This window comes from Bdellovibrio sp. ZFWA1 (assembly GCF_056175665.1).
The window spans coordinates 691,550-749,220 of sequence record NZ_JBJKJH010000001.1 but is presented as its reverse complement, the minus strand read 5'-3'; the positions used below and the strand labels follow the sequence as shown (position 1 = coordinate 749,220).

Here is a 57,671-nt window from a genome sequence, read left to right as displayed (position 1 = left end):
AGATGTCGCGCATTTTACCAAATGAACCAACACAAGACATTACGTTGCTTTCTGCAATTTCAAAGCGCAAGAAGCGATCGTTTTCTTCTTCACCAGGGACTAAGTCAGGAAGTTTGTTGTCTTTCACACCCAAGTCAGCTTCGTAGTCCATCACAACCGGAGCACCAAAGATTTTACCGTCCATTGCTGGGTTCAAATTCGTTGATGTACCAACGTCAGGAGCCATCGTGATGAAAAGTTCACCAGGAAGTTTGAATGGTTTTTCGTGATCAGTCAGAGCTTTTTGTTTTTCACCCAGCTTAGATTCTTCAAGCGGAGTATTGGCAATACGAACAAGTTTTGCTGTCAACTGACCAAGCATCCACTGCGTGTGAGGGTAGCTTGTCATTTTGGTATTGATATCAAGTGACTCAGGGATTTCGCCCCACTTCGTCAAAGCATTCAAGAAGAACTCTTGGTTTTTTGCTTTAAGAGCATTCTGAGCTTTGATTTCAGAGTAGATTTTTTCTCCGCGCTCTTTAAGGAATTTACCTTCAGCTGAAGTCGCTGAGAACTTTTCAAAAAGTTTATCGCCAGTGATGCCCTGTTTAGCTCGCAAATCCATCACTTCGTCTTCTGTCACCATTTGTGAGTGGTTGCCAGGAGCTGCAGCACAACGAAGTCCCCAACCTTTTAAAGTGTGGGCAATAATGATTGTTGGTTTGCGTTTGCTCTGTTTCGAACGAAGCATAGCATCGGCAAGCAAGAACATATCGTGGCCACCGAAATCACGGAAGGCATCGTAAAGCTCTTGATCAGAAACACCTTCAAGGAACTTTTTGAGCTTAGGACGTTCTTTTGTGAGGCCCTTTTTCAAGGCTTTCATGTCCTGAACAAGAAGGAGTGCTTGGAGTTCGTAGTCTTGAAGTTCGTTTTCAAGGAAGTTTTTAAACTCATCGCCTCCAGCTTTTTTAAACAAAGCTTCACGCTTTGATCCGTGACGAATTTGAATAACTTCCCAACCGTTGGCTGCCATAGTTCTTTCAATACGATCCGCATCTGAACCATTCATGATTTTTTGGTTCGAGATACGATGTCCATCAAGAGATTGGCGGTTGTAGTCCACAATCCAAGTGAGAGATCCTAATTCGCGCTCTGCAAATTCAGGAACTGCTTCATACATTGATCCTTCGCGGAATTCAGAGTCTCCAGACACAGCCCAGAAGTGAGCATCTGGAACTTCGTAGCCGTGTTCACGAGCGTAGCGATATGCCAACGCTAGGTATCCGGCGTTCACTGGTGGAATACCAACAGAGCCTGACGGGAAGAAGTTGTGTTTATCAGAGTCGTAAGCTGAGTGGTAAGATTGAAAAACAGGTTCGCCGTTTTTAGAATACTTACGCAAGCCCATCATTGCCGTGTCAGCTTCTTCTTGAGAAAGCTGTGATAAGTCTTCACGCAATAGATTTTCCAGCAAGTAGTTGTAGGCGTGATCCGTTGGAGACGCGTGAGGTTTGTTGGCAATGTGGTCAAAGCCCGTCTTTGCGATGAGGTGTAACGCACCCATGATATGCAAAGCAGATGCGCAACCAGCCGGGTGGCCGCCAATTTTAGGGTCGCCCTTTTCTTTGTCAGTACGATGGTTGGCTTGATAGATCATTTGAGTCGCAAGATAGTGAGCGCGACGTGCGATGGAGTCTAAGACATCCTTGTTCAGTTTTTTAAGTGCTGAATTTTCCAAGTGGTTCTCCTTAAAATATCGAGGGCAAAGTAGCACTTTGCCCTACTAGAGTCACGACCCTAATTTTAAACTTTTAAGAGACAAATATGCTATGCGGCATAGGTCGTGTTTTAGACTTCTAGAACAAAGTCCCAACGTATTTTGACGGTCCCATCATCCTCTAGAATGCCTTTGGGGGGATTTGGGAATGGAGCCGCTGCGCGAAATGCTTCGGTAGCTGCGTCATCTAAATCTTGAATGCCCGAGACACCAACGACCTGCACTCTCACCAAAGTTCCAGCGGAATTTAAAACGACGATAACTTTGGTCACTCTGTCCTGATTTACGGAAGCGGGAGCCCGATTCTTTTTATAGTAATTGGAAAGTTTCTCGCGAACTTTGCCCTCCCAGTGTTGGGCCAACTGTTTTCTGATGCGATCGTAGTAAGAGTAGTACTTGAACTCTCTGGTATTTAACAACGTTTGTAATCCCTGATCGACATTTTTAAGATAGTCATTGGTTTGACTTTGCTCTTGGCTTGTTCCCTTTGAACCCTCGCTGCCTGCAACATTCCCTTGACGGTCGGCAGGTTGTGGGAGCTCTTCGGCTTTTTGTCGAGCTCGTTCGATACCTTCGGAAGCATCATATCTTTTAAACAGATCTTCCATCTTTGGTGGATTCTGAGCAATTTGTTGGTTTGAGCTAGAATCACGACGAGTTGTAGACTTAGATGGTTCCGTCTGACCTTTCGGGGCTGCTTGCTGCGCCGAATTTTTAAATTCGCCTCTTTGAGCAGCTTGAGTCTGCTTAGTGACCCTCTGGTCTTTTTCACTTAGGAAACGCGCCTTTTCATCTCGGTCATTGTTGACAAATTGATCTTGTTGGACGATCTGATTTTTCAAGACTTCTGTCGGGTTTTTTTTCTGAGGAAGATTTTTTTGAACTTCTTCAATTTCTGGTTTTGAAATGAACTCGACGCTGACGGTTTGGTGTTGAGTCAATGGAATCAGCTTAGAAGTAATAAATAGAGTTGCAAAAAGTACGACGTGAAAAAGAATAGATAACAGGAAACCCGCAGCAGTCGAGCGTTTCGTTGTATTTTTCTCAGTGCTTTGCTGCATGAATTTCATAGGTTTTCCTCATGAGAATTTATCGGCTGTCCGCTATATGAATTGAGGTCTGGTTGCTTATTTCCTGTTAATCCAGACAAGGGTCTGGTTTGACTCAAGAAATCAGGCGAGTCACAATGAGACTGATGAAATTTGAAGCATGGTTTTTAACAGATAAAGGTCTTCGTCGTGACTCGAATCAAGATTCTTGTTTAATAAACAACGAGTTGGGATTGTTTGTTGTTGCCGACGGAATGGGTGGACATAGCGGTGGCGAGGTTGCATCGAGCTTAGCTGTCGAAACAGTTGAAGAAATCATGCTTCAAGAAGAGGCCAAGTTAAAAGATCCCCGAACTATGTTAGTGAAGGCTTACGAAGAAGCCAGCCGACGCATTTTTGATTTAGCTGCGACCGAGCGGCCGGAGCTTGTTGGGATGGGGACCACGATGGTGGTAGCGCAGTTGCGGGGACGCACTTTATATATCGGAAATGTTGGAGACTCGCGCTGTTATCTTTTTAAGAAGCCATATCTTTGGCAAATTACTGAAGATCACTCTTTGATTAACGAGCAATTGCGAGCAGGAATAATGACTCCCGAGCAAGTAAGACAGTTTGTGGGACGCAATGTGATCACTCGTAGCGTTGGTTACGAACGTGATGTCCATCCTGATATTATTGAACGCGAAGTGACACCCGGAGAGACCTATTTAATTTGCTCGGATGGCCTTTCTGGCTTGGTTCCTGATAATCATATTTGTGATATTTTGAATCAAAATCCACCTGACAAAGCAGTCAAAGCATGTGTAGAACAAGCTTTAGCAAATGGTGGGGATGACAACGTCACCGTTTTAATTTTGCATATTTCCGAATAGAACAGGCTAAAATAGGACAGATGATTATAAAATGAGCAATTCTAAAAAGGTCACTCTTTTTTTAGTATCTAATCAAACGGGTAAAACTCGAAAGATTGTGCTTTCAGCGTCTTTGCTGAAGGCGGGTACATTTATTGCGGGAGTGATGTTGGTAGTCTTTGCGGCAGGCCTTTTGGATTATTTTGGATTGTTGCTTCAGTCTATCGAGAATAAAAAATTGCGTGCTGAGAATGCCCAGCTAGTTAAGCAATTTCAAATTGTCGAAAGTAAAGTCAGCGCTCTGGAAAGTTCTTTGGAAAGAGTAAAGACGTTTACGACCAAACTTAAGTTGATCACCAACGTTGATGCTGAAGACCGTGTGACTAAGTTAACAATGGGCGCAAAGCCAAGTCCTGGTCAGCAGTTAGATGAGTATGAACCAGTGGATCAAAGGTCCTCTAAATCCGAGTTAGAACAGCAAGATAAAATTTTTGCCGAGGGTAAAGTTCTTAATGAGCAAGCCGGAGAGCTAGCTATTCAGGATACTGGAAAAGATTATGCAACTTTGGTTGTCAGAATAGATAAGGCCGTTAAAGAAACTCAGTTGAAAGAGCAAAGTGTGATAGATCTTTGGGAGAGTCTTTCAGAGCGCCAATCGTTGTTGAATGCAACTCCAAATATCAAGCCGGCTCGTGGTTGGTTAACTTCTGGTTTTGGCTATCGTATTTCGCCGTTTACAGGTAAGCCCGCTCTGCATGCGGGATTGGATATTGCGGCGGCGCCGGGTTCTCCGGTTTATGCGCCCGCTGATGGTGTTGTGACTTTCTCTTCGTACGATGAATCTTATGGTAAATTGATTTCGGTTGATCATGGTTATGGTGTGAGCACTCGGTTTGCCCACTTATCGCAAACCTATGTTCAGGCGGGACAACGTGTGAACAAGTGGGATGTTATTGGCGCGGTTGGAAATACCGGCCGGTCGACTGGGCCGCACTTGCACTACGAGGTGCGGATCAATGGAACCCCAGTCAACCCGCGCAATTATATTTTGGATGAGTAAATTGAATTTTTAATATGGCCGAAATAAAAAAGGCAGAAGTTATCTTCTGCCTTTTTTGATTTATTGTCCGTTCATAACGCTAACTGGAGGAAGTGGACAGTTAAGCTCTTTCATCTTTTTGCTAACGATGGAAGCGCTTGCTTGATACCCTTTGCGTACTAAAAGATCTTTTGCTTGAGAGACCGCTGTTCTTTGAGTTGCCGTTACATTTTCAGAACCTCGGCAGTAAGAAACAATGGCCTTATCAACTTTGACATCAAGAACTGGATCGATCATGTCACAGAAGAACTGAGTAGCGCCAAGGTGATCCATCGCTGCAGACCAATCCAACCAAGCTGTTTCAAGTTGACCGCAAACAAGTTCGTTCTCTCGCGAACCTAGGGGAAGATTGTTTAAAGTCAAGGTCGCCATATTTTTTGAAGCACGCAAAGCCTCTGCTTGGATCGCACTTAAAGTACCATAATCAACCATTGGAACTTTTGCTTTCATAAGTCTTTGACGGAATTCTTCCATCTTCTGGTTGTATGAAAGATTGTAGGCCGTATTATTAAGCACCTCTACTCCAGAAAGGAAAGAGCTTACAGAACGATCATGCATAGATTTAGTATGATCTAGCCAAGCTTGAACTGGAGATTTACCAAAAGCCCAAGACCCACGACGACCGAAAAGACCCGCTTTTAGAAGACTCATACGTTGATCAAGTTCCGAGCGGTCGATAATAGAATTGTCTTTAGCAAGCTCTGTCATTGCTTTTTCGACTCGAGTCACAGTCAGTTTTTCAAGTTGAAGACGATCAAACTGAGTCTTCCACATACGGTATTCGGTGTTTTCTGAAAGTTGTCGTTCTACCGATTGCTTTTGAGATTGGATCATTCCCGAAGTTAACTGAATAGCTTGCTTGTGACCTGCAATCCAAGATTTAACAGTAGTTGCACAAGCTGAAACAGCTGTTTCATCACTATCAACTTTTTGGGCTAGTAAGCTGATCTTTTTGATAGAAGTTGTATTTAATGATTTCAAGGAAGCTACCTGAAGCTTATTGCCATTCGTATTACGAGCAGTTACTTCAAGATTTGTATAAACGGAAGCCGGAAAGCTAACGCCGTCGCTAGTTAGCGCAACCATTTCAGCGCCAAGCATACACATCATCATGTCATCATTCGATGAAGACAACTGCTTTTGCAAATCAGAAAGGCTTGATTGATCTTCCTTAAGTTGTTCTTCATTTTCAACCAATGTGCGATCTACCGAGCTTTTCAGTGCTAAAAGTTGATTCAACTCTTTAGATGGCTTGCCGAACTGCGAGTTATACAGTTGAACATTTTTCTCGAGTTCCGCAGTGATGCGATCAATTCGACCGCTTTGCGCTAACTGCATGAAACGCACTTTTCGAGCAACTTTCATGAATTGGCAAGTGTTTACCAGAACCGCTGTGCGGTGATCTGCATTTGTCATATCCAAAGTATTTTGATCGATCATTTTGCTCATCGCTGAAATACCGCTAGTTACCACGATGCCACCGATAACATAAGGAAGAGCTGGTGCTAAAGCTGCATTCATTGACACGGCCATCAGTGCATAAGGAGATAGACCGTTAAGAATATCGTTAAACGCCAATAGAGCCTTACCCGACTTCATGGATTGACGTCCGCAAGCTGAGCTTAGGAAAGAGTTATTATTGATAATTGTCCCTAAAGTTTGAGTCGCTTGAATTGCGGCAGTTACTTTTTGATCGATGTCTTGAACATTCACCGATTCGGCATCCGGTGCATTTACGATCTCTTTCAAAGAATTGACCGTTGATTTCAAGCTGTCGGCATTTTGAACTAAAGACGCCACAGAAGGATTGTTCGAACACTCCTGAGAGATCTTAACTTCGTTCGATAAGCTATCGATCGCCGCCAAAAGTTCAGCATGAGGTTTGTTGTCAAATAAGGGGCACGAATACTCTGCAGCGACATTGGCTGTACGCATTTTTCCATTTCCGGATGGTCCCGAAGTAACGACGCTACCACCTGAAGGCTTATTATTAGAAGAGCCGCCATTGTTGGTAGGATTTGATTTTGGCTTCGGGTCGATAGGGAATAATTCAGGAAGACCCGCAAGTCCGGCGCCGTTGGGGGCCGCAAAAGCTGGCGTCAATGAGGGTGTTACCATTCCTAGCGTGAGGATAATGGCAAGTCCGTTGCGAGGAACATTCTTTAACCTTAACTTCATACAGTCTCCCTGTTGAACTTTTTTAAAAGTGACATTTTTTTGCGAACGAAGACGTTTCAAATGACATAAAAACGACTTCGATGCTTCGCGGGTACATTAAGCAAGGATCGGTCCAATTTGATACGCTGAAGCTTGGATAACAGGGGTGTCAAAGCTGTTTACAGCTGAAGCGGTCTTCTGTCCTATGGTGGGCAGAGCTTCATTTAAATCAACTCTGGTGTCGAAAGAGATCTAGTTTTCTGGCATGTGATTTGAATAGTTCTCTTGATATGAGACTAGGTCTATTAGTTGTCATTTTAATACTTTCCTTAGATGTGGGTGCAAAACCGACCTCTAAGCCCTTGGTGGAGTTGTCGTCGACTCAACCTTTAAGGTCTATTCCAGTAGATACGGTGACTCCTAAAATTTCGACGAAGGACGTAGCTTTGTTTATTCCTACCGACCTGAAGCCTACGAAGGATTCTTCTCTGGTAGCTAATAAAATTGCTGATAGAAGTATCAGTTATTTAATGAATAATTCAGCGATGAAAGATGCCTCGTTGATGAAGTCAGCAACCAGTCTTCAGGAAAAGATGAAGGCAGATGTGGAAATTCCTTCGTCCGGCCCGGAGGGTGTGACCCATCGCTTTACGATGAAGTACGAGATTTTTCAAGCATTGGCAAAATTTGAATATGTAGGTTGGTTAAAAGCAGCCCTTAATTATGATGCCAAAGCTTCTTGCACCGATATTACAATTCAAGAGAAAATCTTTAATAATAAGAACCTTTATTTAAAACAAAAAGTCAGTTCTGTTGAGTCCCAAAGTAGTTTGGGCATCTCTTGGGCCTGGTGAAATCGATTTTCAGCGGTTGCTGAGCTCTAATAAACTAGACCTCGTGACTATTGTTTGAGGGTCTGTTTGACGGTCTATCTAAGACTTCCTATTCTAACTCCATGGAAAAAATAGTTTTTATTGCTGGAAAAAGAACTCCATTTGGAGCATTTGGTGGATCATTAAAAGATATCTCTGCGACTGACTTGGGTGTTGTTGCCGCAAAAGCAACGCTGGAGCAAGTTGGGTTGTCTGCAGATGTTATTGATCATGTTGTAATTGGAAATGTTGTGCAGTCTGGATCTGATGCTGCCTATTTGCCTAGACATATTGGCTTAAAGTTAGGAGCTCCGGTGGGGATTGGGGCTTTAGGTTTAAATCGTCTATGTGGAAGTGGTTTTCAAAGTTGGGCGACAGCGGCACAAATGATTATGACTGGAGAAGCGCAGTGTATTCTTGCGGGGGGTGTTGAGCAAATGTCTTTAATTCCCTATGTGGCAAGAAAGGTGCGCTTTGATGGAATGCGGATGGGGAATTTTGAGCTTGAAGATTTGATGACATCGGCGCTTACCGATGCGTACGCAGGAATGCCCATGGCCATCACCGCGGAAAATCTTGGCGAAAAATATGGAATTTCGAGAGTTGAATGTGACAGCTTTTCTTTGCAATCACAAAATCGATATAAAGAGGCACTTGCGAAAGGCTATTTTGATATCGAGATGACCAGCGTGACAGTAGAGACCCGGAAGGGACCAGTTGTTGTTAATAAAGACGAGCACCCAAAGCCTGATGTGGGCTTAGATAAAATTAATGCTATGAAAGCATTGTTTAAAAAAGATGGACTGGTTACCGCGGCAACAGCATCGGGAATTGTTGATGGCGCAGCATGCTCGTTATTGATGTCTGAATCCAAAGCAAAAGCCTTAGGTCAAAAACCTTTAGCGCGTATCGTTTCATTTGCTTCTGTAGGATGTGACCCTACGATTATGGGAATTGGACCGGCTGCGGCCTCAAGAAAAGCTCTTGAGTTGGCGGGATTGAAGATGGAACAAATGGATATAGTTGAAGTAAACGAAGCTTTTGCCGCTCAATTTTTAGCAGTTCAAAAAGAATTGAAGCTAGATTCTGCAAAAACCAATGTGAATGGTGGCGCAATTGCGGTTGGGCACCCACTTGGGGCTTCTGGAACTCGTATCATGAATCACTTGGTCTACGAACTTCATCGTCGAAATGCAAAGTACGCTTTGGGCTCGGCTTGTATTGGTGGTGGCCAAGGCATTGCCGTTATTATTGAAAGAGTTTAACTCATGGATGTGAATTTTCAGCTTAAAGAAAGAACGGCTCTGATTACGGGGCCGTTTTCGACCTCGATGCAAAAAATAGTGATGGATCTTTGTGCGTTGGGGGCGGATTGCTTTTTGGTAGTGCCTGACGATTCCATTGCTAAAAAGTTTTGTCAAAGTGTGAATGATCTTCGTGAGGTCAATCGCAAACAAGGGCGAGCTGCAGCTATTAAGAACGAATTAAAAAGCGATGACAATATTAAGGATGCAATTGGCGAGGCTGTAAAGTCCTTTGGTAGTGTCGATTTATACATCGATATGACCGTTTTCAATCGTGCTAACGAATTTAAAATCGGAGAGCCATTGGCTCATCTTGATTCTGATCTGCAGCTAGGATTGCGGGTCCCTATTCTTTTAAGTCACGGGGTCTTGAACTTCTTTAAGTCTCGGCAGCGGGGGCGTATTCTATTTGTTATGAACGAAATAAATCTGGATCCAATAGAGTCCGCAACGCGTGGGGCGTTGATTGCTTTTGCTAAGACATTATCTAAGCAAGCATCCGAGTATAATGTGACTGTTAATGCGATCAGCCTGGGGCTGACCGAAGAATGGATTTTGAAGCAGTATCCACAGGCTGGCTCGATCAAGGAAGCCGTGACATTAATGCGGGAAAAAGATTCTTCTTTAAAAATCACCGAGCCTGATAAAATCGCTTCAACGGTGACCTGGTTGATGGGGCAATATGGAAGTACCGTAACAGGACAGTTTATTTCCTTAAAATAGCATGATCCTAAAATGAGACGCGAAAATGCCTTTGACTTAATACTGGTCAAGGGCATTTTCATTTAGACTGGAATGAGTTCGTGTCGGCGCCTTTTTTGTGGAGTATAAATGGACCCAAAAGATGCTAAAGATGATATCTTAAGTTTGCAGCAGCAGCTGGAAGTAGCCCTCCAAAAAAATCGAGAGCTTGAAGATCTTTTGGATCTTAAGCTTAAAGAAGTCTGTGATTTAAATGAATCGCTGGAGTCAGCTGTGGTTGAGCGTACTCGAGAGCTGTCTTCTGCTTTAGCTAAATCAAAAATTTTGGCTCAGGCAAAAAATCAATTTCTAGCTAACATGAGTCACGAACTAAGAACGCCGTTAAATGCAATTATCGGATTTGCAAAAGTTATTCAGTCAAAAACATCAGATCCAGCTGTTGATTATTCGGTTTTGAAAATCGAACAAGCTGGTCTTCGTTTATTAGACCATGTTGAACGGATATTTGAGTTTTCGAATTTGGATACAAGTTCGTATCAAGTTCAAAATCGTTCTTTTTTAGTTGGTGATTTGATCGAGCAATTTAAAAAACAATTTGGTGTTAAAAGCCGTCAGAAAAATTTGGATCTCAAGTTCAAGGTATCAGAAGAGCTGCCTAAAGAGTTATTCGGCGATGACAAAGCCCTTATTAAGATTGCAGATATTCTAATTGATAATGCAATTAGGTATACCGATCAGGGGGCTGTGCTTGTTCAAATTGGCAAGGAAACCAGTCCGCTAAATGGTGTTGATGTATTTACTTTAGCGGTGACTGATACGGGATCGGGCATCAGTGAAGATCAAATGGTTGATATATTTGCTCCATTTTCGCAGGCTGATAATAGTGACAATCGTAAGCATGGTGGGGTGGGCTTAGGCTTGACCTTGGCCAGTCGATTAGCGCAGGCGTTGGGCGCGGAAATTCGCGTAGAGAGTTCTTTAGGACAAGGAAGTACATTTAAAATCTGGTACCCTTTAAATGCCTCTGATGGACCTATTCTTAATCGGCCAGATGTTGATCCGGTAGAAAAAATTAAAGAGTACTCTCCGCGCTTAAAGGTTTTGACGGTGGATGATGACGATACGAACAATCTGTTGATGAAGGCGATCCTATCTTCACTTGGGATTGATACATTGATCGCTAAAGATGGTCAGCAGGCTTTACAAGTCATCAAAGATCATCCAGACATCAATCTAGTTCTTATGGATTGTCAGATGCCGGTCATGGATGGAGTTGAGGCCACTCGACAACTGCGCGCAATGGGTAATTCTGCCACGATCATCGCGGTGACAGCAAATGGTCAACCGGACAATAAGCAAAGCTGTTTCAATGTCGGCATGAATGGATTTGTTGTTAAACCTATATCACAGCAGAAGATCGCGGAGGCAGTTGTTGATACACTGTGGTTCGTGGCTGATGTGGCTTAAAGAAAAAGCGGCCCGAGGGCCGCTTTTATTATTGTTGTCTTACTGTATATTCGCCGTTTTCATCTGTCCAAAGTCTTAAGTCAAAACCTTGATTAGAAATGACATTTTGAGTGTACATCAAAGATTCATAGAGTGCTTCTTGTTCGAAGCGGCCAAAACGGTGGGTAATGGTCGGGCCATTCTTTGAACTTAGGCTAAATTCAAAACTCACCAATCTTCCAATGTTGTCCTGAGGAAGAAGAGAAATTAGGAAGCCTAAGCCCTTAGTTTGCCATACAGGAATCTTTTTAAGATTTGTAAAGCTGTTCAAGCGAATATTTGTATCTAGCAAAGGATTCGTTGAATTGAAAAGTTCTTTGCCGATTTCTTTGTAGTCTTCCTCGTAGTTCTTAAAGCCATTACGTGCTTCTGGATCCCATTGCGGTGGTTCATTTTTAACTCCACCGTTGAAACCACCCGTGCGATTGACGTACTTCTTAAATAGGTCGGTATATGCTGATGGAGCCATTCTGGGAAGAGCTGCTACTGCATCTGGATGGAAGAATGTCGTAATTCTATAAGCACTGTTGATGTAGTCGCCGTCTCTGAAGTTATAAGGACTCCAGTCAATTTTATTATACTCGGAAGCTGGAATTAAACGAGCAAGCTCTAATTTAATGTCCTTAAGGTCACCTTTATCTAGTTCTTTTTCTTTACGAACTTTATCATTAGAAAACGCTACGAATCTTGTTGCTTTGAAGTTGTCATCAGCGGTGAAGAGCAAGCTTGAAGTATTAACCTCTTCCGTTCCCCAAAGGCCAAAAAGGGCTTTGGTTTTTGTTCTATTTGAGGTCGTTTCAAGGATATACTTCTGGGCAACGTTCGTTCGGTCAAAACTGGTTACATGTGACACGGCCGACGCTGTTCCGCTTTGAAATTTTAGAAGATTAATTCCTAATTTAATTCCCGAGTGGCTATTCGTGGAACGGTTGGTTCCCTTAAATAGACGATTAATACGGCGCTGGCTTGGTAGTTGACCATGATCTTGTTCAGAGATTTCTTCAACCGCTGAAAGGTCTGTTAATACACGTTCAGCCATTTTGTCCACAGATCGGAATGGATTTGAAGCATCAAGATCTTTGAATTGAACTTTACGGCTCATCATATCGTCATAGGCATGGGCTGCTTGAGGATTGTTCAGGTCAAAAACATAATCCAACATAAAGAGATTATTTTTTGAGTTTCCAAGTCCTAATTGTATAGGGCTTAGATCGACAATTTTATCAATTTTATTTTCTAGATAGTTAAACCCGATGATATCCAGGTCCAAGCCGTATTTAACTTCGGCATCGGCCCCGGCGCCTTTTGAATTTAAAGAAATTAATTTCACACGAATTTTGTTATTGGGCATTCTGAATAGATGAACTAAGAATTTACCAGAAACGAACGCGTGGGTCGAAGCACCAAGTTCAAAACCATTTTGAATTGAACTTCCGTTGAGGCTTAAGACGAAGTTTAAGTTGGCTTGCAGCCCAACAAAGTCACCTGGATTTAAATTTCTGATTGCGCGCTCTGCCGTTAAGGGGATGTGTTTCATGAAGTAAGGTACGGCAACTAAAGAATCCCGCTGCGACTTAAACTGTCGAGCAAAAATAACTTCTGTGCCGCGACTGATATCAAATCCAATTGGCATGTCTAGGCCGTCGATAAGATCTCCAGGTCTAAGATCTGCATTTATCGAGTACTTATCGATACGAGTATAGTAACCATCCACATAAGAAGGTTCTGATTCCGCTTTGTACTTAACGGCGATTCCAAGACCCTCAAAAAGTTCAAGATCCAAGATTTTTAAACTTGCCCCAATTTCTTGTTTTGCGACTTCTTTGCGAATGCGCTCTTCAAGTTTTGCTGGCTTGAAAAAATCCCAGCTGGCTTGTGCTGGAGCCGAGATCATTTGGAAAAGGCCGAGGCCAATCACTAGGTATTTATTATAATTTTTCATAGTCTATCCTTTATTAGAGCGAATGCACTTGTAGCAGAGGATAAACAAAAATAACAACGCCTTTGGTTGACACAACCGCTTCGGTTTTGTCAAACCAGCTGGCTATTTCCAAAATGTAAGGGACTTAAATGCTATTTTTCCGGGGCTTTACTTTCGGGTTTTAAAGAAAATTCATAGGGAAATTCAACACAGGATTCGGAGCTTGAGACAGCAATAGTTGGCTCACTGCCCTTGGGGGAATGAGAGGGACGAGACCTCATCGAGAGCATTTTTTCACAGGTAGAATTAATTTCGTAGAAGCACTCGAAGTGGACGGGCGAGTTGGATATGCACCAAGCGGACTTGCCTAAAATGTGAGCGTGGCCATGACGGACAGCCACACTCACTAAAAAAATAAGGCAGAGTGCGAAAAACTTCATATTAAAGGCGGCGTTCCGAAATTAACTGTTCCGCTTCTTTGTATTTTTCGGGAGCAACATAGATACGATCGATGATGCGGGCGCCTTCATAGCGCTTGAAAATTTCGGTCGATTGCCCGATGGGGGCAGGTTTATCGTGATGATCGTATTGATCAACTACATATATTTGAAGGGCTTTTTCTTCAGGCGATACCGCATGATATTTCGAAAGGCGGGCTTTAGACGAGGCCCAAATAACATCAAAGCCTTCAGCTTCAAGAGCATTTTTTATCACTTCCGGGCGGCTGCTTTCATTCGTCGAGTGTAGTTCGGTCAATACTTTAAAAGGTCTGCGGGCCGCGATTCGTGTGGCCCAAGGATTTCCCGCGCTAGCAAGATGCTCGTGCAGTTTGTAGTCGTTGTATTTGATATACTCGTTCAAAGTCGAAGGTAGGACAAAAGTGCAATCAGGTGACGTAAGGTATCGAGTCAGCATCTCTTCGTAAATGATACTTTTGTGATGGCAGTATACCATTAAGTGCATGTGATGCCGAGAAATCAAAAAGTCATCGAAGCTATAGAGAGCCCGTCTATTTAGCGCCAAGTAAACTTTATCCTCGACCCTGTGGAAGGTCATGTTTTGCATCAACCAATGCGAGTCAATCTTTCCATAGTTAGTACCGCAGAAGTAAGAGTCGCGTTCTAGATAATCCATTCGATCGACGTCTAATTCAGATGAAACTAATTGGCTCAGGATCGGTCTAAAGTCACAGCCGTTGTCGACGAAGAAATCATCAGGGCAGTGCAAAGCTTTATCAATAAGACAAGCGACATGCACTGGAGAGATGTCCGAGTAGTTCTTTTTAATTTGATTTGCGATTTCGGATTCGGTCACAAATTTAATTGTAAAGTCTTCGTGATTGGCTCTGCGGTTTTTATTCATGACTGCATGGGCGGCGTTACCCATCTTTTCCTGGTCCGCGTAAATTTTTACATCAAGCTCGGACAGCATAGGCATGACAGTTTCAGTTGTATGGGACAAGGGCCCGTGCCCTACATCATGTAAAAGAGCAGCAAGGCGAACTACATTTCTGAATCGCTGTTTTACTGACGGTTTTGAAAATGGATAGACTCGGAAAATATTATCAAATACTTGTCCCACAAGGTGACCGACGCCGACTGAATGCAGATAGCGATTGTGAGTTGCTCCTGGAAAGCTAAACTCGGCAAAGCCAAGTTGCTTGATAGCTCGGAGTCTTTGGTACTCGGCGGTGTCTAAAATGGCAGTCTCTGCATCTGAGTAGTAAATGGATCCGTGTACGGGGTCTCTGATTTCCATGGACAGCTCCTATCGTCACCTGTAGCAATTTCTTGGCTATTATCTATCGCGCTCATTCCCTCGTGCAAAGGGTTTTTAATGAGGACTCGTTAGTTTTAACCCCACAATTGAAACAACGAGTAAAACCATGAAAAAGATACGAGCAAGATTGTATGGCTCATTGAGTAAGAAAATGCCTAAAATGCCTGCGCCAGCGGCTCCGATGCCAACCCAAACGGCGTAGGCTGTGCCAATTGGAAGAGTCTCGGCCGCTTTTCCAAGTAGATACATACTAATGATCATCGAGAATATCGTGAAGAACGTGGGAACTGGTTTGGTGAATCCTTGAGTGAATTTAAGGCCTACGGCCCATCCCACTTCGAGTAAACCGGCGATGAATAACGTGATCCATGCATTCATTGTACTGCTCCTGTATTTTTATCTTCTGTTGTCGACGTTTTTTCTTCGACCAAAGTAGTGTCTTAAACAAAATTTACAGGACTTTCGTTCTGAAATCATCATCTCAATCGGGGCCCTTAGTCTAGAAATGCAAAAAAATGAGACGTATCACTTTAGGAATTTCTAATTGCTCCGATCAGTTAGGCAAGAAAGTAAATCACCCACGCACCATGACGGTGCACCGGTCTCAAAGGATTGAACCGGTTAAGTCTTCAAGGAGGAGGAGTTATGGGGTTAAGAATTAATACAAATACAGCGTCGCTAAATGCACAGCGTGTATTGTGGGGCACAAAGTCTGGCCTAGATAAGTCGATGGAAAAGTTGGCTTCGGGCTATAGAATTAACAGAGCGGGTGATGATGCCGCAGGTCTAGCGATCTCTGAGAACTTAAAAGCTCAGGTTCGAGGTCTGAAGCAAGCCTCTCGTAACGCTCAAGATGGTATCTCTCTTGTACAGGTGGCGGAAGGTGCGATGAACGAAGTTTCATCAGTCTTGATTCGTCTTCGCGAACTAGCAGTACAAGCAGCTTCTGATACGATCGGACCTGTTGAAAGACAATTTCTAAACGTAGAATATGATCAGTTGGTGTCTGAAGTAGACCGTATCGCCGAAGGGACAGAGTTCAACGGAACTCAGCTTCTAGCGGGTGTCGGATCGATCTTGGACTTCCAAGTTGGTACTCGAAATAATCCTGAAATCGACCGTATCTCTTTTGATGCTTCAAAAGCAGATGCAAACTCAGCAGCTCTTGGTGTGAACTTAACATCGGTGGCAGATAAAGCTTCAGCGCAGAATGCTCTGGCAGCGATTGACACCGCGATCGTGAGTGTCTCTGCAATGCGAGCTGACTTCGGTGCGATTCAGAACCGTCTACAGTCCACGATGAATAACATTCAAGTGTCTGTAGAGAATATGTCCGCTGCGAACTCTCGAATCCGAGACGTAGACATCGCAGAAGAGACTTCTGAAATGACTCGTAATAATATCTTGTTGCAAGCGGGCACCTCAGTCCTTGCACAAGCGAACCAGCACGCCAACACAGCACTTGGACTTTTGAATAAGTCTTTCAGTTAATACTAAATCGGTGAGCTCTGCGGCACCCCCATGGGGCTCACGATAGTACGACTCTTTAAGTAGAGTCATCTGATAGACTTGGTTTGTGATCATCAATTATTTTTCATGATCACCCTCAGACAAGCCAAAGCTCTGTACAACAACTTTTGTTGGTAGGCTGTAATATCCAAAATCTGTTTCCTGCGACTGGGGGGTCACTTTGTGATCCCCTTTTTTTTAAAGATTGTTTTCTTTATTTGATTGGCAATGCGATGTGCGTGAACGCTTTATTCATGCGGGTTTCGTGGTGATGAGTTAAAGAAAATTGACAAGAACTAGACTTAAAAAGTTTGGAAAATTGTCGAAAAGTTAAACAGAAAAACAAAAACAATAGGAGCGCAAGGATGTGCTTCCTGGCCAAAATGGAAGGCCAGTATTTTTCAAGGAGGAAGACGGATGACACAAGGAGGATAAGATGGGACTTAGAATTACAACAAATTTGGCTTCATTGAATGCACAAAGATCACTAAGTGGTAGTACCAATGCAATGAACCGTTCGATGGCGCGCTTGTCTTCTGGACAGCGAATCAATCAAGCAGCAGATGATGCGGCAGGATTGGCAATCAGCGAAAATTTGAAGGGTCAAATCCGTGGTCTTCGTCAGGCAAACCGCAACGCGAATGACGGTATCTCGTTGGTTCAAGTGGCGGAGGGCAGTTTGAATGAAGTTTCTAATATGCTAATCAGATTAAGAGAATTGGGCGTTCAGTCTTCTTCAGATACTATCGGTGAAACTGAAAGACAGTTCTTGGATGTAGAATACCAACAGTTGAAATCAGAGATTCAACGTGTAACGGACTCTACGAATTTTAACGGTTACGAACTGTTAAACGGAACGGGTGGGATGATCGACATTCAAGTCGGTGTGAACAACGATGCGTTCCGTGATCGAATCAGCTTTGATGCTGGTGCTGCCAATGCGAATTTGGAAGCTCTAGGGTTAACGGCGGAAACGGTGGGAACTAAAGAAGGTGCCCAAAACAGTTTGGCGGTGATTGATCAGGCTTTGACTCAGGTAAACTCGATTCGAGCAAACTTTGGTGCGCTTCAGAATCGTTTGAACTCGACATCGAACAACCTGGCGATCTCTGAGGAGAACTTGTCAGCAGCGAACTCACGTATCCGTGACACGGACGTAGCCGCTGAAACTGCAGAAATGACGCGAAACAACATCTTGTTGCAAGCCGGTGTTTCTGTCTTAGGACAAGCAAATAACCAATCACAATTAGCCCTAAAACTCCTCGGCTAATAAAAAGGGGTCAGGTGTTTTTTTCTAACTGGCCCGCGTTAAGTCAATAATAAGTCAGGCACTCTATGTAAACTAGAGTGCCTTTCTTCTTTTTTGCGCACCCCAGTTAGAAAAAAACACCTGACCCCATTTGGGTTACAACTAGAATAACTAACCTAAAAATGATGGAAGGGGCTTGGAGGCCTAGGTCCTGTCGGTGTATACTATGTAAGCAAAAAGAAGGCAGGATGCTATGAACAATGAACAAGTACTCAATCAAGAAACCGATCAAAGAAAAGAGACAAAAAGAGTCAAAAGAAACCGTCGCCGAAGATTGGCAGCATGGTAGAAAAAAGCCCCAGTGATCCTGGGGCTTTTTTTATTTCTTGGATATGCTGTCGATGGCTTGGTCTACCTCCAGATGAAGATCTGAAGCGATCAAAGCATCCAGAGTTTGTTCGGCAGCCTCGATCATCTCGCCTAGCGCTTGAGTTTTTTCGTAACAGAGCTTGTTGGTCGATCGATCTTTGTCGCACAGCTTAGTTAGATTTTTATATGAAGACATGATCTGCGCGAGCATTTTGCGTTCACGCATTCGCAGAACCGAGCAAATCACTTTAATAAGGTCGGGGTTTGATTGGTAAAGAATACGTCTTGAACCTTTTCCAACCACCTGAACCACATCGTATTTCAATAAATCGTGAATGGCCAAAGAGATAAGAGCTTTCGAAACGTTTAAACGTTTTCCTAAAGTCGTCGCATCGATGGGCTCGTCCGCTAAAAAAATATGTGTCCAAATCTGCCCGTGGATTTTTTTAAAACCCCAGTACTCAATAAAACTTCCAATTTGATCGGAAAGTTCCTGCATTTCGGGCGGAACTTTCGTTATATGACGGTTCGGCATAGGTTTAAGCTAGCATAAACCTTCCTGAAAAGAAATAGCTTGCTTAGTTGAGGGCTGAAAGAATGGCTTTCCACAAGCCAGGGCTCAGGATTTCCGAGCCAATCATCATCACGGGTTTGCCATCGGACAGTTTTTCTTTTGAAACCTCTGAAGGCAGATATCCAGTCCCGCCATAAGACATAAGGTAATCTTTGCGTATCGACAGCGAGTTCGAAATTAAGACATGCTCAAAGGGGGTTAGAGTCTTTTTGCCGTGGAGTTTGCCGAACTCCCAAGTCGAATAAACGCCGGTGTTCTTTTGCGATTGAATTCTTTCAAGAGTCTGAAATCCAATTTCTTGATAATATTTGAACTTCTGCTTGCCGGGAATTTTTGAGGTAAATACCAGATCTAAATCGCCCGAGAAAAAATGCGCCTCGAGCTCATTAAGATCAAAAATATCTAAGCTGATTTGTTGAACACCCAACTCTTTGAAGCAGGTTTGACTGACTTGAAGAGCCTGACGAGCCATTCCCTCGAGTGTTCCGATTCGCAGTTCGGTTATCATCTCTTTGTTAGTAATCGCCATAAGCTCTGCCTCGAGTCTTCGAGTCATCGCTTCGAATGATTTAGCAAGTTCAAACGCCACCGGCGTCCATCCAGATTTTCTTTTTGCGGAACGATCTAAAACAACAATAGCAAGTTCGTCTTCGATCTTTGCGATAATCCGAGACAGTTGCGGCTGACTAAGCCCAATATTGGCCGCAGCCCCCGAGAGGTTTTTATAATGAATGGCTTTAGCTAAAACGCTGAGCTCGTGAAATAAATGCTGCATTTAAAAACCCCTAGCTTTTCTTGATATAGTTTATGAAAGCGATAACACCCAATCCCATTGCCAGCAGGTATCCGACGAAAGAAAGGGCAGGCATGCCGTAGACATGATTTTCAGATGGCTGGGTGAAAATGATCGCAGAACTTAAAATCAAAGAGCCTATGATCAGACCTAAAAATAATAGATTGAAAGAAGACTCTAAGGACTTTTTAAGATCCTGAACGTCGGTGAGTCGAATGTTAATAGCATGTTCAGGGCTGTTGAGCTTGCGCAGTAGGAAGTGCAATTGACGAGGAAGAGCATTAATAAAATTTTTGCTTTCTCGGGCCATCATTGAAAACTCACTGGCCATTTTTTCGGGATCATATTGGTTTTTAACAATCTCTTCGGCCAGTTCAATTGAGTAGGCCAAAAAATCAAAGTCTGACTTGATCCTGCGCCCTATGCTTTCAATGCAAACTAAGGACTTAAAGAACATCATAAGCTCGGTAGGAAGCGTCAGATGATGCTTCACTGCTAAGGATGATGACTTCATCAACAGCTTACCTAAGTTGACTTCTTTTAGTGTCAGTCCGTAATAGGGGGCAATCAGTTCGCGCAGCTCTTTTGCAAACTGATCTATTTTTACTTTATCGGTGAATGGAGCCATATCAACGTATTCGTATGCTAGGCGTTCATAGTCTTCTTTGGCTAATGCAAGTAACATATTGGCCACAGCAGTCTGAGTTTTTTTATTCATACGCCCGACAACGCCGAAATCAATCAGACCAATTTGGTTGTGAGGTAGAACGAAGAAGTTACCAGCATGAAGATCGCCATGGAAAAAACCATCGGCAAAAACCATTTTTAAATAAGTTCGTAAGCCTGTGCGGATAATTTGTTCGGGGTCGGTGCCATCGATCAACAGAGAGTTCGGATTGCTTAAGGGAAGGCCTTGCAGAGCCTCCATGGTTAAAACTCTCTCGGTGACAAGATCCATGTAAACGTAAGGAACCTTAACATGCGCTTCATTTTGAAAATTCTGTTTAAAGCGACGAATGTTATTGGCTTCTACAACGAAATTAGTTTCGAGTTCTAGGGTTTTAAAGTATTCATTCACGATACCCTTAGGGTTGAAGGGGCGTGTTTCGGGTACATACGCTTCTAGCAGTTCGGCCAAGAAATAAAGAACATTAAGGTCATCATTTATTTTTTCAATAAGGCCGGGTCTTTGCACTTTGATAACAACTTCGTCCCCCGAGTTTAATCGCGCTTTATGAACTTGAGCAATGCTGGCAGAGCCCAATGGGGTCGGATCAATAAATGAAAATCGAGAGTAAAGTGACTGACCAAATTCCTCTTTTAGGACGGACTCGATAATATCGAATGGCAGAGGCTGAGCTTGATCGTGCAGCTTTTCAAATTCTTCGACATAATCTGCGGGGATTAAATCTGGTCTAGTTGCAAGTAGCTGTCCCAGCTTTACAAATGTGGGCCCAAGTTCCTCGAAGGACATTCGAATACGCTCTGGAATAGAATGTTTTTCAATGTCGACATCGGCCTTCAGGCGATCGATGATGAATTGGCCAAGCTTAACTCGTTCTGCTAGGTTGTGAAAGCCATGGCGGGCGAATACGCCGACGATGGTTCTTAGTCTTCCGGCATTCTTTAAAGTTTTACCTATCTGGGTCCCAGCTTGAATTGGTGTCACGATCTATCCTCGACTAATAATTTTCGCGACATCTTTTTATCGACGTCGCTTTTTCATCGCTTTTTTGCCAAATTGAGAAGGCGTGGATGGCTTCTTCCCATCTTTTTTTGCACCACTTCTTTTTTGGTCGCGCTTGTCCTTCTCGAAGTTCTTCTTTCGTTCTTCATTACGATCGGCACGCTTTGTTTTCTTCGAAATCGGATGATCAACGACTTCCTCGTTGACGTATCTGTTTCGTGAAGTCATCGCATGTTGTAGCTTGCGGCTTAAAGCAGGCTTTTCACTTAGTTGTTTTTGAACTTTTGCAAATTCGTCAGGTCCAAGAATCATTTTTAAAACTTCAAGATTTGGTCCGTCTTCCTTGCGGGCCGAGGCCTCATTATTGGAGTCAGGCTTTACGCTGCGACGATCCTGGTTGAAGTCGTTGTCCTCTTGATTATCTAAGGCGGGGCGATGTTTGGCCCCTTGCATTTTTTTGTAATGAGCGCCTTGAGCATCACTTTTTTGCGGCATGCTGGTTGGGGTTCGCTGTCTAAAGTGATTCGGCCCCTTTTTATCTCGTAGTTTTTGCAGGTAGTTGTTGGCCTTAACTTCGTAAATGGAAGGCCCATCATCTTGTTCTTCATCCTCGAAATCATCATTTTTACGACGACTTGGTGTAGTGCTTTTCTTTGGTCCTTCCGATTTTTTAAATGAAAGCTTTGAACTTCTATTTCCACGTTCTTCAAATTTTTCTTTTTTATCAGATGCTGTCCATCCTTCTGGCACAAAATTAATTTGTCCTAAGTCATGGTCGGCGCTTGCGACTTTAATGCGCATCGGATCGCCGATAGTAAATCGGACTCCGCTGCGTTTGCCAAAAAGTGCGAGGTTCTCTTCATCGAACTCGAGTTTTTCTTTTGAAAGATCATCAAGGCGAATTAAACCATCGACATCAAATTCCCTAAGAAGAACGAAAACACCAAATTTGGTCACACTACTGATGATGCCATCAAATTCATCACCGACGTGTTTTTCCATGAAACGAGCTTTTTTAATTGAATGAATTTGTCTTTCAGACTTAGCCGCTCGTTGCTCACAGGCTGATAAATAGGTGCCCGCTGTTAATAGGTCATCTTCAGACATCAGTTGGTAACCTTTGACTCCGACAAGGCATTTTAATAATCGATGCACAATAAGATCAGGATAGCGACGAATTGGCGATGTGAAGTGCGTGTAGAATTCAAAGCCAAGACCAAAGTGGCCAGCATTTTCCATGTGGTATTTTGCTTGGCTCATGGATCTTAAGGTCAAAATGTGTAGGATCTGAGCTTGAGGCTTCCCATCAAATTCGTGGAGTGCCTTGGTGATTCTTTTTTGCAAAATACCACCCTCAAGTTTAGATTTTCCACCAAAGTTGGCTATGTAACGCTCTAACGTTCGGAGGGCCTGTTCATTCGGCGGTTCGTGGATACGATACATCGCCGGGATCTCTTTTTTATGAAAGTGAGTCGCTACAGCGACGTTTGCGGCCAACATCATCTCTTCAATAAGTCTGTGCGCGAATAAACGCTCAGAACGAATGATATCGACAGGGACTCCAGCGCCATCAATAACAAGTTCAGTTTCGGGGATTTCTAGATCCATCGAACCTTCTTTGAATCTTCGGACCATTAATATTTTAGCAAGGTCGCGAAGGCGCAAAATTCCATCAGCGACATGCTGAAACTTATCGATCTTTTGGCCATCAATGATCTCTTGGGCTTCTCCGTACGTCACGCGCGCTTTAGATTCCATGACAGCTTCGTAAAACTCGGAATCCACCATTTCGCCTGTGAAATCAAATTGCATTTCGGCGACCATACAAAGGCGAGGGACATGAGGGTTTAAAGAGCAAAGACCATTTGATAAAATTTCCGGAAGCATTGGTACGACAAAATTGGGGAAGTAGACCGAGGTCCCACGCTCGTAAGCATCTTTATCGATGGCAGTACCAACTTTCACGTAATGGCTAACGTCGGCAATGGCTACGAAAAGCTTAAATCCAGCGTCATTCATTTCGCAGTAGACGGCGTCATCAAAGTCCTTGGCGGTGGCGCCGTCGATAGTAATGAGGTCTAGGTGGCGAATATCTTTGCGACCGGCAAAATCTTTTTCAGTTGGATTTTCTTGAAATTGCTTAGCTTCTTCTAAACAGCTTTTACTGAAAGCCTGGGGAATGTTTTGCCCCATGATAACTCTGCGAATATCGTTCATTGGGTCCATCGAGTCTCCGATGACCTCTACGATTTTGCCTTTAAAACCACCTTTTTCACCTGGATAGCTAAGAATATCGGCAGCAACAAGTTCCTTGTCTTTGGCTTCAAGGCTAAACTCTATCGGAATGCGGAGGTCGTCACCCCAGCCTTTGCCTTCATCGCGAATAAGTCCAAAGTATTCATTTATTTTGTAGAATCGTCCCACAACGCGTTTGAGGCCGCGATCTAAGACCTCTATAATATCGCCGCTAAATCGCTCTCCACCTCGTTCCGGATAGACTTCGACGCTGACTCGGTCGTTAGTCATAACAGATTGCATAGAGTTTCGGGGAATGTAGACATCTGGGTGTTCTGCATTGTCAGGAATGAAGAAGCCGAAGCCATCTGGATGTCGTTTAATGATGCCGTGAAGAATTTTATGCTTAGCCATGCGCAAATGTTAGCATGTAAATCTAGCGACTGGGTACGGAAAATCTGAATAATAAAAAAGGGGCAATCGCAATGGATTGCCCCTTTGGGGTAACAAATTTAACTCAAAACTAGATTAGAAGTGAGCTACTGCACCGATAGTGAATGAAGAAGCAGATTTCTGAGCTTTTGCATCTTTATCAGTGTAAACTTTGTCTTTACCTTGATCCATGCGGTATTCAGCGTAAAGTTTCATGTTGTCGTTAACTGCGAATTTGTCGCCAAGAACAACAGAAGAAACTTCTTTAGTGTTTTGAGTTGTAAGGAACTTAGCTCCGTACATCATTTCATAACGTAGGCCAAGGTTGTGTTTACCCATGCCGTATGTGAAGCGAGCACCAGTTACTTGACCGAACTCTGTCTTAGCGCTTCCAACTTTTTTAGTTGTACCGTCGAAAGTCAAAGCAAACTTCATGTTGTCAAGACCGTAAGAAGCCCACAAAGAAGAAGTTGTAAGCGCTTCTTTGTTAGCATCAGTACCGTTTACGTGACCAGCAAACCAAGTTACGCCAGCAACTGAACCAGTTGCAGAAATTTCAGTCGCTTTGTTTGATGGAGCTTTGTCATACATAGAACCATCTTTAGATGCGTTGTTGTATGAAGAAACAGTTACAGTTGCGATATCAGAAGTGTATTTGGCTCTAACACCTTCGTAGAAACCAGGAACTACGTTGTTGTAAGCTAAAGAGTAAGTGTATTGAGCATTTGCATTTCTATCAATTGCTTCGTAACCAAGAGTAGTTAGCATGCGACCGAAAGAAAGCGAAAGATTTGGCATTACTTTGTATCCAACTTCCAAAGAGTCGAATTGAGCTGCGTATGATTTTACGCCATTGCCAGTTGCTGCAACTGTATCAGCATCAACTTTACGTCCAGTAAAGCGGCCGTTGAAGAATACATCGCCATCTTTAGAGAAAGTTAAAGTTGTGTCGCGAAGAGCGTAAGCTTCGTTTTCAGCACCGTTGATGAAACCAGTGTTGTTTTGTCCTGCACCTGCAGAAAGGCTTTGATAATCAAATGCCACTTCACCATTAACAGTTGCGCCACCAATTTCAACAGCTTGAGCTGAAAGTCCAGCTGATAGAACTGCTGCTGCTACAAAAATATTTTTCATGTTGTACCTCTTTCGTTGTTTAACATGGTGTTTGTATTGAGTTAATGTCGCCACTTTTTTTGGTCGGGGGCAAGAGAAGTCTTATGCGTTCCGTGTAATTTTTAAGATCAAAGTCTAGAATCTTTGTGTTTGAGCATTATAAATGGTGGTTTGTGTATCATAAGCATTTGTTTTAACGCTTGGCGAAACCCAGTGTTGACGAAATTAGGTTTTGAACTCTAGCATTGAGACGTTAGTCAAGGTTTGACAATTATTAACTAAAACTAGGATTCGTTCCCAGTTTTTAACGAAAGGATTCGAAATGAAAAAAGCATTAGCATTCGCAGTTGCGACTCTTGCTACAACTTCAGCTTTTGCAGCTGGAAAATTGATCGTGCGTTCTGACTATGTCAATACGCCAAACTACAAAGACACTACTGGTGCAAATATCGGTGGTACTTCTTTGTTACTTCCACAAGTTTCAAGAATCAATGCAGACACTAAAGTAGGTGATGCAACTGTTGAAGCTCACTTCAACTTGCGTTCATTTGTTTTGGCAACTGAACACGATAAAGATGCTAACAAAGTAATGACAGTTGATAAGTTTGTTGAACGTTTATTTATCTCTAAGCCTTTGGGCGATTTCACTGTAGCGGTTGGTAAACTTTACCTAAATGTGGGTGGTTTCGAAAGAGACCTAGCAGTTGAAGGTGACACTTACCTAACTTCATTGGCTAACAACGGAGCTGGTGGTCGTGCAACTGGTGCTACTTTGACCGGCACAGTTGGTACAGTTGCAATGCCTGAAAATGCATCTGCAGTTGGTGTGGCTTACGGAATGGGTGATCATAAAGTTGAAGTTCAAGTTTCTAACCAAACTAACGCAGGAACTTTGAACGTAGACGTTGGTCAAACTAATTTCTATGCTCCAACTAACCGCCGTCATACTATCGGTGCTTTGGTTGGTGGTTCATTCATGGATAAGACTTTGGCTTACCAAGTTGGTTACACTTCAGGTGCAGCTGACAGACTTGCTGGTGCTGCTGCAGCATTCACTGGTATCGAAGAAAAATTCATGAACCTTGGCGTTCGTTACACTGGCGTTGCTAACCTTCGTCTAGATGTTGAGCACATCAACAACTGGTCTAAGTCAAAAGCTTCTGGTGCAAAAGCAGACTCTACTGTTTCTAACGTAGTTGAAGCTCGTTACGGAATGGGTGCTTACACTCCAGTATTCAAATACGAATCATCTGAAAACAAAGTTTCTGAAGATGCTAACAATGCTAGCTCATTCAAGAGAACTGGCATGGCTTTGGCTGTTGAAATGATGCCAAAAGCTGACGATGCATTCCGCTACCATGTAGCTTATGCTTCAGCTAAAGATGACTACGGTTTGAGCACTAAAAAAGATGTTACTTTCAACCAAATCATGGTTGGTATCAAGTACTCTGGCAACCTTTGGTAGTCAGTAGTTGATTTCAAATCGACAAGCCCCTGAGGAATCAGGGGCTTTTTTTATTTAAGAAGCTGATCTTTTATGGCAGGGATTGTGAGCATTCAGTCTTTCCATTTCAATATGCCGCTCATACCTTTGAAGTTCCGAATGGTAAAAAAATGGGCGGGACGACGTGCCTTTTATGACAGATACAATTTTAAGAATTAAGTACTTCATCAAGACCTCCTATCCTGATTATCGGTCCAGGTCGGATAGTTCTCAATACTTCTTGAGATAGTACTAAATAGTGATACCCAGGTATTCTCCCCCTAGGTCTTTCTAAAAATAAAAAGCCACCCTTTCGGGCGGCCTTCACAAACATGAGAAACGTTTAAATCAGAAAATAATTCTTTAGAAGCTTAGCTCTTCATGGACGTGAAGGCCTGGAATCATATTGCGTTCGTCCATTGCCTTAAAGTCCGAAAGCTTCTTGCGAAGTTCAATTTTCAACTGGCGCATTTTATCAAGATCCGTGTCGTAGTCTTGCATTACTGATTCAGCAACTCCGACAGTCTGTCCGATGGCGCTCATCAGGCCGCGAGAATTTTTTGATTCTGCAAGTTCATCCTGCATTTTGTTCATCTCTTTTAGAATATTTTTAACTTGCTCTGTTTCATTGGCTAGCTCTGCAGCAGCAATTTTTCCTTCGGTGATATCCATTTGGATCCAGTCCTCATTTGCCTCTTGTGCCATTGCTTTTACAGTGCCCAAGGCCATGATAACTGCCATTGCTAATAAAACTTTTTTCTTCATATTTGTTCTCCTGTTTGGTTGTTTAAGGGTTCTATTTTATAAATTAAATTTGAATGCGGACGCGGTAAGATCCAAAGGTAATCACTTCATTGTCATCAAAGTACGATTGATCTGATGTGGACACTTTGGCTTTTGCTCGGACGAAAACTTGGAGGTCCTTTTCGATCTTTCCAGTTTGTTTTGATTTTCCTAAGTGTTTAGCGTCCAAGGTAAATCGAACATTTGAAGACGAATTGTTTTTGATTCCAAGTTGACTTGTAGCAAAAACTTCACCGCTATCATCAACTAAAAGAATCTCAAAATCTCGGTACTGCCTTGTTACTTCAATTTCTTCTCCACTAGAAAAAGAAATTGTCTTGTAGGTGCCGATATCTGGTGTCTGATCGATAATCCAGGTGCCCTCGCTGCATGTTACAAGGGAAACCTTTAGTTCTATCTGAAGTTGGTCGTCATTAATATTTTTGTCCTTTAGCTCAATGACCGCGTGCTTACTTCGAACAAGTTGTTGATCATCGCGGACTGATGGGCAATATGAAACGGCTCCATCTAAGGTTTTAAAGACTTGAACTTCGCCTTGAGCGAAAGACGAAAATGCAAATAAAGAAGCGGTTCCATAGATAAATAATGCTTTTAAATAGAAGTGTTTCTTGTTCATTTCCGACTCCTTGTGGTCTTTTACGCCTGTCGCCTAATGTGATCTCTATGCGAAGGGCATACCAGCCTTGAAGATAAGTGTTTTCAATGGGTTTCCCATTCTGAGATGGCTATTGGCTTTGCAGAGAGCGCGAATTCGCGAGCCGAATTTTTGAAGGTGTCTCAAATAGAGACTACCTATTGTGTTCAAATATAAGTTCTTACCCTCTTGAATATAAATTGAATTTAGTTTTTCTTTAAAACATCGAATAGTAATTATATTCGCATTTACGTTTTACATAGAATCGAGGGAGTATGAGAGTTTTCAAGATCATTTTAATTTTTTGTTGTCTTGCAGGCGCTGGATGTTTAAAGCCGAAGACTGAGGCGGCTGATACTGCTGATGGTTCTTCCTCAGAGCTGACAGGGACATGGTCCGAGACTTGTCGTGACGACGGGGGGACTAAGGTTTCGATGTCATGGACCTTCAGTGGAAGTCAAATGACAGCAACGACGACACTATTTGGTTCAAGTGCAAGTTGTAGTTCTTCCGATAGAACCCAAGGGTTTAAAGCTACTGTCACTGTAGAGGTCGGGAGTGCAAACTCATTTATTACCTCTGCAACAAACATTAAGTTTTCCACGACGAAGCTCGAGTACATAGCCTACAGTCAGGCTGTGGCTGATGATCTTAACTCAACTAGTGAGTGCGGTAGGTCTAATTGGACTCCTAACGTATGGACGGATGTTACTGGTACAAGTTGTAACTCCGCCTTATATCAAATTTATAAAATTGAGGGGGGAAATAAGTTTTATCTAGGCGATACGTCAGGTAGCTATGACGGCAGCTCAGAGGCAAATCGACCTCGTCAATTAAACTCTTACTATCTTTCAAAACAATAAGTTCCAGCGTCGTAGTTAAAAAAAAGGACCAATGCTTCCATTGGTCCTTTTTGCTATTTCAGTCATGCAGACTGACGTAGAGGGCTATTAAGTTTTAACGAATAAATCAGGCGACCTCCCATTCCAACATTGGATCACGTCGATTGTGTTCAGCTTTGATTGAAGATCTACGGCGTAGAATCTTTTTCAAGGCCTCTGTTGTCTCGGCGACAACAGCATGGAAATTTGCTCCAGACTTTCTAACTTTAATAACTCCTCTCGTTCTAGTGGGTTTTAAAATTACTTCGCATTCAAAAGAAGGTTTTCGAGCGTCGGTTCGATGTCTATTCGTGTCCACTCTGACCGTCAGGTGGGCATTTGCATCGTATTTGAAGAAGTTTTCAACCGCTCCTTGAGTCTTCTCTAAAAGAAATTCTTCGAGGTTCTCAGTTCGTGTGATGTCTCTGTAGTAGATATTTGTTTTCATTTATCTACCTCCTTCCTGAAACTAGTATCGTCAAAATGATACAATAAAAAAAATATATAATTTAAATAGAATATATAGTTTAATACTAAGTATTAAGGTCGGGTCTATGTACTGAAGGCAAACGAAATTGATAACTTAGCCGCTTTACAGACCTAAGAGTTGAAGGAAATCTGACATGATGAATTACAATCACTTATATTATTTTTACATTACAGCTAAGGTGGGCGGTGTCAGTAAAGGTGCCGAAGCGTTGCGAATTTCTCAACCCTCGTTGAGTGCGCAATTGAAAACGTTCGAGCGTAGTTTAAATTCATCACTATTTAAAAAATCGGGTCGCAGAATGGTTCTTACCGAGCAAGGACAACGGTTGTTCACTTATGCGACCCGGATGTTTGATATTGCTCAAAGTTTAGAAAGCTCTTTAGGTAAAAGTGAAAAATCAGACGTGCAAAGAATTCGCATCGGAGTGAGTTCGCAAGTGGACAGTCCGTTTATGGCGGATCTGCTAAGTCCACTCTTGCGAGATAAAGGCTTTTCGAGCCGATATATTGTCAGTGTTTCCAGTTCAAATGACGATGAACTGGTCGAAAATTTGAAGAAGCAGCGCTTAGATTTGGTTATCGGTACCAAGCCTCACTATCAAAGCGAAATTGATGAGGTTATGCAGGTTGATTTGCCAGTGCATCTGATGGTTTCAGCGGAACTTGTACGCCGGGATAAAGTGAAGATCACTCCTCGGACCGTGACAGCCTCGTTAGTTCGCCAGGCTCCGTGGGGGTTGGTGCTTGCTTCGGAGCGCAGACGTTTGCGGCACGAGGCTGATGTGTATATGCAAGAAAACAAAATCAAGCAAACTGTTGTGTTTGAATCCGAGCTATTGAGTGTTGTTGCAAGGGCTATTTTAGACTCTGCCGGAGTGGGCTTTCTGCCTTCTGCTTATGTGAACGAAGAGATTCGAAATGGACAGCTTATCCGAGTAGGTCCGAAAGAGGGGCTTTGGAAGCATCGGTTGTATATTTCAGTTCATAAGGACAATAAGATGGCGGACTTTTCAGATGCGGTAGCGGCGACTTTGAAGTTATTGGCTCGGACATAAAAATGCGGCGAAGATAACTTCGCCGCACCCCAGTTAGAAAAAAACACCTGACCCCTTTTATTTGTAGTAGTTTGGCGGGATGAAGTCGGGGGTGAATGGATATTTGTAGGATTTGTAAGAGGCTAGCTTTGGACGGCCGGCGCTGATGTAAGCTTCGTCCCAAAGATGTGCTAGTAGGATCGCTCCGCGAGCCATTTGATCTACAATCATTTTATCCATTTTTTTGAACGCAACACTTGCCGGCTTTCTTTCAGCGGCTGTTTTTAAAGACATTCCTTTTTCTTTTTTCAGTTCGGACTTTTTAATAACAGGATCTACTTTGTAAATCTTTGGAATATCTTTTAATGAAATAATTGAAAGAGCTTTCATCTTTTCAACAGTCGTTGCCGGCTTTAGAAAGCTTGGTGACTTCATTGCTCGAGCCGCTTTTAATACACGATGCTCAAGATCTCCGTCAAATTCGCCGACCACGCTGTCCTCGTAGTAAGCGTGGATGCCGCCGTGGCCAGATTCGTAACCATCATAATCGACAGTCGTGTGAAATGGTTGAGCGATATCGCCAACGAAGTGGCCCATAAGGCCCATATCAACAAGCATTTGAAAACTCGCTTTATTGTACATAAGCTTTTCGTCTTGCTCTTCTTTTGAGTTCGTTGGCTGTGGAGCTGTGGCAAATTCTGTTGCTTGGCCGGCGATGCGTTTCATAAATTGATCGGCTCTCCACCAAGCAGAACCAAACTCTTGAGGCACAGAATAAATCATCGATCCATCATTTTTAAATTTATTGGGTGTTCCTGTAAATTTATCTACAATGCCTTGGTAATCTAAAGGCACATCCTCAACCTTCATACCCAGAAGTTCCAAATCAATAAAGTGTGTCGAGTTTCCTTGCTTTCCGATATCTGGTCCTAGTGACTTCCAATATGTATCTGGAATATTGCAAAGGTGTCCCATCATTTGTGGTTTGTTAACCAAGTATTCACGAAGACCTTTTTCTTTTACTAAAAATACGGCAGTCGCACAGATCGTATCGTGACCACGTCCGCCCCAAGCCCACGCAGTTTGGGTTGTGAATGCAGCTAAGAAAATTGTTAATATGTGTTTTATCATGGAGTCTCCTTTGATTATTGTCCTAAAGCTTTCGGGGCGCGACTTTGACCAAAAAGTCCTGCCAGAGCAATCATGGTCAAGAAGTAAGGTAAAATCTGAATAAACTGAACCGGAATATTTAATCCAAAAATAGGCGAGCCTTGCAGACGGATTTGAAGAGCGTCAGCAAGACCGAAAAATAAACAGGCAAGCACTGTTGGTAGTGGCTTCCATTTTCCAAAGATCAGGGCGGCAAGAGCCATAAATCCTCGGCCCCCTGACATCAGCGGAGAATAAGATGATGAAAGCCAAAGCGACAAGCTGGCTCCGCCGAGCGCCGCAAGGGCACCACTTCCTAAAACTGCGATCCAACGAACAGCGCGCACACTGATTCCGCTGGAAGTTAGGGCTTCGGGATGTTCACCGGCAAACATCAGCCATAGTCCGGAATAAGTGTACTTAAGCCAATAGGCAATGCAGGCAATGGCAAAGATGGCGATTAGAATGGGTTCCCAACTGAATCGAGATTCCATTGGAAGCGCAGGCGTGCTTCCGGTAGAGTCGTAAATGACTTTTGTGATAAAAGGTATCAACCCCATCACCAATAGATTGGAGGCCGTTCCTGTCACAATTTGATTTGATTTAAATTCGATCACGAAGAGTGCATAGATTGCTGATATTACAAAGCCACCGCAAACAGCAGCACCAACACCAAGCCAAGGTGAATGCGTGTGGAAGGCCGTGATGGCTGCGCAAAAAGCCCCGACCAGCATAAAACCTTCAAGAGCGACGTTGACCACTCCCGAGCGCTCGCTCAAAAGTCCCCCAAGGCTTGCAAAGATCAGTGGGATCGCCATGCGGATGCTGGCAGCAATTAAGGTTAGAAGAAATAAGGAACTCATTTAGAACTCCTTTTGAAGGTTTTAAGATACCAGCTCCAAAAGCCTGTTGCGGACACGCCTAATATCACGCAGGCTTGAATGATTTTTGAAAAATCACGGGTGATTGTGGCAGTCTCTAAATCTAAATCAGAAGCGCCTTTGTGAAGGGCGCCCATTAAAAAGCCAGTAAAAATAATTCCGATGGGATTGTTGTTTGCGGCAAGGGCGACGGCTATACCTATGAATCCGTAATCTGGTGAAAAGCCAATACGATACTGACCGGCGCTGCCTACGACTTCGCTTAGGGCAACGAGTCCCGCAAAAGCCCCGCCCGCAATCATGGCAAGAATCTGCCATTTTTTTTGTGAAATTCCTGCGCGTTCGGCAGCCTCGGGATTTTGTCCAACTGCTCGCAATTCGAAGCCCCATGGGGTTTTCCACAGGAATATCCAAAGTAAGACCGCAAAAATAATTGCAAAGACAATGCTGGCGTTGGCGGGGGTGTCAGGAAAAAACCGAGCGATGAGGTCATAATCTTTTAGAAGATAAGAGCTGCCAACCATTGCAGATTCTGGATTCTGAGATTCTGGATTGGGAATGATCTTTAGGGTGAACCAGCTGGCCAGTCCAGCCGCGATAAAGTTCATCATTATGGTATTGATGACTTCATGAGAGCCTCTCACGGCGCGCAGCCAGCCGACAAAGCCTCCCCAGATTGCTGCTGTTAATAAGCCTGCGCTAACAGCGATAAAAGGAGCCAGGGGAAAAGGTATCTGCGGAAATAGGACACCGACTCCTGCCGTGGTGACTGTGGCCATCGTGAGCTGGCCTTCAGCGCCGATGTTGAACAATCCGGCGTGAAAGGCGATAGCAACGCTAAGACCACAAAAAATCAAAGGAGTGGCATAAGAAAGAGTAAGACCAAAATCGTAGTTAGAGCCAAAGGCCGAGCGAATTAAGATTTTTAGAATGTTGAAGGGGTTTTCACCGGCGATCGTTGTCAGAATTAAGGCAAAACATAAGCCAACAGCAAATCCAATCAAGGGACCCAGAAATGTTCTTAGCTGTTTCATGTGAGTCCTCCGCCCATTGCTTTTCCGATAAGAACTTCGTCGAAGTGGTCTTGGGTAAACTCTGCAACAAATCGACCTTTATATAAAACAAGGATGCGATCCGAAAGGTCTAAGAGTTCGTCCAACTCTGATGAAATTAATAAAATACCTGCGCCGCGGTCCCGGGCTTTTCGAAGCTGATCATGAATAAATTCGATAGCGCCAATATCGACTCCGCGAGTGGGTTGGGCCGCTAAGACAAAATCGGGCTGCTCTAGCAGCTCTCGAGCCACCACCAATTTTTGTTGGTTGCCGCCTGATAAGGCTGAAAACTTCATTAAAGGATCGCGCGGTCGAACATCAAATTGCTCCATCGAGTCGCGGGTTAATCGAAGTATTTTACCGAGGTCGTAGAAAAACGATCTAAGGAATTTTTTTGAACGATGGCGTCCAAGTATGAAATTTTCAAAGACCGGGCGGTTGGGGAGGACTCCCAAGCGAAGGCGATCTTCGGGGAAGGCACCAAAATGAAGAACCGCTTGTTTTTTGTTATGACGATCCAGCTTGCGCTTGTAAAGCCAGTCTATGAATTCTTTTTGTCCATTGCCTTCAATTCCAGCAACGCCCACAATTTCTTTACTGTGAATTTTTAAACTCCATTCGGCTTCATTTTCGTCAGCTCGCACATCAAGGCAAATTGATTGGGTGTCTATGGATGTAGAACGTTGGGCGGATTTATGCAAACGTCGTCCAACCATCGCTTCGGCTAGGTTTTCTATTTGGACGTCTTGGGTTTTAAAGTGCGCAACAGTTGTTCCGGCTCGAAGTACAGTGATGTTGTCAGAGATCGCTTTAACTTCTTTCAGCTTGTGCGTGATGATAAGTATTGTTTTTCCCGAGGCCTTCAGTATTTGCAAATTCGAGAAAAGTGCTTGAACCTCTTGTGGGGTTAGCACGGCTGTGGGCTCGTCCAAGATAATAATCTCTGCATCCTGAGAAAGAACTTTTAAAATTTCGACTCGTTGCTGTTCTCCAACGCTCAATTGGTCAACGCTTTTTAGTAGATCTATTTCGAAGTTGTATTTGTTAGCTAAGCTCTGAAGGTGTTTCAGAGCTTGTTTTCTGGGTAGCTTGGAAAACGGACTGCGGGTGCGAGTCTGTAGCAAAATATTATCTAAGGCTGTTATGGGTTCCGCCAACATAAAGTGCTGATGAACCATACCTATGCCTGCAGTCATGGCGTCGGTCGGAGAGTCGAATCTGACTTCTTTGCCGTCTATTTTAAGCACTCCAGAGGATGGTGTGTGCATTCCAAAGAGAATTTTCATTGCAGTCGATTTGCCCGCGCCATTTTCGCCAATAATAGCGTGAATGGTGCCTCGCTCAACTTGGAACGAGCAGTCTTTAAGCGAGACACAATCACCAAATCGTTTTTGAACTGCAATGAACTCTATCACGATTATTTACTCTTGCTGTAATAGTCGGGGACTTGAATTTTGCCAGCGATAATCTGTTTTTTAATATCGTCCGCTTTTTTGCGAATATCTGCGGTAAGAACTTTTTCGTTGTGTTTATCTAGTGTGTAATCGACACCTAAGTTCTTAAGTCCGAATCGCACGCTACCAGGCTGGAAGCTTCCATTCTTGGTCATCTTGATCGTGTCATAAACGGCAACATCAACAGCCTTCATCATAGATGTTAAAACGACTCCGGGTTTCATCCAGTTTTGATTTGAGTCGACACCAATCGCAAAAGCTTTTTTCTCTTCTGCGGCATCGAAGACTCCAGAGCCAGAAGCTCCGGCGGCGACAAAAATGACATCGGCTTTTTGTCCGATCTGAGACAGGGCTAATTCTTTAGCTTTGGCAGGATTGTTCCAAGCTTCACCGGTGACTCCGATGTAGTTGGTTAGAACTTTAATCTTAGGATTCACGTGTTTTGCGCCGGCTTCAAAGCCTAATTGAAATCGACGGATCAATGGAATATCCATGCCGCCGATAAATCCTACGGCATTGTTTTTAGACTTCATTGCTGCGATGGCGCCGACAACGAAAGATCCTTCGTGCTCTTCAAACAACAGTGAGCGCAGGTTTTTTGATTGGATTTCGCCATCAACAAGTGCGAATTTTATATTCGGAAACTGGCTCGAGATTTTCTTCATGGCTTCGGTCTGCGCAAAGCCAACGCCGATAATAAGGTCGAAGCCCTTGCGAGCAAAAGCTCGGTGAAGATTTTCGATGGCGTTGTTGTCCGTTGCCTCAACGTACTTGAGTTCTATGCCGAGTTCCTTTTCGGCTTTGGTGGCACCCATGAAGGCCGCTGAATTGAAGGATTTATCGTCTTTTCCACCTTTATCTAAAACAAGACCTACCTTCAGTGCCCAGGCTGGCTGGATTAAAAAAAGTGAAACAATGAGAGATAACGCGACATGGAGTCTCATGGATGTCTCCTATTTAATGTTCAAACCTAGGGGTTTTAAATTAAGCCTAAGTGTTTGATATTATTAAAAACTTTTATATCCGAGCCTTTTTAGGTTAATCCGAAGATGGCGTCAAGAAATTACATGGATCTTTACAAAACAAAGAAATACTGGATTTTTTGAAAATGAAAGTTTAATATGTCTTAAACATTCAGCCTGGGCGCTGATAAAGGAGCTCAAAATGAATAACACTCTTGGAGCACATCCGATTTTGAATTACGGAATTAGTACAGTCGCGAAGATGTCCGATGAAAATCAAGTAATTTCAACTACTTCTGCGGTTCCTTACGAAACTCTTCACGTTCGTGAAGGGGAAACTATTTTCCAGCAGGGCGACTTGCCACGAGGACTTTATTATGTGTATTCGGGCTGTGTTAAAGTTGTTGTGAACAGAAGTGCTCAGCGGGGACGAACGACAAGTGATGAGTATGTTACAAAGCTTGTCTCTCCGGGGGAGTTCTTTGGTTACAAATCTCTCGTTTCTGGTGGCGGTCAGCGTGCCAGTGCTAAAGCGATCAAGCCCACGACAGTTTGGTTGTATCCGAAAGAGCTTATCATGGCCTCTTTAGCCAATGCCAACCCTGTGGTGAAAATGCTTCTTGAACAGACGGTTCAGGACATCGACGCTTTTGAAAGTACAAGCCAACTACATTATCTAGCGAGTGTTCAAGAGCGTATTGCTTATCAACTAGTAGTCTTAAGCGACAAGTTTGGTATGAAAGCGGCTGATGGCACTCGCTTAAATCTTAAACTGACAAGAAGCGAGTTTGCTCAACTTGCGAGTACGATCAACGAATCATTGTCTCGTCATCTGACTGAGTTTAAAAACGAAGGATTGATCGATTTGAATGGAAAAGAAATTATTATTAAAGACCGCGAAGCTCTAATGAAAAAGTCTGGAAACTTTGGCATTTAATATTTAGAGACGGATTGGGTGCTTTACAAAGACTCCTCGATAGGGCATACGCTCTTCGAGGAGTTTTTTTATGTCTGCGTTTGAGCCTATAGAATTTAGACCCATTGGTTACATTGAGTCTTGTTTCAAAGATAAGTTCGGGACTCCTCGGCAGCCAGGCTTGGCACCATCGGCAAATAGTCGTCTTCAGCTTCGTGCTGACTTGCAACCCGAAGAGGCTTTGCAGGGCCTTGAAGGATTCAGTCATGTTTGGTTGGTTTGGGTGTTTCATCAGAATAAATCAGCCCGCTATCACGCTAAAGTTCATCCGCCACGTTTGGGGGGTGATTCTATGGGGTTATTTGCGACAAGGACGCCTCACCGCCCGAATCCTATCGGGCTGTCGTTGGTTCAGCTGGAAAAAATCGAAAACGGCATTCTATATTTTAAGGGTGCTGATCTTGTTGATGGCACTCCAATATTGGATGTAAAGCCATACCTTCCTTTTGTTGAAAGTGTACCGGATGCGAGGATGGGGTGGGTCGACTCTGCAGAGCGTCTGCAGATTGAGGTTTTGTTTTTAGATTCTGTGCAGGAAAAAATGAAGATCTGGCAGTCTATGAATCCCCAAGTCGATTGTGAAAATTTAGTAAGAGAGACTTTAGCATTAGATCCACGTCCTGTTGTTTACCGAGGTTTCGAGGGGCAGGAAGAGACCCCTTATCGAAATACTCATGCATGTCGCTTACTTAATGCTGATATCCAGTTTCGTTTTACAAGCCCCAACATGGTTGAGGTCTTTGAGTTATTCATAATTTGAATAATGAGTTTCCGTTAGGAGCCTTGATTTTAGGCATTTTCTCGGGGTAGGTTGTCTGAAACCAAATTCCAAATGGGGAGAAATCAAAATGGAAACTCTTGATTCGCGTCCGAACAAAGTGGAAAAGTTAACCAATCGTAAAGTGCCGGTGTTGAGTCTAGCGGCCTATACACAGGGAACTTCAGCCGAGAAAGTCTTATTTATTGATCAGCTTTACTCCGGCTTAAAAGACTACGGTTTTATCATTTTGAAAGATCACCCAGTGAAGCCAGAGCTGTTGGCGCAAGCATACGCAGTTTTGGAAAAATTCTACGCGCAATCAACTGAAGAAAAAACAAAATGGATTTCTCCGACAGCGGGCTTTCAGCGCGGCTACACACCTTTTGGGAAAGAGCACGCTAAAGATTCTCCAGTAATGGATCTGAAAGAGTTTTGGCACGTCGGTCGTGAACTACCCGAAGGGCATGATTTAAAATCGGTGTATCCTGAAAACGTTTGGCCGACAAATATGCCTGAATTTAAAGACGTATTCACAAAGCTTTATGCGGCCTTGGAAGAGGCGGGAGATGTGATGATGGAGGCATTGACTATGCCTCTTGAAGTTGAAAAAGATTTCTTTGCTAAAATGACTAAGGATGGAAACTCGATTCTACGACTTCTTCACTATCCTCCGATTCCTGAGGGAGTCGATCCTCGCTGTGTTCGAGCGGCAGCGCACGAAGACATCAACTTTATCACTCTTTTGCCGGCAGCGACTCAAAGTGGTTTGCAGTTATTGGACCGTGACGGAACTTGGCTCGATATTGAAAGTGATCCAAATACTTTGATCGTCGATGTTGGTGATATGTTGGCCCGCTTGACCAATGATGTTTTGCCTTCAACGACTCACCGAGTGGTGAATCCGGTAACTGGTGGCAATGTAAGTCGCTACTCGATGCCATTCTTTATGCATCCACATCCTAAGGCAATGTTGAACTGCTTGCCATCATGTAAAGGTGCTGGGGAAAAGTATCCGCCGATTTCTTCGCATGATTTCTTAATGCAAAGACTTCGCGAAATTGGATTGATTAAGTAATAAAAAAACCCGCTTTAAACAGCGGGTTTTTTTATTTGTAAATATAAATGCTAATTAAAAAGCCTGATAAGGCTGACTTCTTGTCTAGATGAACAAGGAGATCGACGAATTTTTTGAATCATTTAAAAATGTAGCTGCGCCAGCGACGCGAACTGAAGATAGAAGATCCACTTGAGGGATGTTAAATAAATCGAGTGCCATTTGGCAGGCAATCAGCTCAACTCCATTTTCAAGGCATTCGGTGCGCAGCTCTTCAATTGAGGCGACTCCTTTGTTTTTCGTTTGCTTTTTCATCATTGCGGTCATGACTTGTTCAAAGCCAGGAAGAGAGCTTTGGATGAAGTTTGGAATATTTAAATCTATCTTTTGAATCCACTCTGGACCTAAGGGAAGGTGCATGGGCATAGCGGGATTTCCAAGCGCACTCATGCTGAGCCCGGAAAGATCTTTTTTTAGAAGGTTGATGCCATAAAAAATAAAAAAGATTTTTACTTTCCATCCCATTGCAGCCGCCATCGACGCAAGAATAAAGGGTGGATAGGCCATAACCATCGTTCCCTTAGAGGCAATAATCGACAGCGTCGCTGTATTGTTTTGCAGTTTTTCAAAATAAGCTTCAATCATTTTTGGAATTTCCGATTGAAGCTTGGTTTCGACAATTTCAGAGATCATTTTATGAAGTTCAGGGTTGATAATTTGATTTTCCATAAGTCTCTTTTTCTATTTCTGTAAGTAGAATACGAAGGTGGAGTGTACTTGTTCTATTGCCAAGAGCTTAATTCTTTGTTGGCTGCAAAAGGCTGAGGCCTCCGATACTGGAATAGATATCATTTATTTTAAGAGTTCGAATGCTTGGTGCACCAGCGGCTCCGTCGGGCGATGTAAAAACAGTGTTTGCAGTTTGTGAGGATAGCGAAACTGCGAGTGTTCCACTGCTGGTAATGGGGCCACCAGTCACTGATAAAAAAGACGGAACGGATAGATTGACTGACGTCACCGAACCCGCATTAGGAGTCGCAGAAGTCCAGTTCGTTCCGTCAAAGCGCAGGACTTGTCCGGTAGTGGGAGCAGGTCCTGAAATACCGACACCTTTGATCTTGTCGACAGAGACTGCCGAGTAATTTCCACTGATCTCACCAGCAAAGACTGTTGATGATTGCAGAGCATTTGCAATACGATTGTCATTACCCGTAGCGACCGTTCCCGCCGTTGTTCCGATATTGACAGCGATAGTTTTGGAGGTAGTGCCAGAGACAGTTATGCCTGTGCCAGCAAGGACGTCGGCAATAACTCCAGGTTGGATTTGAGCCTGTTCCTAAAACGTTTATTGATATAAAAGATTTAGCCCCCTAAATTTATCGGTGCTAATAGAAATCCACATAAGTTCGAATCGATCAGAATTGAGACAATAGGATTAAATCCGCATTAAATTTGTAAAGAAATATTAACGAAACACCCTTGAACGTCTTATTTCGCGCCATTTTTGTCACCGTTCTGGAAATATTTCTGAAGTATCGTTAGTGGCTTGAGAAATAAAAACTCACCGAATAGGTTTCAACTGAACATCGGGGGGAACGATGGAATTTTTGAAAAGAATTTTAGCTGTTATTGTCTTTAATGTGGTGGCCGTGGCCTACACCGGACAAACTAATGCGCTCACCGAACGCAGATCTGGGCCGGATTCTAGAATGTATTTTAAGCTTAATCAGATTTCATCGCAGGTTTATGACTATCAACAGTTTTTTAACGAATCCAACCAGACGCTGCGAGTACAGATGGGTCTTGTATTAATTGATGCCGATTCAGCTGTTAAAGAAGAATATCTATCGGTTGTTAAGGCGCCCCTGGGGCAATTGGTTTTTTTGGATTATCCAGAATATCTAGAAGGTTGCGATGAAATTGTACAACAGCAATTTGAATATGCTCCAGGACTTCAGACATATCTTTTGATGCTTACCTTAAAGGGGAGTGAGTGTAGACGTAAGTCCCTATTGCATCATCAAATGCATTTAAGAGTGCGTTTTGACGCTATTCCAGTTTCAAATTCTCAAATTATTCCAGTAGCTCTTGAAGTCTTGTCTTCGCAAAGATAGGATGGCCAAAGCCCACGCTGGAGGCCACAATGTTTTTATTTCGGATCGTTTTTGGATCGGTCGCGATAGGAATTTTTCTTTACTTGTCACAACAGCTTACACGCTTTTCTGATTTTAGTTGGATACTTCAATTATTGATTACGCTTTTAATTGCGATAGTAGTATTTGCTGCAGCAGCAATGCCTCTTTTCTTTTGGAGTGAGGATGGTCGAAAGTTCATAATGAAGCGACCACTTCTTTTGAACATTTCTTATTATTCTTTGCCCTTAATGAGTTCTCTCTTATTTTTTGTTGGGGCTCGAGATGTTGTAGCCTTTATCTGTACCTATTTTGCTCCTAATTTAGTCGCGCCTCTTTATTATGGTTCTGTGACTTTTATTATGTTGTTGGCGGCGGTCCTTCTTTTGTTTCTTGGCATTTGGAAGGTTCAGCGAGGTCCTGAGTTGACCGAAACAACAGTAGATGATTCAAGGGTGCCGACAGCATTTGCCGGAACGCGAATTTTGCAAATTAGTGATTTACATATTAGTCATTTTTTACCGGCGTCTTTTCTTTTTAAGGTTTTGAATCGGATTCAAGAAGTTAAGCCAGATATGATTGTTTTAACTGGCGACATTATAGATGGTGATCTTGATGAGCTTATGCCAATGGTTCGCCAGCTATCTGTTCTGCATGCTCCATTGGGGGTCTTTTATGTTCCTGGGAATCACGAATACTATTGGGCTGGTGGTCGTATTCTAGAAACCTTACGGGGAATGGGAATAAAGGTCCTAGTAAACGAGGCTCTTTCGGTACAGCAAGGAGATGGAGAAATTTTAGTAGCGGGAATTCCTGATCCGACGGGGGCCCGTTTTGGCTATGAAAAGATAAGCTGGGATAAGTTGATCGATCAATTTAAAGGAAATCAATTTCGCATCCTTCTTTCGCATCAGCCGGGAATGGCAGTTGCTGCGGCCTCGCATGGATTTCATTTGCAATTTTCCGGTCACACCCATGGAGGTCAGTTCTTTCCATGGAATTTCTTTAGCCCATTCATCCATAAATTCAATAGTGGATACTATTTTTGGAAGGGATTGCATGTTTATGTGAATGAGGGGACAGCTTATTGGGGGCCTGCTGTCCGAAACTTCACTAGGTGTGAGGTCTCAGTCGTTCGTCTTATTTCAAAACGTTAAAATATGAGATGTTTAGTCCTGTGTCTAAATTTAACCGAAACAGTTTTGAGACTGTTTCGTAAATTCGAGTCAATTTAAGATCATAAGTAATATCGATATGTTGCCGTATTCGGCGGTATTTTTTTTAAAAATAAGGATTTTTAAAGCAATTCAAAGTCTTAACTCTCTTCATTAATGTTCCGATAAAGAATTGGTCAAATTTGGAGCATTAGTATTTTTTAAGGAGGGAGTTGAAGATGAAATCAATACAGCGCGTTTCAACGATAGCTTTTTGTTTCGCTTTAAATCTTGTGTCTTTAAGTGTTTTTGCGAACCCAGCTCTCTTTACTTACCAAGGTCGCATTTTAAAAGCTGATAAAACACCTCTAACTTATAATAGTGTTGGTTTTGAATTTAGAATTTTAGCTCATAATGATGACAACTGTGTCTTGTTTATCGAACAAAAAACTGGCGTCGATTTATCATTAACAAATGGTGTTTTTGATGTCAGCTTTGGTTCGAATCCTACATTTCTTGCTGCTTCCTTAAGTTCGGCCCACGATGTTTTTCAAAATGATGTGTCATACACCTGTCAAAATACCAGTACTTATAGTCCTGTTGGGACAGCGACTCGACGTCTACAAGTTCGCTTCTGGGATGGAGTGAGTTGGCAAGTTTTGAATCAAAAAATGGATCTTACGGCGGTTCCATTTGCTTCTCAGGCTCGTCGGGCTCAGGAGTCTTCAAACTCTTTGAAGCTGGGTGGTTTTGATGTCAGTCAATTCGCGATGAAACCTGGAGCATCTTGTGGAACTGGTGTGGTTGGTTTTGACGGGACATCGTTAACTTGCGTGACTTTAGGGGCCGCCGCGGCTCCGGCTTGGGGCGATGTTACTGGTAAGCCTACGACCTTTGCGCCGAGTGCGCATACTCATGTCGTTGATGAAATCACTTCAGCTTCAGGTAAGTATTTTACTTATCTGCCAAATAATGTGGCCTGTGCAAACAACGAAGTTTTAAAATGGAATGGAACGGGTTGGATTTGCGGTACGGACAATTCAGGTGTTGGTTCTGCGATTACCGATTTGACTGGGGATGTTTCAGCCTCTGGTAGTGGATCTGTAGCTGCTACCGTTAATAATGTTGGAGGAAAAACAGCAGCGCAAATTGCAACAGCAGTTGATGATATTAATAATGCTTCAGCTACATATTTAGCCAAAGCTGGTGGCACGATGTCTGGTGCTATTAATATGAATGGCCAGAATATGACCAATACTGGCTACATCACGATGAATGCCAGCATGACCTTGCATCTATCAAATAATGGTGCTGCCCCAGGCGGACTTGCGTTAGCTGATAAAGGTAAAATGTGGTTCAATTCTGCCTCGAATAAAATCGAATACTGGGATGGAAGCGCAGTGAAAGCCATCAGTGATGGAGGCAGCGCTTCGGATTTGACCTCGATCACAGGCACAGGAATTGTTGTGCGAAATGGCGCCGCAAGTTACTCGACATTAGGAGTGACATCACCTCTTGCGATCGTCGCAGGTAACTTAATTCTAAATAATACAGCGGTTACAGCGGGCTCTTATGGATCAGCAACTCAGGTTGGGACATTTACTGTTGATGCTCAAGGTCGTTTAACGGCGGCATCGAATGTGACAGTGACGCCAGCTTGGTCTTCGATCACTTCGAAGCCAACAACTTTATCTGGTTATGGGATCACGGATGCCGTAAATAAAGCTGGCGATGTAATGACAGGTTCATTGGGGCTTGGAAGCTATACGAATGCGACAGAGTCTACATTGATTTCTGGTTGGGGAGTTGGTGATAAAGGTAAAACTTGGTTCAATACGACTTCAAATCAAGTGAAATACTGGGATGGTTCAGCAGCCGTTGCCTTGGGTGTATCTGGTGCGGGTTTAACTTCTTTAAATGGACAGACTGGTTCAACGCAAACATTTGCGATTGGAACAACGGGAACAGCTCCTGCGTTTTCATCAGCGTCAAATACGCACACATTAAATATTCCAATGGCATCAACTGCTGGAACGACAGCGGGCCTTTTAAGTAAGACGGATTACGATGCCTTCAATGCGAAGTTAGGAACAGCTTCAACTTTCAGTGGTGATGTGAGCGGGACTTCGTCGACGATGTCAGTTGATAAAATTAAAGGTTCTCCAATCACTTTGACGTCTCCAGCGAACGGTCAGTATTTGAAATATAATGGTACGAACTGGATCAACTCGGCTCTTTCGGTGAGCCTAACGGCGGATGTAACGGGAACTTTACCGGTTGCAAATGGAGGTACTGGATCAGCTACACTTGGTTCTGGCAACCTTTTAGTTGGAGCGGGAACTGGTGCAGTAACATCTTTGAACTCGGGGCTTGCAGGTAACGTAGTCTATGCAACAGGTGCATCTTCTTGGGCAAGTGGTACGCCAGATACAGCGGGGCTTGTTGATAAGTCGTCGACTCAGACAATTTCTGGTGCAAAGGCATTTGGTAACTATATACAAATGAACACACAGAATGAAGTTCGGTTTGCTGACGGTGATTCATCGAATTATGTGGGTATTCGTGCACCTACTACTGTAACTCCAAATGTGACTTTAACCTTACCGGCAACAGCGGGCTCTTCTGGTCAAGTGTTGTCGACAGATGGAACGGGCGTGCTAAGTTGGACTACACCCAGCGCGGGGATTTCTGGGACTGGGACGACAAATAGAATTCCAATGTTTACTGCAGCTTCGGCAATCGGTGATTCTCCGATCAGCATTGCGTCTACAAACGTGGTTCGAATGAACTATAATGGCAACAATAACGGGGCAATTCAGTTTGATAATTCCGGCGGTGGTAGTGCGGCTCGAATCGTGGGTTACACGAACACCTCTACTAATGGATTCTTTTTTGATGCCGGAGGAAGTAGCTACTTCAATGGTGGTAATGTCGGTATTGGTACGTCCTCACCGAGCTTTCCTTTAGACATCCAAAGCTCTGGGTCGTTCATGGCGCGCTTATATCACTCATCAGCAACGGCAACAGACGGTGCTGCATTAATGATGACACGAACTCGAGGTACGATTTCGACACCTTCGGCCGTGCAGTCAGGTGATAACCTCGGTGGTCTGTATTTTAGAGGTCATGATGGCTCTGGAACGGGCACAACATCCGCGGCCTTATATGTTGATGCCACGGAAGTTCATTCCACTAGTGCCCGGGGTGGTCGTATGATCTTCGAAACAACGATCAATGGCGCTTCGACTCGCTCTGAACGGATGCGCATTCATTCAAATGGCTATGTTGGTATTAATAACCCTGCGCCTGCTGCCAATTTGGACGTCAAAGGTGTGGTTCGGGTGTCTGGCTCGACATCAGGATATGTTGATTTGCAAGCACCTGCTTCGGGGGCTGCAGTCACCTTGACTCTTCCGTCTGGCGCTGGTTCCAACGGACAAGTTCTGACCACCAACGGTTCAGGAGTATTGTCATGGAGCACTCCTTCGGCTGGAGGAATCACTTCGTTGAATGGTCTAACGGGAGGAACACAAACTTTTGCGATTGGTACGTCTGGAACGGCTCCAGCATTTTCATCCGCAACGACGACTCATACTTTGAATATTCCGATGGCATCTACTGCGTCAGTCACTGCGGGTTTAATTAGCAAGACGGACTATGACAATTTTAATGGTAAGCTTTCGGCAACAATTACTACTCCTGCGACGGGGCAGCATATTCGCTATAACGGGACAACTTGGGTCAACTCGTTAGTTACTCTTTCTACAGATGTCACTGGAACTCTACCGATTGCCAATGGCGGTACGGGTGCAACGACAGCGGCAGCTGCGCGGACAAATTTAGGATTAGGAACAGTAGCCACTTTAAATACAGGGGTCGCGTCTGGGAATGTTCCTGTTATTGGAACGACAGGTATTACTAATAATAAGATGTGTACATCTGATGGCACGGGCTCGATTATCTGTACTTCGAATATTCCAACGGGCACTGGCGATTTCTTGGCTAACGGAACCATTGACATGACTGGAACATTGAAAGCAGTCGCGGGTACGGCCGCATTGCCTGGCTATACAATTACTGGAGACACAAATACCGGGTTTTATGCGCCAGCAGCTGACACATTAGCCGTATCTACTGCAGGAACTGAAAGATTGCGTGTTACCAGCGCAGGTTTTGTTGGGATAGGGACCAATGCTCCGGCGAGTGCGTTACATGTTGTGGGTGATATTCAATTCACTGGTACTTTGACGGACGTCTCGGATAGACGTCTAAAAGAAAACATCAATCCGATTCCTTCGGGCTTGGATCCTTTGATGAAAATTCAAGTATATTCATATGTGATGAAAGAAGATCCATCTCGTCGTACCGAGTACGGGGTTATGGCTCAGGATTTAATGGCTGTCCTTCCAAACCTTGTGAAAAATGTGGATGCGAATGGGAATTACTACGGAGTGAATTATATGGGTCTGATTCCATTTACAATTAAAGCTATTCAAGAAGTAAATGTGGATCTTCAAAAGCAAAAACGTGGTATTGCTTCTGCTTTTGAGCAAAAAGACAAACAGATTAAAGATTTGCAAATTGAAAATGACGAACTAAAGGCTTCCTTGAAACTGTTAATGGGTAAAATTCAATCGCAAGAAGTCCGCCTTCAGAAATTAGAGAAAAAAATAAAATAGTTTTTCAACGTTAAGTTAGGGTGTGATATGAAACTTGTTTCTTGTATAAACAAAAAACGGTTTACTAATGTTGCAAAATGCACTTTATTCGCTTTTGTAATATCTTTGTTTTTGGGTAAATTACAAGTATGGGCTGCCTGCGCAGCGCCAGTGGCAAATGCTGGAGCCATCGAATATTTTTCTGCTACGAAAGAAACTAAATACTGCAACGGTACAAATTGGGTTCCAACGAAATATGGTGGAATTAAAACAGTGGGTTCACTTAGTGGTGGAACTCTGGGTACTTACGCATTTACAGATGGAATAGCCATTTCTGGAAATCACGTTTTCATTGGTGGACAGCGGGGAGGTTCTAACTACATCGCCATAATTGATATTTCTACAATTAGCAGTCCGATCGTTGTTGCAGAATATGCCGTTACTCAAGGATCTGTGTCTAGTATTGGAATTTCTGGCACCACACTATTTTACATAGCTGGCACTTCCTTAGTTGCATTAAATATTTCATCTCCTACAACGCCAACCTATTTGGGAGCTATCACGAATACTTATTTAAATGGTGCTGATGCTATCGTAGCAGGTGGCTATGTCTATTCGCAGTCTAGTGGAAGGCTGCAGATTTTTAACGTTTCGACTCCATCTGCGATGACTTTGACTTCAACATTTTCCCACTCAACTTTTAAGAATGATTCGGGGATGGTCTTAAGTGGGAACTATCTAGTTACGGTTCCCAACTATTATACCTCTGTTTTGAATATCGTTGACATAACTAATAAGTCGGCTCCGGTGATGACCTCTTCGACTTCACTGTCAGGGGTTTCGTATGCAAAATCAATTGCAATAACCGGTAACCACTTATATGTCACCAACAGTTCTGGATCTTCTGATCCTTTAAAGGTCTATGACATAACCAACAAGAGCAGTCCGACATTGGCAAAATCGTTGGTTGATGAGGTCACATGGACCATGGGCGTTGTAATTAATGGAAGCTATGCTTATGTTGTTACGGGTAATGGCGAACTAATTACTTTAGATGTTAGCAATCCTGCAAATCCAGCAAAACAGCAAGTTGTGTCAGCGATGGGGGGATGGGGCAATGGGTTTTCTGATGTCTTAATATCTGGAAGTAAATTAATTGCCTATTCTAAAAATCGAAACTTTTTGGTAACGTTTGATGCTTCACTTCAGCCAACTGTCATAATGCCAGAAGTTGGTGAAAAGTTAAACGGGGGACCATCGAATCCTTCGAATACGCAGGTGGTTGGTACGATTGGGGTCGTCAATGATTCGAATGGACACCTTTGGACCTTTGACGTCTCGAATCCAGCGGCTATGACCTATATTAGTCAGGCTCGTGTAGCGAACTCTAATTCGGCATACACCCCAGGTAGTTTTTTTGATGGAACCTACTTCTTTTTTGCAGACCCCAATAGTTCGGGATTAGATGTCTATGATTTATCTACGGTAAGCAATCCTGTTCGGTTGAATGACATTAGAGACAGTTCTAAATTAGCTCAGGTCATGGCGCTTACAAAAAGCGGGAACTATGTTTATACCGCAGCCTCCAGTGGATTTTCGGTCATTGATGTGACTTCGATCAACTCTGCTTCGATCGTAGGATTTAATAATTCGGTTTCTTTAAGCTGGGCTGACGAAGTTATTGTGTCTGGTAATTACGCGTTCGTTTTAATATCCGGATCCGTTTATGTCTTTGATGTTTCAGTAAAGACCTCACCGAGTCTGGTCGGCTCTTTGACAAATTCGAATCTAAACAATTCAAATCGAATGGCAATGTCCGGCAATTACTTGTATGTAGCTACAAGTGCCGGTATCGCTGTTGTGGATATTACGGTGAAGACGGCACCAGCTTTGTACAGTACTCTTGCTTTAAGTGGTGGCACCAGCGACATAGAGGTCTCGGGCTCTTATGCCTACGTAAATGGCTATTATTTCCGAGTTATTGATATTTCAAATCCAGCGACTCTTGTTCAAAAGAGCTCGGTCATGTGTTCTTGTGTTGGAATCGCAATTTCTGGAAATACGCTATTTCAAGGTAGTCAAAACTTATACGGCCTTTCAGCTTATAATATTTCGAATCCACTTTCTGTCACTAGTATTAGCACTCTTTCGTATTACGGAAGCTATGATTGGTCGGCTGATTTGGCCCTCTCTGGTACATATGCCTATACGTCATCTGATCCTGCAAAAGCCATTTATGTGACAGATTTTTCAAACCCTACGGCGCCTACGGTTCTAGGCTCTATTACTGATGCTACTAGATTTAATACAATTAGTGATTTTGAAATAGCGGGGAATTACCTTTATGTTAGTTCACAGAACTATCTTTCGATTGTTGATATTTCGACGCCCGCTGCGCCGGCATTGGTGGGCTCGGTAAATAATGGTCCGATGGGGGCTACGAAGAGAGTTAAGGTATCCGGTAACTATTCCTTTGTATTGTCTGATGCTCGGTTGACAGTGATAAACTCTACGACCAAAACAAGCCCAACAGTTTCAACATCCCTTACTAACGCTTCAATGACCGGATGTAAAAGTATGGAGCTGAGTGGTAACTATTTATATTTGGTGTGCACCACTTCAATAAAATTAGTCATTGTTGATATCTCAACGCCGACGTCTCCTTCTGTGGTTGGTAGTGTTTCTTTGGGTACCTACACATCAGGCGAAGATTTGGTTGTTTTGGGTAACTATGTTTATGTCGCTGATAGCAAGATAAATATCGTGAATGTTAGTAACAAGACATCGCCATTTATTATGGCAAGTTTCGATGGTGTTTATGGTTGCGGAGGTTGTTCTCCTAGTTATCATTTATTGAGTGGATCTACTTTGTATTATAGCGGAAATTCAGGTTTAACTGCTTGGGATGTTTCTGATCCATCCAGTCCGGAAATGCTTGGCATGCCATTGTATAATAACATAAAGTCTTCTCCGGCACGGTTCGAGATTTCAGGTAACTCTATGATTTGGCTTACTCAGTCGCGCTTGCAGGTATTTAATATCACAAATGCACCAGTTCCCCGAAAGTTTGCCTCTTCTTTGCCACTAGGATCAAAATTTTCGAATATTTCGGCGGTCTCTTTGGCTGGCAATTACGCTTATACTTTATCTAACGGATCTGGCACATTTTCAATTGTTGACGTGTCGGACCCTTTGAACCCAATTTTGCTGGGTTCAATTACGAGTCCGCTTTTTTTTACATCGTCATCCTTAGCTGTGTCCGGGAACTATGCTTATATCAGTGAGACTGGTAACTATGGACTTACGGTTATAAACGTAAGCAACCCTGCGGCGCCAGTATATGCTAAAAAGATGTTATCTAATTATCCGGTATTTTCGGGAACCTATGATCTTTTGGTTTCTGGCAACTATCTTTATGTCACTGCGAATAGCTATTTTTCAAGCGTGAATATTTCGGATCCCACTTCGCCTGTTGTTCTTGATACTGAATATGGGTCTACCTTTGGTTTAGTTAAAACCGGTAACTATGTTATAAGCTGTGGTCTCAGTGCAAGTGGTTTGAGTATTGCGGATGTGACGGATCCCGCAAATATTGTGATATATTCTTTTGCTCATTCAGGCATTGATTCTTGTCGAAGTCCCGTCCTATCAGGAAACAATCTTTTTGTCTTGAACGAGTATTCGGATTCTATTTCCGTTTATGATTTTTCCAATCCTCTGGCGCCATCGTTTGTATCGACCTTAACTAATGCGACGGCACTTGATTCCGTCAGTTCGTTAAGGGTATCAGGAAATTACGCTTATATTACCAGCTATAGCGGTCTTGTGACCTTGGTTGACGTTTCTAATCCTGCATCTATGGCGGTGGTCGATTCTAGGGCTCCTGTTGCCAATCATAATAAATTTGAGCTCTCTGCGCCCTATATGTTTATTTCTAATAGTTCTGCTCCATCTTTTGATGTTTTAAAGGTGACACCTCCGGCAACTTTAGGAAGCTGTAGTGTCCAAGGAAGAATTGATTTTATTAGTGTGTCTAATGCTTATGGTTATTGTGATGGGACGAATTTTATAGCGATGGGTCCTTCCCCAGGAGCGGGAGGGGCGGGCTGCAGCTCTCCAGCTGGAGCCAAGGCGACGATCGAATATGATACTGGACTGAATAAGTTTAAATATTGTGACGGAGCAAGCTGGATTGTGATCGAATAAAATCAATTTGATCTAGGCACTAGTTTACCCTCTGCAAATTGAACGTTGGTCGAATTAACGATCACTCTGTTCATTTGGTTTGGTATTATCTTATCAAGGTAAGATTTGATTTCGGTTTGTGTCCATTTTGTATTCTCTATGAGTGCTTTAATGTAAGAATCTTGTATGGATCTTAGTTCGGCAAAATCGAGAGTCAAAATTTCGTATTCTATCTTGGTAGACTTATCCGGACTATCTGTCTTGTTAATTAAGCGAAAAGTACTTCTTTCGATAATTTTATTAACTAAAAGATCTTTTTCTTGCATTCGAGTATTCAAAACAGCTGCTAACTGGATATTAAGGTCCTTTTTTAGTTCATTTTGCATGAACTGAATTGCAGAGGTTTCAAAAGAATCAGGATGCTTTTCTGTATTTTTAAAGTAGAAAAAAGTGAATGCCACAAAAGTGATGCTAATTAAAATCCAGATCGCTTTGTTTTTCATAGACATCTCCTAAAAAAATGGCTCCCGTTTGGGAGCCATTAAGGTTCATTATGCCTGAAAGCGTACTAGGGCTTCTTGAAGATCCTTCATTTGGATCTTCGATTGCTCTAAAAGGGCCTTGTCAGTAGCTACAACATCTTCATCAGCATTGGCGATGAACTTTTCATTAGAAAGTTTCGCCGACAACATAGAAATATCTTTTTGCAGCTTTTCAATGGCCTTGTTGATACGTTTAACCTCTTCAGCAAAGTCGACAAGTCCTTCTAAAGGAATAATAACTTTTACTTTATGGTCTTTCACGACAACAGTTGCAACAGCACATTTTGCCAGATTGCCTTCAGCTCCAATGTCCATTTTCTCTAAACGTCCCATTGTTTCAAGTGCAGACCGATTGATGTCCAAAATTTTGTGGGTCTCGTTTGATTCCACACCTAAACGAATACCAAGCTTTTGTGCCGGACTGATTCTGTTTTCTCCGCGAATATTACGGATGGCCGTTATCACATCCTTCACAATGTCGATCTCTAAAGCTGACGTTGCTGATCCTAGCGCTAAAAAGTCTTTATCATTTCTAGTCGTCGGGAACTGAGCAACGATAAGAGCCTCAGACTTGATCGGAAGCTTTTGGTAGATCTCCTCAGTGATGAAGGGGCAGAAGGGGTGTAGAAGGCGCATTATACGGTTTAGAACCTGCGCCATCACCAACTGGGTGGCTTTACGAGCCTCTTTATCTTCGCCGTTCATGATTGGTTTAGTGAACTCGATGTACCAATCGCAGAATTGTCCCCAAACAAACTGATAAAGCGCATTTGCGGCATCCGAAAAACGATCTTGCTCGAGGGCTTCTTCAACTGTCTTTGTCACTTCATTTAGTTTATAGATAATCCATCGATCAAATACCGAAAGCTTTGTTGCATTTGGAAGTGCTTTTACGCCATCTGCTGGAATTTCGAAGTCTTGTAAGTTAGTAAGTGCAAAACGAGCGGCGTTCCAGATTTTATTCATGAAGTTGCGATAGCCTTCAAGACGCTGTTCTGAAAATTTAAAGTCTTTGCCTGAATATAAGTGAGCAGCAAAAGTGAAGCGCAAAGCATCGGCACCGTGTTTTTCGATCATTTCCACTGGGTCGATTGAGTTGCCTAATGACTTCGACATTTTGCGGCCCTGATTGTCGCGCACAAGCCCATGCACATAAACGGTGCGGAATGGAATGTCTCGTTGGAATTCAAGGCCCATCATGATCATTCTGGCTACCCAGAAGAAAATAATATCATGACCCGTTACCAAGTACGAAGTTGGGTAGAAAGTTTTTAATGTTTCAGTTTCGTTAGGCCATCCCATTGTAGAGAACGGCCACAATGCTGACGAAAACCAAGTATCAAGAACATCCTCTTCTTGTTTTACGTTGTGAGATCCACATTTTTCACAAGTAGATGCATCAGTTTCGGACACGGTGACATGACCACAATCAGCGCAATTCCATGCGGGAATACGGTGTCCCCACCACAATTGGCGAGAAATACACCAGTCTTCAATGATGTTCATCCAGTGAAGATAAATTTTTGTAAAAGACTCTGGTTCAAATTTTAAAGAACCGTTTTCAACTACTCGGCGCGAAGGTACAGCTAAGTGTTCGGTCTTCACGAACCATTGCTCAGACAAGAAAGGTTCAACTACGGCGCCGGAACGCGAACAGTGACCAACGTTCAACGTGTGTGGCTCTTCTTTGATGAAAAGATCTGCGGCTTTAAGATCTTCCAAAACTCGTTTACGAGCTTCTTGAACTTTAAGGCCTGCATATGGACCACCATTCTCGTTTATTTCACATTTCTTATTCAGAATATTGATGAACTCAAGATTGTGAGTCTTTCCAATTTTATAATCGTTAAAATCATGCGCTGGAGTGATTTTAACAACGCCAGAGCCAAACTCTTTATCAACATAGGTGTCAGCGATAACTTTAATTTTACGGCCCAGCAATGGCAGGACGACATTCTTGCCAATCAAGTGCTTATAACGATCGTCCTCAGGGTGTACACAAACAGCTGTGTCTCCTAGCAGGGTTTCTGGGCGAGTCGTTGCTACTTCTAAAAATCCAGAGCCGTCTTCAAGCATGTACTTAATATGGTACATCGAACCTTTGATTTGTTTATGTTCAACTTCAAGATCCGAGATGGCTGTTTCAAGAGGACCAGACCAATTCACCAGGCGTGTACCTTGATAGATCCAACCTTTTTTATAAAGGCTCACGAAAACTTTACGAACCGCTTTTGAAACACCTTCATCAAGAGTGAAAGTTGCGCGATCCCAATCACAGCTGTCACCAAGGCGACGCATTTGTGAATAGATACGATTACCGTACTGGTGTTTCCAGTCCCAAACTTTTTCAACAAACTTTTCCCGCCCAAGTTGATGACGGGTGATACCTTCTTTTTTAAGTTCCTTTTCAACCACGGACTGGGTTGCAATTCCCGCATGATCGGTACCCGGTAACCACATCGTATTGAATCCAGACATACGTTTCCAGCGGATTAACATGTCTTGAATTGTGTGATCTAGGGCATGGCCCATATGAAGGAAACCCGTGACGTTAGGGGGCGGTAAAATAATAGAAAATGGGGGTTTGGTCGATTGGTCTTGAGCCTTAAAGTGCCCAGACTCTTCCCACCACTGGTAGATACGCCCTTCAACATCGGCTGGGTTGTAACGGTCTGAAAGTTGTTCCTTCATATAAAATCCTTCTGTAAAAACAAGCCCTTCGAGCGTAGCAAAATTTTCCAAACTTGGGTAGACATCCTGGGCCGAGACCCGCCCTATTCCCGCCCTAAAGAGAGGAGGCCTCAAAGCTGCCCAGAGGCCCATGTAATCAATGCAAAACACCTAAAAAGGAGTACCCGGACCCAGTCTGGCCTGATATGACTCTGTGCGATAAATACTTATGATTATATCTTCAGGAGGATAAATGAAAAAAGCATTGTTGATGGTTTCTTTGGTTGCTGTTTCTTCTTTGGCTCAGGCTTATGTGCCTTCTAAAGAGGCTCGTCTAGTTCAAAAATTCGAAAAAGACGGAGTTTTGACTCTTGTTTATATGCAAGAGACTTATGCGGACGCTTACGAGTATTGCTCTCAGTTGATCACTTTGAAGTATGATGCTCAATCTAAAGAGCTTTTATCTTCAGACTCAAAAGAAACTTGCAACCGTATCAGATAGTCATTTGATACTTGCGAAATATTTAAAAAAAGCAGGTCCTAAAACCTGCTTTTTTTTATTTCATCCATTCTTCAAAAGCCCCTCGAGCCTTTTGAATTTGGTAGTCCTTTTTGGCTTTTTTATTTTTTATCAACTGAACGGCCGGCTTTTTTTCCATTCCTTCAGCCATTAAATTGTCTAACGTTACCATGGGGAACAAACCAAAATTAATGTTCGTAGGCTGAAAATGATCCGCTTTTGATTCATCGGTGATGGCTTCGATCAAAGCGCCAAGAGCTGATGCACGTGGGAGTGGTTTAAGAACCTCGTCTTTTAGCTTTTGATCTAAGAAGCGGGCCACTAATAAACCCATGCAGGTCGACTCGAAATAACCTTCGACTCCAGTGATTTGCCCTGCAAAAAACAACCATGGATCTTTTTTGCTGGAAAGATCTTTGTTCAGCATAGTTGGAGAATTGATATATAAATTTCGATGAATACTTCCAAGTTTTAAAAACTCAGCATTTTCGAGTCCCGGAATCATTCTAAAGACCCGACTTTGTTCGCCATAGGCCATGCGGGTTTGAAAGCCAACAATGTTGTAAGCAGTGCCTTCTTTGTTATCCATGCGCAACTGAACAACCGCCCAAGGCTCTTTACCTGTTCGGGGGTTCTTCAAACCTACGGGCTTCATAGGGCCAAAGCGAGGAGTCTCGGGGCCACGTTCGATCATTTCTTCGATAGGCATACAGCCCTCAAAAAAATCGGTTGTTTCAAAATGTTTAGGTTCAATTTTTCTAGCAGCATTAACTTCATTGATGAAGTTTTCATACTGCTCTTTATCCATCGGACAGTTGATATAATCAGGAGTCCCTTTGTCGTAGCGATCGGCCTTCCAAGCGATATCCATATTGATAGAGTCGGCATCAACAATTGGAGCAATGGCATCGAAGAAGTACATGAAGTCATTGCCAAAGTGCTTTTGCATGCTGGCCGCTAAAGACTCGTGAGTTAATGGCCCGGTGGCGATGACGGCAGGACGTGGAATTTGGTCCAGACTTTCAATGACCTCGGTGCGAACCTCGATACGAGGGTGAGACTTAATTTTATCGGTAATAAGTTGTGAAAACAGTTCGCGATCCATTCCCAAAGCTTGACCGGCTGGAACCTGGGCTTGGTAAGCCATTTTTAATATATGCGAGTTAAGACGCTCGGCTTCCCACTTCAGTTGTTGTGGGGCAGAGCCTTCAGAAATGCTGCCAAATGAGTTCGAGCAAACCAACTCTCCGAATTTATTGGTTTTATGGGCGGGCGTCATGACTTTGTCGCGCATTTCGTAAAGCACGACAGAGTAGCCTTTATCAGCCAATTGCAGGGCACATTCGCTTCCGGCAAGGCCCGCGCCGACAACAGTAATGGTGTGATTTTTTAAAGCTTCTATGTTAGCCTCCCGGCATGAATGATCAAAACCCACCCAAGAAAAAGAAACTGAGTGCTGGTTCGGAAGTACTAATGGGTCTTTTCGAAAATGGCAAGTCTCCTCTGTCGGGGCAGTTTTTGCGTTGGAAGCTTTGGGCAAAGTGGCCCGAGGTGGTGGGGCCAACAATCGCTCAAAATGCCGAGCCTGTCGCATATACGAATGGGACACTGTTTTTATGGGTTAGACATTCGGCCTGGATGCAGCAGCTTGTTTTTATGCGCGAGCACATTCAATCGACAATTAATCAAAAAATGGGGCAGAATTATGTAAGAACGATCCGCTTTACATTGGATCGTCGCGAAGTGCCTCAGCAAGATGATATGAATTTTAAAGATCTTATCGAAAAGCTAGTTCCTGAGGGCTCCGAAAACGACTAAGGAAGCTGAATGTTCAAGCTGATTTTATCTTTAGGACTGTCTTTGAGTTGGGCCGGCGAGCCTGACGATTTCTCGGCAAGGCTAGACAAAAAAGCACCCATTGCGAACCAGCAAATTGATCACGTAGTCAATACGATTCTTGAGATGGCAGTAGACGACTACACTCCAGAAGCCAGTGGTAAATGTAATCAGAAAAAAATGTACCGTATTCTTGATGATGAATTAGACAGAAACTTTCCAAGTATTTATAAAGCTCTTTATTTGAATGTTCCCTTTGCGGGTGCTCGAAAGCTAAGTCAGGTTCCGTATGGTCCAGGTAAGCCTTATACGGAAATTTATTTTTCTCAGTCAGTGAAGGTTCAGGCGAAGGGTCAAATCTTCAACATGGGTCTTGATAAGATCGATCACTTTTTTTCACATGGAAAATTGTATTGGGAAATCGTTGGCAACGATGGCAAGCTTCCGGATGCGAAAGTACAAAAGGCTTTGGATATTGGGATTGCTCAGGAAAATGCAACCTGGGGATTGCAGACAACGGGTGTTAAGTCTTATGCGGATTTATCGGCGAACTATCATGGATTAAGTTTTTGGAAAGATTTATTTGACGGATCGCCTTCGTTCTTCACCTGTGAAAATGGAAGATATAAAATCACCAAAAAATTTGAAACGGAAGACTACTTTGCTTCAAGTATGGATGAAACCTTAAATTGCAGTAGTTATGCCTCTGCGGAAGTTTATCAGCGCATTAGTAAAGTGAACTCGCAGCGGGGTATAAGTTGTCCGGCTGAATCAAGTGCTTGTTCGCAAATGATTAAAGAGGCGGGCAGCAATGCTGGGAAAATTCTTCATCCGAATTGCTTTACGCCTGGCTCGAGTTTTATAGAAAAAGCGTCGTCACGAAGTACAGCTGATGTTCTTCAGTTAGCTCAAGCTGCCATAGGTGGTGGGGGCAATTTTTTAATCTTTAAAATGTTTGGCGGCGAAAACGGCTATATAGAAAGCTCCAGTGCAAAGGGCGTTAAGTGAAAACGATATTAATTGCTTTTATGCTGAATATTTCCTTCGCCTTTTCAGCCCACGCGGATATCGGCATACAGTCAGCAAAAAAGCAATGGCATAAGTACTTAGACTGCGCTCGATATTCGGATCAATCAAAAAAAATGGTTTCCTGTGTGGAAGATGTTTTGAGTTCTGAATTGATTGTCTTAGAGAAGCAAAAGCTACTAAGTTTTTTGGATCAAAAAATTCCGTTTGACGATATTCACGAATGTTCCAATAAAGATTTGATTCAGCCTAATAAAATAAATCCTAATGAAAGTGTATTTTGCTTTCAGCTTAAAGGCTTGCAGGGGCCAAGTTACGGCTATGTCAGCTTTAAAGCTGAAGCAAAGCTTCCTCGAATTTCTAAGGTCAAGT

47 protein-coding genes (2 of these 47 running past the window's edge) are annotated in these 57,671 nt (G+C 43.1%); 23 read left to right on the top strand and 24 right to left on the bottom strand.

Annotated elements, in window-relative coordinates:
* Positions 1-1,720: the 5' portion of a thiamine pyrophosphate-dependent enzyme gene (locus AC04MN_RS03550; protein WP_475381812.1), read on the bottom strand. 1,076 nt of this gene lie to the left of the window's left edge; the window shows 1,720 of its 2,796 coding nt (coding positions 1-1,720); its start codon is at positions 1,718-1,720; its stop codon lies beyond the left edge, outside the window.
* A gap of 110 nt (positions 1,721-1,830) precedes the next feature.
* On the bottom strand, positions 1,831-2,829 hold the full coding sequence (locus AC04MN_RS03545) for a TonB family protein (RefSeq protein ID WP_475381811.1): 999 nt from the start codon (positions 2,827-2,829) through the stop codon (positions 1,831-1,833).
* Positions 2,830-2,945: 116 nt separating this feature from the next.
* On the opposite strand from AC04MN_RS03545, the gene AC04MN_RS03540 reads away from it, so the two are divergent.
* Both AC04MN_RS03540 and AC04MN_RS03535 read left to right on the top strand, forming a co-directional pair.
* Positions 2,946-3,680 carry a Stp1/IreP family PP2C-type Ser/Thr phosphatase gene (locus tag AC04MN_RS03540; RefSeq protein ID WP_475381810.1) on the top strand — a complete coding sequence of 245 codons (735 nt, stop codon included), beginning with the start codon at positions 2,946-2,948 and terminating at the stop codon, positions 3,678-3,680.
* Positions 3,681-3,711: 31 nt separating this feature from the next.
* The gene (locus AC04MN_RS03535; protein WP_475381809.1) at positions 3,712-4,719 is read left to right on the top strand and encodes a M23 family metallopeptidase; all 1,008 of its coding nucleotides are present in this window, start codon (positions 3,712-3,714) and stop codon (positions 4,717-4,719) included.
* Positions 4,720-4,779: 60 nt separating this feature from the next.
* On the opposite strand, the gene AC04MN_RS03530 is transcribed toward AC04MN_RS03535, so the two are convergent.
* Positions 4,780-6,936 carry a hypothetical protein gene (locus AC04MN_RS03530; RefSeq protein ID WP_475381808.1) on the bottom strand — a complete coding sequence of 719 codons (2,157 nt, stop codon included), beginning with the start codon at positions 6,934-6,936 and terminating at the stop codon, positions 4,780-4,782.
* A 269-nt stretch (positions 6,937-7,205) separates the two neighbouring features.
* Here AC04MN_RS03530 and AC04MN_RS03525 point away from each other — a divergent pair, with 269 nt between their 5' ends.
* From AC04MN_RS03525 to AC04MN_RS03510, 4 genes are all read left to right on the top strand, one after another.
* Complete coding sequence (locus AC04MN_RS03525) at positions 7,206-7,769, top strand: hypothetical protein (RefSeq protein ID WP_475381807.1); 564 nt, start codon at positions 7,206-7,208, stop codon at positions 7,767-7,769.
* A gap of 101 nt (positions 7,770-7,870) precedes the next feature.
* On the top strand, positions 7,871-9,052 hold the full coding sequence (locus AC04MN_RS03520; RefSeq protein ID WP_475381806.1) for an acetyl-CoA C-acetyltransferase: 1,182 nt from the start codon (positions 7,871-7,873) through the stop codon (positions 9,050-9,052).
* 3 nt (positions 9,053-9,055) lie between these two features.
* A complete protein-coding gene (locus tag AC04MN_RS03515; RefSeq protein ID WP_475381805.1) occupies positions 9,056-9,814 on the top strand; it encodes an SDR family oxidoreductase in 759 nt (252 codons plus the stop codon).
* A gap of 108 nt (positions 9,815-9,922) precedes the next feature.
* On the top strand, positions 9,923-11,260 hold the full coding sequence (locus AC04MN_RS03510; RefSeq protein WP_475381804.1) for a response regulator: 1,338 nt from the start codon (positions 9,923-9,925) through the stop codon (positions 11,258-11,260).
* A 28-nt stretch (positions 11,261-11,288) separates the two neighbouring features.
* On the opposite strand, the gene AC04MN_RS03505 is transcribed toward AC04MN_RS03510, so the two are convergent.
* The 3 genes from AC04MN_RS03505 to AC04MN_RS03495 all read right to left on the bottom strand — a co-directional run bounded on the left by AC04MN_RS03505 (position 11,289) and on the right by AC04MN_RS03495 (position 15,377).
* Complete coding sequence (locus AC04MN_RS03505; protein ID WP_475381803.1) at positions 11,289-13,241, bottom strand: hypothetical protein; 1,953 nt, start codon at positions 13,239-13,241, stop codon at positions 11,289-11,291.
* Positions 13,242-13,661: 420 nt separating this feature from the next.
* Complete coding sequence (locus tag AC04MN_RS03500) at positions 13,662-14,978, bottom strand: HD domain-containing protein (protein WP_475381802.1); 1,317 nt, start codon at positions 14,976-14,978, stop codon at positions 13,662-13,664.
* 75 nt (positions 14,979-15,053) lie between these two features.
* Positions 15,054-15,377, bottom strand: coding sequence for a DMT family transporter (locus tag AC04MN_RS03495; RefSeq protein WP_475381801.1), 324 nt, complete (start codon positions 15,375-15,377; stop codon positions 15,054-15,056).
* Positions 15,378-15,644: 267 nt separating this feature from the next.
* Here AC04MN_RS03495 and AC04MN_RS03490 point away from each other — a divergent pair, with 267 nt between their 5' ends.
* Positions 15,645-16,490 carry a flagellin N-terminal helical domain-containing protein gene (locus AC04MN_RS03490; protein ID WP_475381800.1) on the top strand — a complete coding sequence of 282 codons (846 nt, stop codon included), beginning with the start codon at positions 15,645-15,647 and terminating at the stop codon, positions 16,488-16,490.
* A gap of 454 nt (positions 16,491-16,944) precedes the next feature.
* A complete protein-coding gene (locus AC04MN_RS03485) occupies positions 16,945-17,778 on the top strand; it encodes a flagellin N-terminal helical domain-containing protein (RefSeq protein WP_475381799.1) in 834 nt (277 codons plus the stop codon).
* Positions 17,779-18,136: 358 nt separating this feature from the next.
* Here the strand turns inward: AC04MN_RS03485 and AC04MN_RS03480 are convergent, their stop codons facing one another.
* From AC04MN_RS03480 to AC04MN_RS03460, 5 genes are all read right to left on the bottom strand, one after another.
* A complete protein-coding gene (locus AC04MN_RS03480; protein WP_475381798.1) occupies positions 18,137-18,661 on the bottom strand; it encodes a GbsR/MarR family transcriptional regulator in 525 nt (174 codons plus the stop codon).
* Between the two features lie 43 nt (positions 18,662-18,704).
* Complete coding sequence (locus AC04MN_RS03475; protein WP_475381797.1) at positions 18,705-19,475, bottom strand: LysR family transcriptional regulator; 771 nt, start codon at positions 19,473-19,475, stop codon at positions 18,705-18,707.
* A gap of 10 nt (positions 19,476-19,485) precedes the next feature.
* Entirely contained in the window at positions 19,486-21,162 is a 1,677-nt protein-coding gene (locus AC04MN_RS03470; RefSeq protein ID WP_475381796.1) for an ABC1 kinase family protein, read from the bottom strand.
* A gap of 36 nt (positions 21,163-21,198) precedes the next feature.
* Positions 21,199-23,829 carry a ribonuclease R gene (gene rnr / locus AC04MN_RS03465; protein ID WP_475381795.1) on the bottom strand — a complete coding sequence of 877 codons (2,631 nt, stop codon included), beginning with the start codon at positions 23,827-23,829 and terminating at the stop codon, positions 21,199-21,201.
* 114 nt (positions 23,830-23,943) lie between these two features.
* On the bottom strand, positions 23,944-24,981 hold the full coding sequence (locus AC04MN_RS03460) for an outer membrane beta-barrel protein (RefSeq protein WP_475381794.1): 1,038 nt from the start codon (positions 24,979-24,981) through the stop codon (positions 23,944-23,946).
* 301 nt (positions 24,982-25,282) lie between these two features.
* On the opposite strand from AC04MN_RS03460, the gene AC04MN_RS03455 reads away from it, so the two are divergent.
* On the top strand, positions 25,283-26,425 hold the full coding sequence (locus AC04MN_RS03455) for a hypothetical protein (protein ID WP_475381793.1): 1,143 nt from the start codon (positions 25,283-25,285) through the stop codon (positions 26,423-26,425).
* Between the two features lie 54 nt (positions 26,426-26,479).
* On the opposite strand, the gene AC04MN_RS03450 is transcribed toward AC04MN_RS03455, so the two are convergent.
* The 3 genes from AC04MN_RS03450 to AC04MN_RS03440 all read right to left on the bottom strand — a co-directional run bounded on the left by AC04MN_RS03450 (position 26,480) and on the right by AC04MN_RS03440 (position 27,863).
* The gene (locus tag AC04MN_RS03450) at positions 26,480-26,632 is read right to left on the bottom strand and encodes a hypothetical protein (RefSeq protein WP_475381792.1); all 153 of its coding nucleotides are present in this window, start codon (positions 26,630-26,632) and stop codon (positions 26,480-26,482) included.
* Between the two features lie 174 nt (positions 26,633-26,806).
* A complete protein-coding gene (locus AC04MN_RS03445; protein ID WP_475381791.1) occupies positions 26,807-27,208 on the bottom strand; it encodes a hypothetical protein in 402 nt (133 codons plus the stop codon).
* A gap of 43 nt (positions 27,209-27,251) precedes the next feature.
* The gene (locus AC04MN_RS03440; RefSeq protein WP_475381790.1) at positions 27,252-27,863 is read right to left on the bottom strand and encodes a hypothetical protein; all 612 of its coding nucleotides are present in this window, start codon (positions 27,861-27,863) and stop codon (positions 27,252-27,254) included.
* Between the two features lie 293 nt (positions 27,864-28,156).
* On the opposite strand from AC04MN_RS03440, the gene AC04MN_RS03435 reads away from it, so the two are divergent.
* A complete protein-coding gene (locus tag AC04MN_RS03435; protein WP_475381789.1) occupies positions 28,157-28,744 on the top strand; it encodes a hypothetical protein in 588 nt (195 codons plus the stop codon).
* Between the two features lie 106 nt (positions 28,745-28,850).
* Here the strand turns inward: AC04MN_RS03435 and AC04MN_RS03430 are convergent, their stop codons facing one another.
* Positions 28,851-29,210 (bottom strand): HPF/RaiA family ribosome-associated protein, encoded by a 360-nt coding sequence (locus AC04MN_RS03430; protein ID WP_475381788.1) that lies wholly within the window; start codon positions 29,208-29,210, stop codon positions 28,851-28,853.
* Positions 29,211-29,385: 175 nt separating this feature from the next.
* On the opposite strand from AC04MN_RS03430, the gene AC04MN_RS03425 reads away from it, so the two are divergent.
* Complete coding sequence (locus tag AC04MN_RS03425; protein WP_475381787.1) at positions 29,386-30,306, top strand: LysR family transcriptional regulator; 921 nt, start codon at positions 29,386-29,388, stop codon at positions 30,304-30,306.
* Positions 30,307-30,363: 57 nt separating this feature from the next.
* On the opposite strand, the gene AC04MN_RS03420 is transcribed toward AC04MN_RS03425, so the two are convergent.
* Genes AC04MN_RS03420 through AC04MN_RS03400 form a run of 5 tightly spaced genes read right to left on the bottom strand, consistent with a single transcriptional unit; the run spans position 30,364 to position 35,768 of the window.
* Positions 30,364-31,416, bottom strand: coding sequence for a hypothetical protein (locus AC04MN_RS03420; RefSeq protein ID WP_475381786.1), 1,053 nt, complete (start codon positions 31,414-31,416; stop codon positions 30,364-30,366).
* A gap of 14 nt (positions 31,417-31,430) precedes the next feature.
* Positions 31,431-32,297, bottom strand: coding sequence for an ABC transporter permease (locus AC04MN_RS03415; protein ID WP_475381785.1), 867 nt, complete (start codon positions 32,295-32,297; stop codon positions 31,431-31,433).
* The gene (locus tag AC04MN_RS03410; protein ID WP_475381784.1) at positions 32,294-33,349 is read right to left on the bottom strand and encodes an ABC transporter permease; all 1,056 of its coding nucleotides are present in this window, start codon (positions 33,347-33,349) and stop codon (positions 32,294-32,296) included. Before AC04MN_RS03410 ends, AC04MN_RS03415 begins: the two co-directional genes overlap by 4 nt.
* The gene (locus AC04MN_RS03405; RefSeq protein ID WP_475381783.1) at positions 33,346-34,785 is read right to left on the bottom strand and encodes an ABC transporter ATP-binding protein; all 1,440 of its coding nucleotides are present in this window, start codon (positions 34,783-34,785) and stop codon (positions 33,346-33,348) included. The genes AC04MN_RS03410 and AC04MN_RS03405 overlap by 4 nt, the downstream gene beginning before the upstream one ends.
* Before the next feature lie 2 nt (positions 34,786-34,787).
* Positions 34,788-35,768 (bottom strand): BMP family lipoprotein, encoded by a 981-nt coding sequence (locus tag AC04MN_RS03400; protein WP_475381782.1) that lies wholly within the window; start codon positions 35,766-35,768, stop codon positions 34,788-34,790.
* A gap of 220 nt (positions 35,769-35,988) precedes the next feature.
* On the opposite strand from AC04MN_RS03400, the gene AC04MN_RS03395 reads away from it, so the two are divergent.
* The 3 genes from AC04MN_RS03395 to AC04MN_RS03385 all read left to right on the top strand — a co-directional run bounded on the left by AC04MN_RS03395 (position 35,989) and on the right by AC04MN_RS03385 (position 38,597).
* The gene (locus tag AC04MN_RS03395; protein WP_475381781.1) at positions 35,989-36,723 is read left to right on the top strand and encodes a Crp/Fnr family transcriptional regulator; all 735 of its coding nucleotides are present in this window, start codon (positions 35,989-35,991) and stop codon (positions 36,721-36,723) included.
* A 70-nt stretch (positions 36,724-36,793) separates the two neighbouring features.
* The gene (gene tsaA, locus AC04MN_RS03390; RefSeq protein ID WP_475381780.1) at positions 36,794-37,522 is read left to right on the top strand and encodes a tRNA (N6-threonylcarbamoyladenosine(37)-N6)-methyltransferase TrmO; all 729 of its coding nucleotides are present in this window, start codon (positions 36,794-36,796) and stop codon (positions 37,520-37,522) included.
* Between the two features lie 88 nt (positions 37,523-37,610).
* A complete protein-coding gene (locus AC04MN_RS03385; RefSeq protein WP_475381779.1) occupies positions 37,611-38,597 on the top strand; it encodes an isopenicillin N synthase family dioxygenase in 987 nt (328 codons plus the stop codon).
* An 84-nt stretch (positions 38,598-38,681) separates the two neighbouring features.
* Here AC04MN_RS03385 and AC04MN_RS03380 read toward each other — a convergent pair whose 3' ends face one another.
* Positions 38,682-39,305, bottom strand: coding sequence for a DsrE/DsrF/DrsH-like family protein (locus AC04MN_RS03380; protein WP_475381778.1), 624 nt, complete (start codon positions 39,303-39,305; stop codon positions 38,682-38,684).
* Between the two features lie 140 nt (positions 39,306-39,445).
* Here AC04MN_RS03380 and AC04MN_RS03375 point away from each other — a divergent pair, with 140 nt between their 5' ends.
* The 5 genes from AC04MN_RS03375 (at position 39,446) to AC04MN_RS03355 (ending at position 50,726) form a co-directional block, all read left to right on the top strand.
* Positions 39,446-39,718 carry a hypothetical protein gene (locus AC04MN_RS03375; protein ID WP_475381777.1) on the top strand — a complete coding sequence of 91 codons (273 nt, stop codon included), beginning with the start codon at positions 39,446-39,448 and terminating at the stop codon, positions 39,716-39,718.
* 456 nt (positions 39,719-40,174) lie between these two features.
* Positions 40,175-40,690, top strand: coding sequence for a hypothetical protein (locus AC04MN_RS03370; protein WP_475381776.1), 516 nt, complete (start codon positions 40,175-40,177; stop codon positions 40,688-40,690).
* 29 nt (positions 40,691-40,719) lie between these two features.
* The gene (locus AC04MN_RS03365) at positions 40,720-41,865 is read left to right on the top strand and encodes a metallophosphoesterase (protein WP_475381775.1); all 1,146 of its coding nucleotides are present in this window, start codon (positions 40,720-40,722) and stop codon (positions 41,863-41,865) included.
* A gap of 236 nt (positions 41,866-42,101) precedes the next feature.
* On the top strand, positions 42,102-46,541 hold the full coding sequence (locus AC04MN_RS03360) for a tail fiber domain-containing protein (protein WP_475381774.1): 4,440 nt from the start codon (positions 42,102-42,104) through the stop codon (positions 46,539-46,541).
* 27 nt (positions 46,542-46,568) lie between these two features.
* Positions 46,569-50,726 (top strand): LVIVD repeat-containing protein, encoded by a 4,158-nt coding sequence (locus tag AC04MN_RS03355; RefSeq protein ID WP_475381773.1) that lies wholly within the window; start codon positions 46,569-46,571, stop codon positions 50,724-50,726.
* 2 nt (positions 50,727-50,728) lie between these two features.
* On the opposite strand, the gene AC04MN_RS03350 is transcribed toward AC04MN_RS03355, so the two are convergent.
* Both AC04MN_RS03350 and AC04MN_RS03345 read right to left on the bottom strand, forming a co-directional pair.
* Positions 50,729-51,208, bottom strand: a complete 480-nt coding sequence (locus AC04MN_RS03350; RefSeq protein WP_475381772.1) for a hypothetical protein — start codon at positions 51,206-51,208, stop codon at positions 50,729-50,731.
* Positions 51,209-51,256: 48 nt separating this feature from the next.
* A complete protein-coding gene (locus tag AC04MN_RS03345) occupies positions 51,257-53,938 on the bottom strand; it encodes a valine--tRNA ligase (RefSeq protein WP_475381771.1) in 2,682 nt (893 codons plus the stop codon).
* A gap of 232 nt (positions 53,939-54,170) precedes the next feature.
* On the opposite strand from AC04MN_RS03345, the gene AC04MN_RS03340 reads away from it, so the two are divergent.
* Positions 54,171-54,419: a hypothetical protein gene (locus tag AC04MN_RS03340; RefSeq protein ID WP_475381770.1), complete on the top strand. Its 249-nt coding sequence runs from the start codon at positions 54,171-54,173 to the stop codon at positions 54,417-54,419.
* A gap of 55 nt (positions 54,420-54,474) precedes the next feature.
* On the opposite strand, the gene trmFO is transcribed toward AC04MN_RS03340, so the two are convergent.
* Complete coding sequence (trmFO, locus tag AC04MN_RS03335; protein WP_475381769.1) at positions 54,475-55,872, bottom strand: methylenetetrahydrofolate--tRNA-(uracil(54)-C(5))-methyltransferase (FADH(2)-oxidizing) TrmFO; 1,398 nt, start codon at positions 55,870-55,872, stop codon at positions 54,475-54,477.
* Between trmFO and AC04MN_RS03330 the strand changes: the two genes are divergently transcribed.
* The 3 genes in view from AC04MN_RS03330 to AC04MN_RS03320 are tightly spaced (at most 9 nt apart) and all read left to right on the top strand, a layout consistent with a single transcriptional unit that may run on beyond the window.
* A complete protein-coding gene (locus AC04MN_RS03330) occupies positions 55,854-56,255 on the top strand; it encodes a DciA family protein (protein WP_475381768.1) in 402 nt (133 codons plus the stop codon). The genes trmFO and AC04MN_RS03330 overlap by 19 nt on opposite strands.
* 9 nt (positions 56,256-56,264) lie before the next feature.
* The gene (locus AC04MN_RS03325; RefSeq protein ID WP_475381767.1) at positions 56,265-57,281 is read left to right on the top strand and encodes a hypothetical protein; all 1,017 of its coding nucleotides are present in this window, start codon (positions 56,265-56,267) and stop codon (positions 57,279-57,281) included.
* A protein-coding gene (locus AC04MN_RS03320) for a hypothetical protein (protein ID WP_475381766.1) crosses the window boundary here: on the top strand, positions 57,278-57,671 show its 5' portion. The gene runs 11 nt beyond the window's last position; only the first 394 of its 405 coding nucleotides appear in the window; its start codon is at positions 57,278-57,280; the stop codon falls past the right edge of the window. Before AC04MN_RS03325 ends, AC04MN_RS03320 begins: the two co-directional genes overlap by 4 nt.

Excerpts from the sequence above, each read along its gene's own strand:
- AC04MN_RS03385 (WP_475381779.1), top strand. The coding sequence starts at position 37,611 with ATGGAAACTCTTGATTCGCGTCCGAACAAAGTGGAAAAGTTAACCAAT.
- AC04MN_RS03515 (WP_475381805.1), top strand. The coding sequence starts at position 9,056 with ATGGATGTGAATTTTCAGCTTAAAGAAAGAACGGCTCTGATTACGGGG.
- AC04MN_RS03490 (WP_475381800.1), top strand. The coding sequence starts at position 15,645 with ATGGGGTTAAGAATTAATACAAATACAGCGTCGCTAAATGCACAGCGT.
- AC04MN_RS03450 (WP_475381792.1), bottom strand. The coding sequence starts at position 26,632 with ATGAAGTACTTAATTCTTAAAATTGTATCTGTCATAAAAGGCACGTCG.
- AC04MN_RS03540 (WP_475381810.1), top strand. The coding sequence starts at position 2,946 with ATGAGACTGATGAAATTTGAAGCATGGTTTTTAACAGATAAAGGTCTT.
- AC04MN_RS03455 (WP_475381793.1), top strand. The coding sequence starts at position 25,283 with ATGAAAAAAGCATTAGCATTCGCAGTTGCGACTCTTGCTACAACTTCA.
- tsaA (WP_475381780.1), top strand. The coding sequence starts at position 36,794 with ATGTCTGCGTTTGAGCCTATAGAATTTAGACCCATTGGTTACATTGAG.
- AC04MN_RS03545 (WP_475381811.1), bottom strand. The coding sequence starts at position 2,829 with ATGAAATTCATGCAGCAAAGCACTGAGAAAAATACAACGAAACGCTCG.
- AC04MN_RS03460 (WP_475381794.1), bottom strand. The coding sequence starts at position 24,981 with ATGAAAAATATTTTTGTAGCAGCAGCAGTTCTATCAGCTGGACTTTCA.
- AC04MN_RS03525 (WP_475381807.1), top strand. The coding sequence starts at position 7,206 with ATGAGACTAGGTCTATTAGTTGTCATTTTAATACTTTCCTTAGATGTG.
- AC04MN_RS03365 (WP_475381775.1), top strand. The coding sequence starts at position 40,720 with ATGTTTTTATTTCGGATCGTTTTTGGATCGGTCGCGATAGGAATTTTT.
- AC04MN_RS03355 (WP_475381773.1), top strand. The coding sequence starts at position 46,569 with ATGAAACTTGTTTCTTGTATAAACAAAAAACGGTTTACTAATGTTGCA.
- AC04MN_RS03495 (WP_475381801.1), bottom strand. The coding sequence starts at position 15,377 with ATGAATGCATGGATCACGTTATTCATCGCCGGTTTACTCGAAGTGGGA.
- AC04MN_RS03340 (WP_475381770.1), top strand. The coding sequence starts at position 54,171 with ATGAAAAAAGCATTGTTGATGGTTTCTTTGGTTGCTGTTTCTTCTTTG.
- AC04MN_RS03345 (WP_475381771.1), bottom strand. The coding sequence starts at position 53,938 with ATGAAGGAACAACTTTCAGACCGTTACAACCCAGCCGATGTTGAAGGG.
- AC04MN_RS03445 (WP_475381791.1), bottom strand. The coding sequence starts at position 27,208 with ATGAAGAAAAAAGTTTTATTAGCAATGGCAGTTATCATGGCCTTGGGC.
- AC04MN_RS03395 (WP_475381781.1), top strand. The coding sequence starts at position 35,989 with ATGAATAACACTCTTGGAGCACATCCGATTTTGAATTACGGAATTAGT.
- AC04MN_RS03520 (WP_475381806.1), top strand. The coding sequence starts at position 7,871 with ATGGAAAAAATAGTTTTTATTGCTGGAAAAAGAACTCCATTTGGAGCA.
- AC04MN_RS03415 (WP_475381785.1), bottom strand. The coding sequence starts at position 32,297 with ATGAGTTCCTTATTTCTTCTAACCTTAATTGCTGCCAGCATCCGCATG.
- AC04MN_RS03350 (WP_475381772.1), bottom strand. The coding sequence starts at position 51,208 with ATGAAAAACAAAGCGATCTGGATTTTAATTAGCATCACTTTTGTGGCA.
- AC04MN_RS03440 (WP_475381790.1), bottom strand. The coding sequence starts at position 27,863 with ATGAACAAGAAACACTTCTATTTAAAAGCATTATTTATCTATGGAACC.
- AC04MN_RS03435 (WP_475381789.1), top strand. The coding sequence starts at position 28,157 with ATGAGAGTTTTCAAGATCATTTTAATTTTTTGTTGTCTTGCAGGCGCT.
- AC04MN_RS03370 (WP_475381776.1), top strand. The coding sequence starts at position 40,175 with ATGGAATTTTTGAAAAGAATTTTAGCTGTTATTGTCTTTAATGTGGTG.
- AC04MN_RS03420 (WP_475381786.1), bottom strand. The coding sequence starts at position 31,416 with ATGATAAAACACATATTAACAATTTTCTTAGCTGCATTCACAACCCAA.
- AC04MN_RS03505 (WP_475381803.1), bottom strand. The coding sequence starts at position 13,241 with ATGAAAAATTATAATAAATACCTAGTGATTGGCCTCGGCCTTTTCCAA.
- AC04MN_RS03425 (WP_475381787.1), top strand. The coding sequence starts at position 29,386 with ATGATGAATTACAATCACTTATATTATTTTTACATTACAGCTAAGGTG.
- AC04MN_RS03535 (WP_475381809.1), top strand. The coding sequence starts at position 3,712 with ATGAGCAATTCTAAAAAGGTCACTCTTTTTTTAGTATCTAATCAAACG.
- AC04MN_RS03530 (WP_475381808.1), bottom strand. The coding sequence starts at position 6,936 with ATGAAGTTAAGGTTAAAGAATGTTCCTCGCAACGGACTTGCCATTATC.
- AC04MN_RS03430 (WP_475381788.1), bottom strand. The coding sequence starts at position 29,210 with ATGAAAACAAATATCTACTACAGAGACATCACACGAACTGAGAACCTC.
- AC04MN_RS03375 (WP_475381777.1), top strand. The coding sequence starts at position 39,446 with ATGCTTGGTGCACCAGCGGCTCCGTCGGGCGATGTAAAAACAGTGTTT.
- AC04MN_RS03325 (WP_475381767.1), top strand. The coding sequence starts at position 56,265 with ATGTTCAAGCTGATTTTATCTTTAGGACTGTCTTTGAGTTGGGCCGGC.
- AC04MN_RS03330 (WP_475381768.1), top strand. The coding sequence starts at position 55,854 with ATGAATGATCAAAACCCACCCAAGAAAAAGAAACTGAGTGCTGGTTCG.
- AC04MN_RS03500 (WP_475381802.1), bottom strand. The coding sequence starts at position 14,978 with ATGGAAATCAGAGACCCCGTACACGGATCCATTTACTACTCAGATGCA.
- AC04MN_RS03475 (WP_475381797.1), bottom strand. The coding sequence starts at position 19,475 with ATGCAGCATTTATTTCACGAGCTCAGCGTTTTAGCTAAAGCCATTCAT.
- AC04MN_RS03485 (WP_475381799.1), top strand. The coding sequence starts at position 16,945 with ATGGGACTTAGAATTACAACAAATTTGGCTTCATTGAATGCACAAAGA.
- AC04MN_RS03400 (WP_475381782.1), bottom strand. The coding sequence starts at position 35,768 with ATGAGACTCCATGTCGCGTTATCTCTCATTGTTTCACTTTTTTTAATC.
- AC04MN_RS03510 (WP_475381804.1), top strand. The coding sequence starts at position 9,923 with ATGGACCCAAAAGATGCTAAAGATGATATCTTAAGTTTGCAGCAGCAG.
- AC04MN_RS03410 (WP_475381784.1), bottom strand. The coding sequence starts at position 33,349 with ATGAAACAGCTAAGAACATTTCTGGGTCCCTTGATTGGATTTGCTGTT.
- AC04MN_RS03480 (WP_475381798.1), bottom strand. The coding sequence starts at position 18,661 with ATGCCGAACCGTCATATAACGAAAGTTCCGCCCGAAATGCAGGAACTT.
- rnr (WP_475381795.1), bottom strand. The coding sequence starts at position 23,829 with ATGGCTAAGCATAAAATTCTTCACGGCATCATTAAACGACATCCAGAT.
- AC04MN_RS03380 (WP_475381778.1), bottom strand. The coding sequence starts at position 39,305 with ATGGAAAATCAAATTATCAACCCTGAACTTCATAAAATGATCTCTGAA.
- AC04MN_RS03360 (WP_475381774.1), top strand. The coding sequence starts at position 42,102 with ATGAAATCAATACAGCGCGTTTCAACGATAGCTTTTTGTTTCGCTTTA.